The organism is Parapedobacter sp. 2B3 (genome assembly GCF_041925275.1).
GTDB lineage: Bacteria > Bacteroidota > Bacteroidia > Sphingobacteriales > Sphingobacteriaceae > Parapedobacter > Parapedobacter pyrenivorans_A.
In genome coordinates this window covers 1-41,736 of the sequence record NZ_JBHEUZ010000023.1, presented here as the reverse complement: position 1 = coordinate 41,736, position 41,736 = coordinate 1, and the positions used below count along the sequence as shown (strand labels likewise).

Here is a 41,736-nt window from a genome sequence, read left to right as displayed (position 1 = left end):
TTCATATCAATAATATTTGGGCGTAAAGCTACAGCGGATCAATTACTCAGAAAATATGCAGTTGGTCGGGCGGATACGGTTATCTGAAATCAAGGAAACGAGACAATAACGTACAGGTATCGCTATTGGTGCTGCTTCCTTTGGTAATATCGCCTATTGAGCATGCAATTGGAGTTGCACCCAAGGAATATAGGGCATACACCTATATCGACATACATGCCCCAGCAAATAAAATATGGCCGCAGGTAACACAGGTGGGCGAAATATTACCTTTGGAGGACCGGGGAAAGCTTACCCGGTTTCTGGGGTTTCCTAGACCGATCAAAGCAGAACTCAACTACGAGGGTGTGGGAGCCTACCGGGAAGCGATTTTTGAAAACGGTTTAGTTTTCCACGAAACGGTAACGGCATACGAAAAGGAAAAACGGATGTCTTTTTCGATCAGCGCATTACCGCATGAAATACCGATTACCACGTTGGATGAACACCTCGTGATTGGCGGTAAATACTTCGATGTATTGAATGGTACTTATGAGCTAGAGAAACTCAATGACACGACCTATAGGTTGCATCTGTATTCGCATTTCAAACTTACAACCACCTTTAACTTCTACGCCAGCTGGTGGGCGCTGTTGATTATGAAGGATATCCAAAACAACATCCTGCAGATCGAAAAAAGACGTGCGGAACTGCATTGACAAACCGCTGTAACTTATCATCCGCCATGATTCTTCATGCTTATCTATTCAATTGCCCAAAGACCGTGACGTGCAAATTGTTCTAAATACGCTGAAATATTCGTTAACTTTAGCACTGTCGTAACAATACTATTCGCATTGCAAGTAGAGGAAGCCATCGAATTCATTGAACCGGGAATTAACACGGGAGTTATCCCACAACATTGGGCCGACCTAGGATGCGGGGACGGCACATTTACCCATGCCCTCGCCCACCTACTTGCCCCCATAGGAAGTGTAACAGCCGTGGATAGTTTACCACAAAGACTGAATAGAACCGCGGGGAACAACGTTTCTATTCAATTTCAGCAATCGGATATCAACCTCGATAGCTTCAGCTTGCCTAAGTTGGACGGCATACTGATGGCCAATTCGCTTCACTACATCCAGCAAAAAGAATTGCTTGTAAACCGAATGGAGCCATACTTCAACACAGAAAAACAATTCCTTATCGTTGAATATGAATCCAATACTCCAAATCGGTGGGTACCCTATCCGATTACTTTTAACAATTTGAGCCGACTCTTCGAAAGTCTCGGATACATCGACATCACAAAGGTCAATGAGCGGCCTTCCGCCTTCGGCGGAACGTTGTATGCTGCCTTGATTCGATCGAAGGTCTATGAGTACAGTTAAATCATGTCGTCCAGAACGGTCGACGATTGCCTGTAGTCGACTTGTGTGACTTATCCGACCCTGTCTAACCTATAATGCGCCCAGTTGCCGCAACACGGCCTTTGTAATTTCCAGACGGCATTTCATGAAGTCAGCACGGGGTGTGCCTTTGACCTTGGTGATACGCGTGGCGAAGAAATACACATTATCCTTCTGCTGGAGGTAGCCCACCCACCAGCCGATGTCTTTACTGTCTTGCACGCCCCAGCCTGTCTTGGACCGGATTGTATATTCGTCCGTCCGTTCGGTAACCATTACGTCCTTGAGGATATCGAGGTTACGGTTGGAAAAAGGTAGCTTTCCTTCGTAAACGTTGACCAGCATTTCGACCTGGTCTCGTGGAGAAACTTTCAGGGGTCCGAAATTCCAGAAGTCTGCGCCGTCAGACACCGAGGCATTGCCGTAGCCGATATCGCGCAGCACCTGCTCGTAGCGTTGGCGGCCGACCTTTTTCGCCAGTTCCATGAACACCCAGCCGGCCGATACCTCGAATGCATGCCGCACGGTCATGTGCCTGTAGGTGGATGGCCGGTAGCCGTATAGCGTCGTATCGATGGACCCGATCCAACCCACCGTATCCATTTCGCTGCCGATGACACCCGCTTCGAGTGCGATAAGAAGATTGGGGATTTTGAAGGTGGACGCGGGCACGGTTTCGAGCTGGGAATCGGTGCTATCACTGGTTATCCATTTACGTTGCTTGTAATCGAATACCGTGATGCTACCTTCGAATCCGTAATCGCGGAAAGGTTTCTGTAAATCGGGCTGATGCGGTTGTGCGGAGACCCCACAAATAGCCGCCATGGCCAATAAGCAAACCAGAGGCAGGGCGTGTGTCATTTTCATTGCGATAAATATATGCATTCACCGAGACTTCATCCTATTTTCACCTGTTCTGGTTTGCAGCGACCGGATTAGAAAACCGCCTATGGGTTATCCACAAATTATTGAGGATGCTGTTAAGATTTGTTAAATAGGCAATTCGTTTCCTATCCTCCACATGACGCCCGATGGGTCTAGCAAAATAAAATCCCGTATTCCCCAAGTGCGGTCTTCCCGAGCGGTCAATTGGATGTTATAACCTTTATTGCTATTGGCTTGATTGATCTTTTCCCACCAATGGTCGGCATTAGTGACCAGTAAATGCATGACATAGTTTTCAGCATGGTCTTTGAGATAGAAGTTTTGTAATAGAAACTTAAACCCATTATAGTCCATTAATGCAAGTTGGTTGTCATGCCAGGACGTAGTAAACCCAATATCATTATAGAATCTCATAGATAAATCAAAATCCTTGGCAGGAACAAATGATTTCAATGCTATGATTGCCAAGTCAAGCGGTTTGTTCGCCATGCTAAAATTATGTTTCTATTGCATCGTTGCCCGCTGTCTCGTCCTGAAAAAACTTTACGGCAAAGCTATAGACTTATGAGACCGCAAACCCCAAACCTTGCACAGACGTCTTTGTGGTATCCAGCGAATGGATGTATAATTTAGTCGCCGATGACCTCCCAATGACCACCCTTGGCCGGACCGATACGCAATAATTTATTGTCCTTTTGCAATTGGCTGATATTCCGCTCTACAGAACGCTCAGTAATTTCCAATAATAGCGAAAGCTCGGGTATTGTGATATCGGGATTCTCTCGGATGTACGCTAAGATTTTCCCCGACGTTTTCCCCGACGTTTTCCCCGACGTTTTCCCCGACGTTCTATCGATGTCGGTTGCCGTATCAGCATACACAACAACCCGGAATCCATGCTGGAAATTTTCAAACTTCGGTGCCTTCAACCCGTATTGTTCAAACGCCTCCCGGATTCGACGAATACCAGAACCATACTTCTCTATCAATTGAGCCTCTTTAAAGGTGGCAGCGACTTTCCGGTTACGGGAGTACGACGAATACTCGTCAGCAAGCAATTGCGCTATGGTAATCGTATCGGGCAAATGGCCGGGATTGAAGAACTCAATATAATCGTCAAAGATTTTTACCGATGAATCGCCGCTGCTCATATAATCACGGTGCACAATCATATTAATGACAATTTCTCGCAACGCCGGCATCGGATACTGCCAACGCTCCTCACGCTGCGGATCGCCAGTGATGATGTAGCCTTTATTGATGTGTTTGCGGATGAATCCCAGTACTTCTTCCACTTCACTGAACAGGTCACTGCGGACGGTCAATCCATCCTTGATACTGGTTGGTGTGGAGAAGCGGCCCAGCTCAATAGCTGCCTGAAAAACATCGTTTTTTGCAAACAACAGGAATCCGGCATTGGTAACCTGGCTATCCTTGATGAGCTCAAACTTCGTCAACACGGTAAGCGGGTCGTCGGTAAGCGGCGTTTCCTTACCTTGATTGCTCTTTTCGATAAACTTTACGACCTTATCCAGCGATAGGTCATCGAGTGCCCGATCCGGATTGATATAGCTATCCCAACTAGTGTTGAAAGAGCGGAGATGCAGGTCGGCAATTTCTGTCAACGATAGTTGGTGGTTAGCATTGTTTACCCGTTTGTAATACCGGCCTTTGAATGCTACGGGTTTGACCGGAAATTCCTTTACCGATAGAACGCCGACTTTGGTTCCGGCTAAGTCCATTTCATCGGCATCGGGGATAATACTGGGTTGAGTTTTGTTCTTGATATCATTTACCCACTTCTGCAAAGACTCGCTACCCAACATAAACCCCTTTACCGGCTTGCCGCCATCACCGACACCCACCAGCACCCGGCCGCCACTGCTATTGGCAAAAGCCGTAAGCGACTCAATGACCGCATCGGTAAAGGAGCTTTTGAATTCAGTGTGTTGGTCTTCGCGTAAGCTGGTTTTTGGCATATATGTATTGTCTTTCGTGGCCTTGTTGGATATCCAAAGGTATTGTTTTATTTCGGATATTTTGATGATCATTGAACGGTGATAAACCAAACCGGATTAACGTGGTGCGGAAAATCGGGCCCTCACAAAGAAAACTTACCGCTACGCCCCAAGGTTTAAACACGGCACGGCACGGTAATCCGCATTCGCTGTAAAAACTGCAAAATGCAAAGCCCCGAAACGGGGAGAATCGGGGCTTGCTAACTAACCAATTATAAACCTAAATTATGAAAAGACAAATTTTACTAACTGACTATATAACGCATAGTGGCGCCGGATTGTTACAACGGGATTGTTAATGATATGTTAAAAAGACAATAGGGTGGAAAAAGAGAAACCCGTTGCCTGAAAGATAACGGGTGGTGTAATTTCCCTGGAATATCCACTAAATCAAAAAAGTAAATTTTTTAGCATTTTTTATCTATATTATTGGACGTCAAAAACTAAACACCTATATTTACATCAAGGTAGATTATCCATCTTGAGGTCACAATTTGTGACTTCAAGACTAAATGACCAACTTATGGCAAAAACTGAATCAACACAAACCGAAGTTATATTACTTGAGGTAGATGTTCAGAATCAAATCTATCACATCAGAGGATCAAACGTGATGATAGACAGCGACCTTGCCGTTCTGTATGCCGTAGAAACCAAACAATTAAAAAGACAGGTAAGGCGCAACATTGAGCGATTCCCGAACGATTTCATGTTTGAGCTGACGAACGAAGAGCATCGAATTTTAAGGAGCCAATTTGGCACCTTAAAGCAAGGAGAGCACTCGAAATATTTGCCGATGGTGTTTACCGAACAAGGAATAGCCATGTTATCAAGCGTGCTCAACAGCCAAAGAGCAATACAGGTTAACATTCGAATCATGCGGATATTCAACCAACTCCGGACTGCCATAATGAGCGAAACAGACATCCGCCTTGAAATTGAAAAGATAAAACGGTCACTGGATAACCAAGATAAGAACATCGAACTCGTATTTCAATACCTCGATGAACTGAACGATAAAATCAAACGGCCGCCGCTTTTGCCGGATAGGGAAATGGTGGGGTATAAGATTGGACAAGGGAAGAATGGAAAATGATTGTCAGACTGCCCACAACAAATTGACAGAACATGACTTCAGAATCCTATACGTTGATTCCCTGGAGAAAAACATGCCTGGTGCTACTTTTGATATCGTGGGTCCTTTGGAAAAAAGATAAAAGCCAAATAATCTTGAAGTCGCAAATTGCGACCTCAAACAACAATACGACATGTAAGCCTATGAGTAAAACACAAAACGAAACCATCAAGAAAACCATGATACCTGACGAGGTACTTATCAACAAAATATACCTTGTACGTAATCAAAAAGTGATGCTTGATACCGATTTGGCCGAATTATATGGAGTGAAAACATTTAGGCTTAATGAACAGGTAAAGCGAAACATCGATAGATTCCCAGAGGATTTCATGTTTCAATTAACAGAAGGCGAATGGGAATCTTTGACATCGCAATTTGCGATGTCAAAGAAAGGACGAGGCGGAAGAAGAACGCTCCCATACGACGTATTCCTCCGCGTGGAACAGGTGGAAAAACAAATGATCAAACAGGACCAGAAAATTGAGTTATTGTTCGGCTACCTAAGCAAGTTTATTGAAAAGGAAGGTAAACCGAGAAAGCGTATTGGGTATGAGATAGGTGGGGAAAAATAAAACCTTACGACAACGACTCCATTCCGGATACGGTACCGTTGGATAAGATCCAGCATGCGATACGGGTACCGCTACTTGTTATACTTTACTATGGCGATAGCCACCTCGCTAAACTCAAAACTCATCCAACTATCACGCCTAACGAGAACGCTTCCACGCCTTTCTGTATAGTCCCTAGGGAATGAACATCAACGCCGTTGTCTACGGGTGTTGATTCCTGCTTTTGGTATGATTTATGTGCGTCATTTAGGCACACCAAGGATTGACGCTATACTATGAAAACTTTACGAAATCTTACGGAAAAGGCCTTGTTTAGTACGGGGCTACTGATGGTGGTTGGTTTGCTGGCGGTACGCGCTCAGGAAAAAATCACGGATTTACAAATCGGTGATGCTGCACCTGATTTTGAACTGCTCGGTATTGACGGCAAGACCTATTCCTTGGCAGATTTTTCGGATGGGAAGCTGCTGATGGTTTTCTTTACCTCAAATCATTGCCCGACATCGCATGGGGTGGAAGAACGCTTATTGGCTTTTTTGGATGAGACGGATAAAAAGGATCTTTCTTTCGTGGCCATCAATCCCAATCATCCGGATGGATTAAGTATTGACGAACTTAGCTTTGGCATTTATAACGATGGGTACGAAGATATGATCCGTTATGCGGCAGATCGTGGATTCACCTTCCCGTACTTATATGACGGCGAAACGCAAGATGTTGCCAGGGCTTACGGCTGCTTGGCCACACCGCATGTATTTATATTCGATGAGCAGCGCAAATTGCGCTACAAAGGTCGTTTTGATGATTCGATGTATGCCGATGCCTCGACGGTAAAGTCGCCAGATGCCCAAAATGCGGTTCAGGCATTGTTGACCGGAGGAGAGGTACCTGTCGCGGTGACGCAACCCATGGGCTGCTCCACGAAATGGCGCAGTAAAAAAGACGGCATCCTCGAGCGGATGGCGCAATGGGATAAGACTCCCGTTGATGTAGCGCCGATCGATACCGATCAAGTTGCCGCGGTGCGCGCAAATGGCAGCAATAATTTCCGTTTGATCAATGTCTGGGCTACCTGGTGTGTCCCTTGCGTGGAGGAATTCCCGATATTGGTTTCCGCTGCAAGACGATTCGATTGGCGAAATTTTGATTTCATCACCATCAGTGTGGACCATAAAGACCAAAAAGATGCGGTCAAAGCGTTTTTGGAGGACCACGGCGCAGGCTTGTCAGACCCAGGCCGTAAGCGAGTGCTTGAAGACGGCAGAACAACCAATAGCTACTTGTTTACTGGGGGCAATGCCGATGAGTTGATGAAGACGTTGGATGACCATTGGCAAGGAGGCGTTCCCTACACGGTCTTGGTGAATCCACAAGGTGAAGTGGTCTGGCGGAATCATGGGGTAGTGGAAGAAGAGGAAATGCTCAGGCAAATAGTGAATGTAATCGGCGCACATTATGTGCCCTAAATAGGGTTATTCAGTGCAATATATGGTTCCAATATTTGAGCATCAGACCAGAGCAAATCACCTTGCAAGAATGTAATCATCTAAAAGTATAATTTTCCTTCCCGAGCTACCTGTACACTTGCTTGATCATGTAGCGAAACGGCTAAAGAAATCAGAATAATTTAATATAAGGTTCGAACATAAATATTTGTCCCCTTTTACCACCGGTCATTTCTACTGCTCCTTTTTTGTTACGGCGGATAAGACTTGTTAAATAGAAATTATATGAAGTGAAAAAGGTTCGATGTCTGCAACGGCCGCAGCGGCAGGCTCCGCCCCTTGGGCGGAAACCTGCTTCACGGCATACAAACACATATTCGTTCGCACAGCACGTAGGCTGCAATATCTTAGGTTTGCGCACCTAAAGGTATGGATATTTTTAGGCGAAACCAAATCGCCGTTTGAAACCGACGATTCACGGTGACATTTTTGCGACGATTCGTGCCATCGTCCGTAAAAAATTCATCATTTATGCTTTGGATTGCCACGGCCGATGGCATATACGTGTACAACATCCAAGCCCAATCATACTATCTGATAAAACGGGGCGACAACGAACCGGTAACGATTGCGCACTTATTTATCGGCGTTTGTTTCCATTTTTTTGATAATGTTGCTATTCTTGTTGCTGGCTGCGCGTGTTGCGGCCGGCACATCGGCGGAAAGCGATGTGGCTCAAATAAAAATCCGCTGTTTCGTACCATGAGATCACTCCTAAGTTTAGCCTTGACAATGACCACGATAATGGCCACGGCGTTCCAACTCGTGGCAGAAGATGTGTTTCCGGATGGCACGCCAATCCCGGACTGGTTCCGCGAGGTAAGGCCGACCGACATCAGCCAGTTGGGCACACCCTACCGGATCACAGACCACGGCGTGGCCAATGACAGCACGGTGCTCCAAACGGAGAAGATACAGGCGGTGATCGATGAGGCCCATGCGGCCGGTGGCGGGGTCATCGTCGTTCCGGCAGGGACGTTCCTGAGCGGGTCGTTGTTTTTCAAACCGGGTACCCACCTCCACCTGGAAGAGCACGCAGTAATCAAAGGAAGCGATGACATCAGCCATTTCCAGCTGCTTCCCACACGGATAGAAGGGCAAAACCGGAATTATTTCGCCGCGCTGATCAATGCGGACGGCCTGGACGGGTTTACCATTTCTGGCAAGGGCACACTGGATGGGAATGGCCTCCGTTATTGGAGATCGTTCTGGCTCAGAAGAGCCTTCAACCCCGACTGCACCAACCTGGATGAAATGCGCCCCCGCGTGTTGTTTGTTTCCAACAGTAAAAACGTGCAGGTATCGGGCATCCGGCTCATCAACTCGCCGTTTTGGACCAGCCACTACTATAAATGCGAAAATGTGAAACTGCTCGACTTGCACATCTTTGCACCACGTGCACCGGTAAAGGCTCCGAGCTCTGATGCGATAGACCTGGATGTATGCCGGAATGTGCTCATCAAGAATTGCTATATGTCTGTGAATGACGATGCGGTAGCCCTGAAAGGGGGGAAAGGGCCTTTTGCCGACCGCGATGAAAATAACGGCGGCAATTATAACATCCTTATCGAAGATTGCGACTTCGGCTTCTGCCACAGTGCCCTTACCTGCGGCAGCGAGTCCATACACAACCGGAATATCATCCTGAGAAGAACGAGGGTAGACGATGCGCAGCGGCTACTCCACCTGAAAATGCGGCCCGATACGCCCCAAAAGTATGAATATATCCTGCTGGAAGACATCGTGGGCGCCGCCCGGACCATGCTCGACATACGGCCTTGGACACAGTTTTTCGACCTGCAGGGCGAGAAAGACATCCGCATGGGCTATGGCTCGCATATCACCCTGCGACGCGTTGCCATGAAAACGAATACCGCCTTCGGTATCAAGGCCTCCGACCAATACGGGCTGGCTAATTTCACCCTCGAGCACGTGACCCTTTCGGCCGAGGATGAACAGGAAGTCCCAGCAGGATTTATCGATAATTTACGGCTCTCCGACGTAACCGTGAACGGTAAGGGGATCGGCGAGCAGCGGCATTAAGAAATAAACCCACTAATCCTTTATATACTCCACAGTCGTACCGATGTAATACATGGAAAAAGAGGTGACCGGATATGTTAGGAAATCCTTATGTATAACGGAGCTACGTTCGAGATAATACCAAGGTCCGGGATGCGTGGTATATTCCTTATATCGATATCCGTCATCATCTTTTTGAATATACCATCTAATATCCGTTTGGCTCGAAACACCTGGCAAACGGTATGTGCCACTCCCGTCTGCCGATAATTCCAATGTCCATGTTGCGATCAGCTTGTTGAGTTCGTACTCCTTTACCGTCCATATACCTGTGCAAGCTGCCTTGTATATCGTTAAAGAATCTTGGGCAGCCACCACTTTTCCATTCAATGTTTGTTGCTCAACAAACCCTTCTTTGGAGACACGTATGTCGTAGGTGAAGGTTTCGTCCTCCCCTGAAAGCGATTTGAATGTGACAGCTTGACCTTTATTGCTGACGTATTGGACATTCGGATTAGATATGCCCGATATTGAAATTTCGTTGCTCTCCAGCGTAGTTGGCTCTTCGGTATTTTGATAAGACGGAAAGCTTCCAAACAAGGCTGTCATTTTTCCCCAATACCCTTTCAACGTTTCCATGGCACTGATAAAATATGCAGCGCCCGCATTCACATCTGTATCGTCCTGGGCTATCGCGCGGAATTTAGGCTTCAGATTAAGGTGTAAGGCTATCTCGCTAGGAAACTCTTCTGCCACGGTCTCAAATAATGTGGAGGCAAATATCCAGTTCGCTTTTAAGAATGGGCCAACCAACCGGCCGAATCTTTGGACGGCGGGGCACACCTGCGTAGCAAGCAGGTAACCGGCCGCACCGGCGGCTAAGGTGGTGCCTACCGCCGATATCCCAAAAGTCGCCGGCGCAAGCGATGCCGTGATTTTGGCCAGTGCGAGCATGGTAAGCACTTTTGCCGAGCCTACTACTATTTTCTTTGCCTCCTTTCCCAATTGGCTGGCCAAACACCCGTAATACGACTGAAAGTCTATTTTTGGACAGTCGTAATCATCCATCGACGCAGCCGATAGCATACGGGCTTGATGGAAATTTGATCCACTTAGTCGCGTTACCCCTGCGGGCCTATTCATTGGATGAGCCTGTGCCGCTAGTGCGACCGTTGACATCAATTGAACGACTTCTTTATTTGCTTCATAAAACAGCATGGTCTGACGCTTTTCTTCATCAGCCAAAGAATTGAACAATTTGATAACCTCTTGCCTGTATTCCTTTAAAGCATTGATCTCTGCGGCTTCGTTGGGTGCCGAAGCAGATAGCAGACCAACTTGTGTTTCGAAGTCCTTCGTAAGATCAGCAATAAATTTATCCGGGCTGGCAGCCGTGGTTTGAGTGACGCTGAACTTGATTTGCGCTAAGTCGAATTTCAAGGTTGCCGCACCTGCCGGTACATCGGGTATATAAAAAGAAAGTGTGGTGTCTGAGGTCTTCAAAAGCTCCACCGGTACCGCGCCGAACGTGCCTTGATATTTATCTGCCAGACTCTGGTGAGCAATCAGATTAATGATTTCGTAGGTCTTTACGTTTTGCTTTTCAGCGGTTATACCTGAGTCGGATTTTTGCGGGGGTGTATTCTCCTTTTTACAGGCGGTGATCAGGGTGGCGAAAACCAAGATGGACACAAATGATTTTATTGCTTTCATTTTGACAGTTACGTTGATAATCAGATGGGCCCGTATTTATCGAACCGGAGACGGAAGACCATATTTATCTGTGTTAATTTCAGGGATGAAATTATCCCGTTCAATCGAATATTCAAATACTTACAACTGAGTATTTAATTGGACGTAAATGGAAAACTGCCATGCTCCCTGAAAACAGCATTTATACAAAATCCTCGTACTAATTTGGATGCAGCATCCATATACTAGCGAAGACCCGTAAGGCACCTTTCCCGAGCCTGCTCCTCTTCTGCCAAACTGTCATTCTTTCAAAATATTATTTTAACTTTGTAGGCTTAATGGATGATCATGTTTGAGATACCCACAACGACGAAACAGCACGACGAATCACGCCAAGGGGAGGCATTGCTGATTGAGAACGACCCGAAAAAGGCCGATGGCCGGAAGCTGTATATAGAGAGCTATGGCTGCCAGATGAATTTTTCGGACAGTGAAATCGTGGCTTCCATCCTGCTCGACAAAGGCTTTGAGACGACGCGCGATTACCGGGAGGCGGATGTGGTATTCATCAACACCTGCTCCATCCGGGAAAATGCGGAGCAACGCGTGCGCAACCGGCTGAAGGAGTTCGAATCGGCCAAGGCCAAGAATCCGGGGATGGTGGTAGGCGTGCTGGGTTGCATGGCCGAGCGGCTGAAATCCAAATTCCTCGAAGAGGAAAAGCTGGTGGACGTGGTGGTTGGACCCGACGCTTACCGTGACCTGCCCAACCTCATTGAGCGGGTAGATGAAGGTTCACGGGCCGTCAACGTGCTGCTATCGCGCGAGGAGACCTACGCGGACATCAGTCCGGTACGTCTCAACTCGAACGGCGTGACGGCCTTTATCTCCATTATGCGGGGTTGCGACAACATGTGCTCTTTCTGCGTGGTACCCTTTACCCGTGGGCGCGAGCGGAGCCGCGACCCGCAGTCGATCGTGAAGGAAGCGCAAGACCTCTTCGATGCCGGATACCGGGAGGTGACGCTGCTCGGACAGAACGTGGACTCGTACAAATACGCGGCTACCGTTGCCGACGGCGAGGAGCCGGCGCCTGTGGTTACCTTTGCCGACCTGTTGGAAATGGTGGCCCGCGTGAACCCGCTGCTGCGTGTGCGGTTTTCCACATCGCATCCCAAAGACATCACCAATGACGTGCTCCACACCATGGCTACGTACGAAAACATCTGTAAATATATCCACCTGCCCGTGCAATCGGGCAACTCGCGGGTGCTCCAATTGATGAACCGGACGTACGACAGGGAGTGGTATATGGAACGGGTGGACGCCATCCGCGAAATCATCCCCGATTGTGGCATATCCACCGATGTGATCACCGGCTTCTGCAGCGAAACGGAAGAAGAACACGGCGACACCCTCGCGATGATGGATTACGTGAAATATGACTATGCATATATGTTTGCCTATTCGGAGCGGCCGGGCACCCTCGCTGCCAAACGGTATGCGGACGATATACCGGAGGAGGTGAAAAAACGGCGCCTCACCGAAGTGGTGGACCGCCAACGCCAACACAGCCTGGAACGGTTGCAAACGTATGTGGGTAAAACCCACAAGGTCCTTATCGAAGGGCTGTCCAAACGCTCGGATAAAGACTACTGTGGCCGGAACGACCAAAATACGATGGTGGTGTTCCCGATAGACGAACGCTATAAGGTGGGCGATTATGTATGGGTCCATGCCGATCGGTGTACGTCGGCCACGTTGATTGGGACGGTGGTAGACTAGTCATCAGTCGTAAGTCATTAGTCATTAGTCACCGGTTGTTAAGTTGATTACAATAAAACCAAACGTTTAATCGGGAAAAGGGTTAAGCTACATACAAAAGTCCAGGAACGGAGTACCCTGGGCGAAGCACGAAAAGAATGGATATCCAAGACATAAAAAATAGATTCGGGATCATCGGCAATTCGCCACTGCTCAACCGGGCCATTGACGTGGCGCGGCAGGTGGCACCCACCGATATTTCGGTACTGATTACGGGCGAGAGCGGAAGCGGGAAGGAAGTATTTTCGCACATCATCCACCAGCTCAGTGCGCGCAAGCACGGTCCGTTCATCGCTGTCAACTGCGGGGCGATACCCGAAGGGACCATCGACTCGGAACTTTTCGGGCACGAAAAAGGTTCCTTCACCGGAGCACACGAGGCCCGTAAGGGCTATTTTGAAGTAGTGAACGGTGGCACCATCTTCCTGGATGAGGTGGGTGAGCTGCCCATGGGCACCCAGGCCAGGCTGCTCCGCGTACTGGAAACGGGTGAGTACATCCGCGTGGGCTCATCGAAAGTACAGAAAACCAACGTGCGCGTAATCGCGGCAACCAACGTAGACATCTACGAAGCCGTGCAGAAAGGCAAATTCAGGGAGGATCTCTACTACCGGCTCAATACGGTGCCACTGCGCATTCCGGCCCTGCGCGACCGGAAGGAAGACATCCACCTCCTCTTCCGCAAGTTTGTGGCCGACTTTACCGACAAGTACCGGAGCCCCAATGTACAGCTCACCGAGGATGCGCAACAACTGCTTGCCAACTATCCCTGGCCAGGCAACGTAAGGCAACTGAAAAATATTGCCGAACAGATTGCCGTGTTGGAAAAGGAACGGCTTCTGGATGCGCAAATACTCCAACAGTACCTGCCCTACGACAACCGGAGCAACCTTCCTGTGCATGTGGGCGCCGCAAAGGGGGCGGACGACTTCTCGGAACGCGACCTCCTGTACAAGGTGCTGTTCGACATGAAGAAAGACATGGTCGAACTGAAGAAGCTGGTGGTGGAAATTATCCAGAACGGCGTCAATTCGGGCATCGTGGAAGACAACTCACCTTATATAAACAAGCTGTACCGTGAAATCGACAGCCCGGCGGCCGAGCAACTACCGGCACAGCCCACATTAACCATCCACCGGCCGGCGCCGAACGATTCAAACGACGATTTCCGATTCCACACCCAAGAGGCGGAAGAAGTGGAAGAGGAATCACTCTCGCTTTTGGAAAGGGAATCGGACCTGATTAAAAAAGCGTTGAAGAAACATAAGGGCAAACGGAAATCGGCTGCAGAGGAGCTGGGGATTTCCGAACGGACATTATATCGCAAAATCAAGGATTTAAACCTGAATTGATAGGGATAGCTATGACGGCAAAAGTGGTTAAGTATCTGTTGGTAGTACTGGTTGTTGTTTCGGCAGGGGGCTGTGGCATCAAGTATGGCTTCACTGGGGGGTCGATACCCGAAGGGATGAAGACCTATACGGTGGAATTTTTTGAGAATACGGCACCGATTGTCAATCCTACCCTCAGCCAAACGTTTACGGAGGCGCTGAAGGAACGGATACGCAGCCAATCGAGCCTAAGCCAGGTGACCAACGAGGGCGATGCGATTTTCGAAGGGCGCATCACGGGCTATAGCATTGCGCCAGCCGCCGTAGAGGCAGGTACCGACCGTGCGGCCCTCAACCGGCTTTCGATTACGGTCAACGTGAAATACACGAATACCATCAAACCCGAAGATAACTTCGAACAGCCGTTCACCCGGTTCAAAGATTTCTCATCGGCGAGTGGGTCGATACCTGCACAGGAAGAGACGCTCATCCGCGATATCAACCAGATGCTTACCGAGGACATTTATAACCGCGCGTTTGCGAATTGGTAGGTAAGTTGATGACGGACCGAAGAATGACTTTAAGATTTGAGGATTAGTTGAGTGGAAAACGTGAATTACAAGGAACTATACCATCGTGCATTGGCTGACCCCGCGGCTGTGGACGATGACACCCTATCAACGCTGATAGATCGGTTTCCGTATGCACAGGCACTGCATATGGCGCAAGCCCGTAAGAGCTACCTGCAAGACGGCCCAAGCGACATGGGCAATCCGCTACTCGTTACCGGGATGCCTTCGTGGCTCTACGGCTACCTGCTTGCTGACGGCCAACCCAACGATGGGGCACTTCCAACCGAACATACGACAGACCCTGCGGCACCAGCGGCCACCAACGCTGCAGAGGAACCCGCGGCGACCGTAATCGACATCGAAACGGTCATCCCGGATATGGACGACCCAGGCGTGATGGAACACCCCGTGAGCATGGATTATTTTGCCTACGAAAAAAAGGGGGATGGTGAAACAGCTGCCAACGAGGGGGGCATATCGCAGGAAATAGTGCCGATTGCCGAAGCGACACCCCATGAAAAGCTAAGTTTATATAACGATGAACATTTACCGTATAGCTTTTTATGGTGGCTCAACAAAACGCGGATGGAGCATGCGGGTACCTACCGTCCCTATGCCCCCGGGGATGATACAACGGTGTACCCTGCGGGGGCGGTAGGCACTGCCGACGATGAGCGGGTGCTGGACCATCAAATCCGGGAAAACATCTTCCACCTCCAGTCTCCCGAGGAAAAGCTGAGCACGGCCCAGCCTGCGGAGACCGTTCCGTTCCAGGTTCCTAAAAAGACCGACCCCATGATTGAGCGGTTTATACGGGAGGAGCCACAGATCAAGCCGCCGCAAGCCGACAAAATCAACTTGGAAAACAAGGCACGGAAGAGTGCTGAAGACCAATTGACGTTGGTAACCGAAACCTTGGCGAACATATACGTTGAACAAGGACTGTATCCGAAGGCAATCGCCATCTATAAAAAATTAAGTTTGAAATATCCCGAAAAAAGTGCGTACTTTGCCGCTCGAATTACTGAATTGACAAATAAATTACCCTAGCGGAATAAAACGATGCAAACATTATTGATTATATTGATTATGCTGGCCAGCGTATTGCTGTCTTTCTTGGTATTGATCCAGGAACCGAAAGGCGGTGGGTTAGCCTCCGGCTTTTCGGGTGGCACCAACCTTATGGGCGTGAAACGTACAGGTGACATATTGGAGAAAGGTACGTGGGGATTGGTGATTGCCATCATGGTTTTTGCACTGATCGTGAATGTAATGAGCCCTTCGGCGAGTACAGGGGGTAGTGGGTTGACGGAACAGATCACCCCCACCAACCCAACCACGGCGCCGATTCCACCGGCTACAGCCCCGGAAACTACCACGGGGTCGGATACCGCACAGTAAAAACATCCAAAGGCCACCCGCGAACCGGGTGGCCTTTTCTCTTTCATGTCACTGCCAGCAGCACTGACATCCTGACACAACTCTCTGCCGCTCTCCCTGCGTATCGACATTAAAAATGAAAAAATGGCAAGGTGACCCTATAAAACGGGACTTGGCATAGTTGATGACCTAAGTGGCGAGGAAGAATCAAAAACATATTAACAATTACATATTAACTAAAATCATTATGGCGTTAAGTATTAAACCTATCGGAGACAGAGTGGTGGTTGAGGCTGCCCCTGCAGAGGAGAAAACCGCATCAGGTATCTACATCCCGGATACCGCCAAGGAAAAACCCCAACGTGGAACGGTAGTGGCTGTTGGCACCGGGAAAACGGACGAACCGTTGACCGTGAAGGTAGGAGATCAAGTATTGTACGGCAAATATGCCGGCACCGAAATCACGTACGAAGGAAAAGAATACTTGATTATGAAGGAGTCTGATATCTACGCGGTCGTTTAAGGTCGGTAGCTATCGGAAATTCTTATTTTTCCGCGTGAGCGTTTAATTTAGTAATGGTTTATTGAAAATTGCAATAGGGGACGTGGCAGTTTGTCCGCGATTCGAAATTGCATAGCAAATCTGAAATCAATTAAAAAATGGCGAAACAAGTTAAGTATAACGTTGAGGCACGTGACACCCTTAAGAGAGGTGTAGACACGTTGGCAAATGCAGTGAAAGTGACATTGGGTCCACGTGGCCGGAATGTCATCATCGAAAAGAAATTCGGTTCACCGGCTATCACAAAAGACGGGGTTACCGTTGCAAAGGAAATCGAATTGAAGGATGCCCTGGAAAACATGGGCGCCCAAATGGTGAAAGAAGTAGCTTCCAAAACCGCCGACCAGGCTGGTGACGGAACCACGACAGCTACGGTGTTGGCACAGGCCATCATTGCGCCGGGCTTGAAGAGCGTTGCCGCCGGTGCCAATCCGATGGACCTGAAACGCGGTATTGACAAAGCGGTGAGCGCTGTTGTGGCGAACCTGCAAAGCCAATCGCAAACCGTTGGCGAAGACAACAACAAGATCAAGCAAGTAGCTAGTATCTCGGCCAATAACGACGAGGTAATCGGTGCACTGATTGCCGAAGCTATGGAAAAAGTGGGTAAAGACGGTGTGATCACCGTTGAAGAAGCCAAAGGTACCGAAACCGAAGTGAAAACCGTTGAAGGTATGCAGTTCGACCGCGGTTACCTGTCGCCCTACTTCGTTACCAACACAGACAAAATGGAAGCCGAATTGGAAAACCCATATATCCTGATTTACGACAAGAAAATCAGCAATATGAAGGAACTGCTTCCCATCCTGGAAAAACAGGTTCAAACAGGCAAGCCGCTGTTGATCATCGCTGAAGACCTCGACGGCGAAGCACTGGCTACCTTGGTTGTTAATAAAATCCGTGGGTCTCTCAAAGTGGCCGCTGTGAAAGCCCCTGGCTTTGGCGATCGCCGTAAAGCGATGTTGGAAGACATCGCCATCCTTACCGGTGGTACCGTTATTTCTGAAGAAAGAGGATTCAAACTGGAAAATGCGGACCTCGATTACCTAGGCCAGGCAGAAAAAGTGGTTGTAGACAAAGACAACACCACGATTATCAATGGATCGGGCAATTCGGACGACATCAAAGGCCGCGTAAGCCAAATCAAGGCGCAGATCGAAACCACCACATCAGATTACGACCGCGAGAAATTGCAGGAACGTTTGGCTAAATTGGCCGGTGGTGTAGCTGTGTTGTACGTGGGTGCCGCCACTGAGGTGGAAATGAAAGAAAAGAAAGACCGCGTAGACGACGCACTGCACGCTACCCGCGCTGCCGTTGAAGAAGGCATCGTAGCGGGTGGTGGTGTGGCATTTATCCGCGCGAGCGAAGCGCTGAAAGACCTCAAAGGTGCCAATGAGGATGAGAACATTGGTATCGAGACCATCAAGCGTGCCATTGAAGAACCGCTGCGCCAAATCTGCAACAACGCTGCTGTAGAAGGTGCCGTAGTGGTACAGAAAGTACGTGAAGGCAAGGACGACTTTGGCTACAACGCCCGTACAGGTGTTTACGAAAACCTGATCGGAGCTGGCGTAATTGACCCAACCAAGGTTGCCCGTATCGCTTTGGAAAATGCAGCTTCTATCGCATCTATGCTATTGACCACGGAGGTGGTATTGGCAGACGAGCCGGAAGATGAAAAAGCAGCCGGTGCCGGTGCGCCCCCAATGGGCGGCGGCATGGGCGGAATGATGTAGTCATCGCGCCCGCTTACCGCGGGGGAACATCATACGCAAAAGGCGGCACATCCCTAAAAAGGTGTGCCGCCCTTGTTTTCACTACCTATCCCCTATTTGAGTTTTTCGTTGTTGCGGTGCCGATCGGCATCACGGATTTGCTTCTTCTCGAGATTTTTGGTCAGGGCACTGGTCAAATCTATACCCGTTTGATTGGCAAGGCAAATCAACACGAAGAGCACATCGGCCATCTCATCAGCAAGGTTGACCGCCTCGTCCGATTTCTTGAAGGATTGCTCACCGTATTTGCGGGCCATAATACGGGCCACTTCGCCCACTTCTTCCATCAAAATGGCCGTATTGGTAAGTTCGTTGAAATAACGTATACCGGTGGTGTTTATCCAGCGGTCTATTGTCTCTTGGGCATCTTTGATTGTCATGAGTCGTAAGTCATTAGTCGTAAGTCGTCCCTTAATGGCTATCTTTGTCTTTGGTGTCCATTACGATCGTGACCGGCCCATCGTTGACGAGGGATACCTTCATATCGGCCCCGAACACCCCGGTAGCGACCTCCCTGCCCAATTGAGCAGCGAGTGCAGCAATCATCGCTTCGTACAATGGAACGGCCTTATCGGGCTTCGCGGCCCGGATAAAAGACGGCCGGTTGCCTTTCTTGGTCTGTGCAAATAAGGTGAATTGTGAAATCAACAATACGCTCCCCCCGATGTCATGCAATGACTTGTTCATGAGCCCATCGTCATCACCAAATACACGGAGATTGGCTATTTTCTGTGCCAGCCAGCGGACGTCATCCTGTTCATCTGCATCTTCAATACCCAACAACACCACGAAACCGTCCCCAATCGCACCGACAACCTTTCGGTCTACCGTGCACGAGGCCTCCGAAACACGCTGGATAACTGCCCTCACTATTTCTTCCCAACCCGATATAGCCTGCCACCGTCCGTAACGGCATATAATGCGCCGTCTTTACCTTGGTGTACATCACGGAAACGTTGTGCCTGGTCTTCCAATAAGCGTTCTTCACCAACTACTTTGTTATCCTTGATAACTAGCCGCGCAATGTGTACGCTACTTAAGCCGGCAACAAACAGGTTATTCTCCCATTCGGGGATGGAGGTACCTGCAAAGAACGTCATCCCACTCGGCGAGAGCACGGGGTCCCAATAGTAAACGGGCTGCTCCATGCCTTCTTGCTGTTGGATAGGATCGCCAATTTTGTTACCGTTGTATTCGATACCATAAGTAATCGTAGGCCAGCCGTAGTTCTTGCCCGGCTGGATCCGGTTCACCTCGTCGCCACCACGGGGGCCAAACTCGCCTTCCCAGAGATCGCCGGTAACGGGATGGAATGCCAGCCCTTGCACGTTACGGTGGCCGTACGAATATATTTCAGCACGTGCGTCGTTCCGGCCCTCAAACGGGTTGCCCGGCGCAGGCTTTCCCTCCGGGGTAATGCGCAGCACTTTACCAAGTGCGGCGTTCAGGTCCTGGGCCAGTGGCCTGGTGACAATATCCGACCGCTCGCCGGTGCTCACAAAGATGTTGCCCGTTTTGTCAAAGAGGATACGGGAGCCATAATGCAGGTTGCTTTTGTGGGCGGGTGTAGCCTGATAAATAACCTGGGCATTTTCGACCGTTTTTTCATCATCCGCGAGCCTACCTTTGGCCACCGCGGTCAATGTGCCTTCGGGCGTATCTTGCGAAAACGTCCAATACACCATCCGGTTGTTCGCGAAGTCGGGATCGGTAGTGATGCCTAGCAGGCCACCCTGTCCATTCGAATTAACTGCCGGAAGGCCGGTGATAGCCCCACTCAGCTCGCCCGTTTGCGTGGCAATCCGAAGGGTACCTTCCTTCTCGGTAATCAGCAACCGACCATCGGGAAGGTTGGCAATGCCCCATGGCCTATTAAGCCCCTCGGCCAATACCTTTACATCAAAAGGAGTGGTGGTCTTCACCCCGGCCACGCGGGTCTGCCCCTCGAAAGCAGGCGCATAGTCCGAGTTGGGGTCTTTGGTCTCTACCGGCGCGTATGTGGAATCGGACGGTGTTTCGGCAATCTCTTTGGACGCGGACGAATCACATGATGAAATAACGAACGATAGCGCCGCAACGGCCGCAATTGATTTGGATGTATGTCGCATAACGATAATTTTGTTTAAAGGTAATGACATTTTTCGGACAATATCAATGCTTATGGTACATTAAAAAGGCAAGTGCACGATTATTTTTACATCGGCACTTGCCTCAGAACGTATAAGCCGCCTAGAATTTGAGATTTAACCCCAAGAGGAAATTGGCCGTTGCTTGCGGGTAATAGAAGTTGTAGTCCACCCGATCGGTTTCCGACAGGTAATAACCCCACGTATATCCGCTCGATGCATATTTCTCATTGAAGACGTTATTGACCAACAACGTGATGCCGAGATTCTTCAACTTCCAAAACGATGTGTGGTAAGCCGCACGGACATGGTTTACGAGAAAACCATCGATGCTCCGGTTCGCGTTGCCGGTGTTGTCCAAGTACTGGCGTGAAACGTACTTGCTCAACAGGGCCACTTCAAACGGTTGCCAGGGCTTGAAACTCAACTCGCTGGATGCTACCCAATCTGGTGAAAACGAGATATCGGTGGTAGCATAGAAATTCTCCACGTTGCCCACCACCTCGATGAAGTTCTTGATTTTATTCTGGCTGTAGGCCAGCGTAGCCGCCCACGCAAACCAGGCGTTCGGCGCCCAACGCCCATCGAACTCCAAGCCGATGCGGTAACTGTCGTCTACATTTCTCCTTAAGGTACTACCCACATCGTTGAGTTGGCCCGTTAGCACCAACTGGTCTTTATACAGCATGGCGTAGGCATTCACACCGATATTGAACTGTCGGGACCGGACGCGGTAACCGGCCTCGATATCGTGCAGTTGCTCTGCCTTTGGGGTTTGCTCAATGGGCCAATCGGTAAAATCGCTACGCACCGGTTCCTTATTGGCCAACGCATAGGAGGCGTACAGGTTGCTGGCCGCCGACAACTGGTACGTCAGCCCGATTTTCGGATTGAAAAAGTTGAACGATGCATTCTGTGTAAGGTCGCGCAGATCGTGGTCTATACCGGCAATGGCATAGCTGATGTGCCGATATTGCGCATCGGCAAACAACGAGAACTTATCAATTTGGTACGATGCTTTCAAGTAGGTATTGAAGTCGGATTTGGTAGCATCGCCATCGTAGTAACGGTAGGCGGTGCTGAACCCGCTATCCGTACTAGGCGAGTATGCCCTGTCGGTAAACAAAGGGTATTGGGACCATACGATATCGCCGTAATGACCGCCTTCATACCGATTGTAGGCCCCTCCCCAAGTAAGTTCAAAACCAACCCCGTCTTTGTAAGCGAGGGAATAGGTACCTCCATAAAAATGGTTGTCGAGCCAACGTTGCCGCACCAGGTCCGTTTCGGTTACAGCCCCGCCGTTCACAGTGATGGGCGACAATCCGTAGTCTACATATTCATCCTGATTGCGGAACTGCTCGTAGTAACCTTTCCCTCGCGTGTAATGCAGTGCTGTATTCAGCGTGAGCTGGTTTGTAAGGGCCGATGAAAACAGTAGTTGGTAATGTGTTTGCTGGTAATTATCGGTTTCGTTATCGTAGAGATATTTATTGTACCGCCTATCGGAGTTCAGCAGGTTCTCTATCTCTTCGGGCGTGAGCCCATCGTCTGCGGCATACGCCTCCATCGCTGCTGCATCGCCGGTAAGCCGCGATTCGGGTGTGCCATACCAAGCTTGGTAGGTTTTCTCCTTACCACCGAACACATTGGCCCGCAGCAGACTATTTTGGCCATGCCAAGCCCCCGACAGAAAGAACGACTGGAGGTTGGACGTGCCACGATCGACGTAACCATCACTGCTGATGCGCGACAGCCGCCCATCGAAGCTAAAGTTGCCGTTGAGGAGTCCGGTTCCAAGCCGAATGGTGTTTTTCAGCGACCGGAATGAACCGATGGATTGATCGAGCTCGGCATAAGCCTCGTCGTTGAGCGTGTTGGTCTGGATATTGAGGCTGGCGCCAAATGCACCGGCACCGTTGGTGGACGTTCCCACCCCACGCTGGATCTGGATGTTATCGACGGAAGAAGCGAAGTCGGGCAGATTGATAAAAAATGAACCCAGGCTTTCCGCATCGTTAAGGGGGATACCATTGACCGTGACGTTGGTCCGCTGCGCATCGCTGCCGCGGATACGCATGCTGGTGTATCCGATACCGGCTCCGGCATCCGACGAAATGACCACGCCGGGCGTCTGGTCGAGCAGAAAAGGGATATCCTGACCCACGTTATTTTTGGCAATATCCGCTTTGCTGATGTTTTTGTAGGTCGTAGCTGTATTTTCAGTGGCCCGTGTCGCCTGCACAACCACCTCATCGGTCAGCAGTGTCGCCCGCTGCAATGAAACATGGACATGTTGATCTCCGCGAAGGGCAACTTGCTGCTTTTCCACTTGGTAGCCGAGGTGCGTAACGATGACGGTATAGGTGCCTGCCTTGATGTGGCGGATGATTGCCGTGCCGGCAGCATCTGCCTTTCCTTGGTAAATCGTCCCTTCAAGCTGGATAGACGCACCGGGCATCGGCCTCTCATTGCTTGCGTCGGTTACGGATACGGTGATGTGGTGTTGTGCCACGGCAACGGCCATGGCTACATGCATGAAAAACGCAATCCCTGCGATTGACTTCTTACTCATTTTGTAACTTGTAATTTTAGTTAAACACCACTGCTATAAGGGGTTCATAGCAGCGTAATTATTTAACTTACCTCCCTACGCCGGCATTATCCGGATCAGGTGCTTGACGCCGTGGCGTCAATGGGTATGATCTCAGCCTTTATTTGTGTCTGTTGGTACAAACAAGGCACCCCTATATGATGGTGCGAAGGTAGGCATTTTTTTGCAATTACTATTTTTTTACCCTTAACCAAACAATTTGACCGATATTCGTATTTATGCAAGTATAAATCAAAAGTAAAGCGTTATGCGGTTTATCATCGATGTGCTATTGACCGGATTGGCTGTATTCCTGGCAGCACTGATCCTCCCTTCCTCGGCAGTAAGCGTGGCTGGATTCGGCTGGGCAATTGTTGCCGGGCTCATTATCGCCTTTGTAAATGCAACCTTAGGCACCGTACTCCGGGTATTCACCTTCCCGCTCAACCTGCTCACGTTGGGACTTATTTCATTTATCATCACGGTGCTGATGGTTCAGCTAACCAGCTATTTCATGGGCAGCAAATTTGAAGTGAGCAATTTTTGGTGGGCGGCGGTATTTGCGATTATCGTGGCATTGATCCAGATACTGCTGGACAGTCTTTTTGGCTCCTCCAGGGAAAAGGACTGATACGCCTACCCGGCAGCGGTGTCATCGAGTGCGATTGCCCGGCGGAACGCTTCGGGTGAAGTACCTGTATATTTCCTGAAAAATTTGCTGAAGTAGGAATTGTCCTTGAAGTTAAGCATATCGGCTATGGCAGCCACCGGAAATTCGGGGTTTACCAAAAGTCGTTTCGCCTCCAATACCACCCGGTCGCGGATTACCGTTCCGGCCGATTGGCCAAGCAGGTCCGAACAAATCGCATTGAGGTGATTGGGGGTGATATAAAGCATCACCGCATAGTCTTTCGGCAAGCGAAGCACGGTATAGTGTTTCTCTACGAGTTTCCTGAAATTACGAAGCAGTACGGCATTGTGGGAAAGCGGGGAAGGCTTGGCTGGCTCCTGCAGGCTCACCAAATCCATGAACAACTTAAGCGCGAGCACCCGTAATTTATCGAGGTTACGTATCGAAACCGCCGATGCCAATGCGATCATTTCTTCAAATAAGTCCGCAATACGGGAACGCATCGGGCCGGGAACGGACAGCACGGACTGTTGGGCCCAACCCTGGAAAAAGGCGAACTCTTCAATGTAATCGGGGCGTAGTAGGAACGGGTGGAAGAAAGATGGCGAGAAATTGAGGACATATCCCGCTACCGCACCTTTAAAATCCCAATGGTGCACCTGTCCGGGTGCCATGGCATACAGTTGAAAGGGTGCTACTTCAAACCGATCAAAATCGATGGTATGGTAGCCTGCCCCTTGTGTGAAATAAACCAAGTGATAAAAACGGTGGCCATGTGGTACGTGCAGTTTATGGTGCTGATTGATATAGGGTGCAAAAGCGCCCACGAGAATATCGGACGGCGAATCAGCCAACGCCGTGATGTCGTATACCGGATAGCCCTGGCGCGTCATAGGCGGCAAGTATAGTTATTTTTTACAATTTCTCGGTCATTCCTTTGCCGGGAGGCTGGAAACGCAGGCCCGGTGTGAGCCAATACAGTAAAATAACCCGTGAATAGCGATAATTAAGCGGAGAGAGCAAGAGTACCGTCCCGATGGTAGCAACGAGATACGGCCAGGGTCCGTCCATGTAGCCCGTAATGAGGTAAAAGCCCACGCAGGCAGCAATCATTTCGGCCATGGCCAAGCCGTAGCTCACAAACATAGCCACATAGAAATAACCCGGCTCCCGCTCATAACGCACCCCACAGTGCGGGCATGTCTCGTTCATTTTTTGGGCCTTCAACGCATACGTCCTGCCGGTAAACATATTCCCTTGGCGGCACCTTGGACATTTGGCACGCAAAGCTGCTTTGATTAGGGATGGTGTGTGGTCTTTCTCCATCGTATTTTGCTTAAAACTTCCCTGTTGTTCTTTTTATGCAAAGATACGTCAACGCGTTCAATCAGGCTGGTAACATCTCCGTAGGTTATGGTACTTTTTACCGAATCGATGTAATTCGCACAACCTTTGAAATCAGCGGCTGCACGCGCGTACAAGAAAATATCGGCAGGATCACTAACTTCGTTGCAAGTACGGCCAAAAGTACCTACCTTAGGCTATTGATATAACCAATTGCGATCATTCCCAGGTGTAGATGGAAAAAACGAATAAGCGATTTATCTTTTGGAACAACCATGGGAGGAAATGGCAAATCCTTATCGGGGTGGCCCTCGTGGTAGTGGTCATTGCTTGGTTGCAGCGGCACGAGGATCCGGTCGACTTCAGTACCGACGTAAAACCCATCATCAATAAACACTGCATCAGTTGCCACGGCGGAGTAAAGAAAAACAGCGGCTTCAGTTTACTTTTCGAAGAGGAGGCCTTCGCCGTAGCCGAGTCTGGAAATCCGGCCATTATTCCGGGCGACGCCAAACACAGTGAATTTATCCGCAGGCTCACGGCCGATGATCCCGAAGAGCGGATGCCTTACGACGCGCCGCCGCTGAGCAAAAAAGAGATCAACGTATTGACCCGATGGGTGGAGCAGGGGGCTAAATGGGGCGAGCATTGGGCGTATTCGCTCCCTAAGGAGGTGATCGTGCCCCGCCCCCGTTTTGGATTGGCCTCGTTATTTGGCTTCGGGCGAACCGTTCGCGTGGCAAGCGACCTCGATTATTTCATCCAGGCGAAACACCGGGAACGGGGCTTTTCGTTTTCGCCCCCGGCAGACCGCGCCACGTTGCTCCGCAGGGTAACATTGGACCTCACCGGGCTGCCCCCAACGCCGGAGCAGGTAGCGGCCTTTGCGGGCGATAATAGCCAAGATGCCTACGAACGCCGCGTGGACAGCCTGTTGGCCTCCCCCCGTTTTGGGGAACATTGGGCTTCGTGGTGGCTGGATATTGCCCGATACGCCGACACCAAGGGTTATGAGAAAGATGCGTCGCGACAAATATGGGCCTATCGCGATTGGGTAATCAAAGCGTTTAACAGCGATAAACCTTTCAACACGTTTACCGTGGAGCAGCTCGCCGGCGACCTGCTGCCCGATGCGACGGCCGACCAGCTCATCGCGACCGCTTTTCACCGCAATACCATGGTAAATGACGAGGGGGGAACCGACGACGAGGAGTTTCGGGTAGCGGCCGTCATTGACCGCGTAAACACTACCTACCAGGCCTGGCTTTCTACTACATTTGAATGTGTGCAATGCCATAGCCATACATATGACCCGATCAAATTCGAAGAATACTATAAGTCGCTCGCATTCTTCAACAACACGCGCGACGAGGATACCCAAGGGGACTACCCCACGCTCCGTTTCTATGGGAGTGAAGACAGTATACGGATAGCCGAGGTAAAAGGATGGGTAGCCCGGCATGCACCGGAATCGGCAGTGGCGTCAACAGACCTTTTTTTACAGGCGCTCGAACCCAAGATACACGCCCATGCGTGTGACCAATTGGTGAATGGCGCCTTGGTAGACACCAAATGGCTGGGTATCCGCAATGGCGGCAGCGCCCGGCTTCCCGCAGTTACCCTTACCGGCAAGGATCGATTCTACCTAAACTACTCCGCGGGTGCGGCGGGCGGTGAACTGGAGATACGTGCGGATTCGCCCGAGGGACCGGAAATTGCCAACATAACCCTGCCCGCCACCAACGGGATGGAAACCATGGCGGTGCCTATCGTACCCATGAGTGGCCAGCACGACCTTTTCTTCCAGTTCAAAAATCCATCGATATCCGCAGGCAGCTCGGTATGCTTGGTGGAATGGATGGCCTTCCGCAAATCGCTGCCCGGCCACAACGAGCCGGGCTACGCGCACGTACAGCAAACGTTCTTGGAATTGGTAAACCGACGCACTCCATCTGTTCCCATCCTGATTGAAAACCCGCAGGATATGCACCGGGAAACCCACGTGTTTGAGCGCGGTAACTGGCTCGTAAAAGGCGAATCGGTCGAACCAAGTGTGCCCCAATTCCTCCATGATTTCCCGGAGGATGCCCAACGGAACCGACTGGGCTTTGCACAGTGGTTGGTCAGTGAAAAGAACCCGTTGATAGGCCGGACACTCGTAAACCGGGTATGGGCGCAGCTATTCGGCCACGGTATCGTGGAACCACTGGGCGATATGGGCTCACAAAGTGATCCCCCCAGCCACGCGGAGCTATTGGATTGGCTGGCGCTGCGATTCACGCATGATATGGATTGGAGTGTGAAGCAACTGGTGCGAGAAATCGTTGTTTCGACTACTTACCGACAAGCGTCGGTATCGCATGGGAAATCGGCGGAAAAAGATCCGAACAACAAATACTACGCTCGGGGGCCGAGGTTCAGGCTCTCTGCAGAACAGATCCGGGACCAGGCACTGGCTGTGAGCGGACTACTAAGCACAAAGATGTACGGTCCAAGTGTGATGCCCTACCAGCCCGACGGTGTTTGGATGAGCGTTTACAGCGGTGAGCGCTGGGCCACCAGTGAGGGGGAGGACCGATACCGCCGGGGTGTATACACCTTCATCAAACGGACCAGCCCCTACCCTTCTTATGTTACCTTCGATGCGTCCAGCCGCGAAGTCTGCCTGGTCGACCGTATCCGTACCAATACACCTTTACAGGCGCTCACGACGCTGAATGATCCGGTATACCAGGAGGCTGCGCGCCACTTGGCTAAACGGATGGAAGCAGCGGGGAAGGGAAATGCACAAGAGGCCATCCAGTCGGGTTACTTGTTCGTCATGCAACGGGACCTGCCTGCCGATAAACTCCAGGCCCTCCAGAAGCTCTTCGATGAAACCGTAGTGCATTACCGGCAACAACCCGCCGAGGCGGCAATGCTACTCGCCTTGCCGGCAAACGAGGCATCGGAAAGAATCGCTACCACCGCGGCTTACACCGTGGTGGCCAGCGCGTTATTGAACCTCGACGAATTTCTCACCAAATCTTAATTTGCTGCAACGATGGAAAAGCTATTGAAAGAAGCACAGGAAGCCACACTCAGGGCAGTCACCCGTCGGCATTTCCTCATCGAATGCGTGGCTGGGGTGGGAAGCATTGCTTTGGGGTCCATGCTTGGTGGGTGCATGGGGTCCGGTAGTGGAAATCCAAAAAGTGCCGCCCCTCTCCTAGATACGCTGAACCCATTGGCCCCGAAGTCGCCGCACTTTGCCGCCCGTGCCAAAAGCGTAATCTACCTGCATATGGCGGGTGCACCCTCCCAGCTCGAGCTTTTTGACTATAAACCCGCACTGCATAAGCTCCATAACCAGCCCTGTCCGCAATCGCTGCTCGAAGGCAAGAAATTCGCCTTCATCCGCGGTACGCCCAATATGCTGGGGCCACAGGCCACATTCCGCCAGTATGGCGAAAGTGGCGCTTGGGTTTCCGACCTACTGCCGCACTTTTCGACCGTGGTGGATGAAGTAAGTTTCCTGAAGGCTGTGCATACCGACCAGTTCAACCACGGGCCCGCCCAACTGTTCATGCATACGGGCAACGCGCGCTTGGGTAGGCCCAGTATCGGCTCATGGGTGACCTATGGACTGGGCACGGAAAACAGCAACCTGCCCGGATTTGTCGTGCTCACTTCGGGCGGAAAAACACCCGATGCTGGAAAAAGCGTTTGGGGCAGTGGGTTCCTTCCCTCCGTATACCAAGGCGTGCAATGCCGCGCACACGGTGACCCCGTGTTATACATCAGTGACCCCGAAGGGATAAATCGCGATGTGAAGCGAAAGGTCATCGATGCCATCAATACCGTGAACATGGAAGAGTACAGCACATACAAAGACCCGGAAATCCTTGCCCGTGTGGCGCAATATGAAATGGCCTACAAGATGCAGGTTGCTGTACCGGAAGTGATGGACATCAATAATGAACCAGCGTACATCCATGAGCTTTACGGCACCCAGCCCGGCAAGGAATCTTTTGCAAACAACTGCCTGTTGGCACGCAAGCTGGTGGAACAAGGCGTTCGTTTCGTACAATTGTTTGATTGGGGATGGGATAGCCATGGCACCAGCCCCGGCGATGCACTCGACGTGGGGTTCCGAAATAAATGTCGCGAGATTGACCGCCCGATGACCGCACTTTTACTCGACCTCAAACAACGGGGGCTGCTTGATGATACCCTGGTAGTATGGGGCGGCGAGTTTGGCCGGACACCCATGCAAGAAAACCGCGACAATAAAGATATGCCTTTCGCCGGGCGGGACCACCACCCCGATGCCTATACCATCTGGTTGGCCGGCGGTGGGATAAAAAGAGGCGTGACATGGGGGGAAACCGATGAAATCGGCTTCTCTGCCATCAGTGGCAGCACTGCTGTGCATGATGTGCATGCTACCATGCTCCACTTATTGGGCTTTGACCATGAGAAACTCACCTATGATTTTCAGGGACGCCCGTTCCGGCTTACCGATGTGGAGGGCCACCTTATCCAGGCACTTATTTAACTGATGGACAGCAACGGCGATATCCTCCTATTCCTTGGCCGATGGCACCCGCTGTTGGTACACCTTCCTATCGGGATGTTAGTCTTGGCCTTCTGTTTTGCGCTGCTTAGCCGGAAAAAAGGGAACGCTCCGCTGGTTACTGCCATCCCGACAACGCTGTTGCTGGGTGCGTGTTCAGCTACGCTCGCCAGTGTTTCGGGTTACCTGCTGTCGCTGGGGGGCGGATATGATGCGGAGACCCTGTCGCTTCATCAATGGCTGGGTATCGGTACCACGCTGGTGAGTGCTTTATGCTGGTGGCTGTACCGGACTCCCGTTGCCAAAGAAAAGACCCGCTACCCGCTACGGAAATTCCGCTTCGCGTTCCTTACGGGCATGGTGGCGCTGCTTTGCACAGCCGGACATTTCGGTGGCACGCTGACCCACGGCGAGGGCTATTTGGCCGAGGCGCTGCCGGCCCACACACGCGAATGGTTCGGCTGGCAGCCCGACCGGATACTGATTGACGACGTGCAGGAAGCCGCCGTATATGAAGACATCATCCAACCCATCTTCAAGCAACGCTGCCAAAGCTGCCATGGCCCCAAGAAACAGGAAGGTGATTTGGCCTTGCATACTTGGGAGATGGTGATGAAAGGTGGTGAAAATGGCCCTGTCATTGCCGCTGGAAGCGCCACGGAAAGTGAGCTGTATAGACGCTTGGCCTTGCCGGAAGGAGATGATGACCGCATGCCTCCCAAGGGGCGCACGCCCATCAGTGAAGACCAGATCAAACTGATTGCCTGGTGGATTGGCATAGGAGCGCCAACTGATCAACAGGTAAAAGCAGTGGAACAGCCGGAAGAAATATATCCGGTACTGCTCGCACTGGAAAGTGGCGGTGCCGAATCGCCTACAGACGACCCGAGGGTGTCATTAGCGGATATTCCGGCTGCCAATGCGGAAGCCGTCGAGCAGTTACGTGCTAAGGGCGTGAAGATTGTCCCACTTGCGGCCAGCAAAAACCAATTGGCGGTCAATGCCGTCAACTATCCTGAATTTAATGACGAAGACGCACGGGTATTGAGTGCATTGGGTGAAAATGTGGTGCAATTGAAACTCGGTGGTACGAAAATCACAGATGGCGCGCTGCAGCATATCGGGCGATTGACGGGATTGCAACAATTGCACCTGGAACATACGGCCGTAGGAGACGGGGGCTTGGCTCACCTCGAAACCTGTGAACAACTCAGCTACCTTAATCTGTTCCATACGAAAGTGACCGATGACGGCCTTCGATCATTGGCTCGGCAGCCTGCATTGCGGAAGGTATATCTTTACCAAACCCCGGCGACCCGCGAAGGGGTGGCTGCATTGGCCCAATCACAGCCGCTCTTGGAAATTGACACGGGCGGCCACCGGTTACTGGAGTTGCCAACGGATACGATGGTTTACCGGTAGCTTTTGCTATACCCCGCTTCTCTTTCGAAATGGTGCAAGAAGGTATTCCAATCCGTTGAGCTTGATTTCGTACATGGTGGCTAACAGCATGCCAATGTTCCCTTTGGGAAATCCTTTTTGGTGGAACCATACCAAGTATGCTTCGGGAAGGTTGCAGATGAGCGTATCTTTGTACTTACCGAAAGGCATCTTGGTGGTTACCAATCGTTGCATGGTTTCTTCGGGCGTCATAGGCGACTAATCATTGGTTTTGCCATACCTAATATAATAGCCCGCTAACCTGAAAGCGATGATAACGTGGTTGAAGATGTTTGGCAGCCACCCATAATGCTTACTGAAAATCTGGAAACGCTCCTTGAGGCTTTGCCAATGCCGCTTTTTAGACATCCCCCCCACCAGATATTTGGCCACGATACGCCTGGTATTAACTGTTTTATTGGCTGCCTTGGCGGCACGAATCACCCAGTCGATATCGGCGCTCAGCTGATAACGTGCATCATACCGGCCAGCTATGCTGCGCCGGATATAGATGGCCTGATGGCTGACATTCATGCCGTAGCGGAAACTTTTCCAATTGAACTGCTCGGGGATGGCGTGCCGCCGCAGACCGAGGGAATGCCAATCTGCGTCAAACATCTCTGTCTCGCCATAATAAATATCGGCATGGGGAGCGGTGGCAAACACCTGAGCCACAGTATCGGCGGAATAAATTTCGTCTCCTGAATTCATGAACAGCACATAATCTCCTGTGGCGAAGGCTAGCCCTTTGTTCATGGCGTCATAAATTCCCTTATCGGGCTCACTGACGAATCGTGTGATCCGATCGATGTGCCGGTTGATGACGGCTACCGTGCCGTCCGTCGATCCGCCATCGATGACCACGTACTCGATAGATCGGTAGGTTTGGTTAATGACGGACATGAGCGTCCGCTCAATGTCGCCCACGTTGTTGTAAACAACGGTGATAACGGTGAGCGTGGGTGAAAACTTGTTTTCCATTGCCTTTCAACTATCGGAACGGTGGGCAGGTTTTCGTACCACCATCACGTTGTTGTGGAAAAAATTCATGTTTTTCGGCAATATTGCCGAAAGGAATAGCCCGCAAAGAGTAATGGGTGTAATGAACAGCGGTGTGAGCGCTATCCGGATCCCTTTTTGCTTCGGGAAGATATGCTGGTATACATAGGCTGCCCACATCTGGCATAGGGTACCTACGTAATTGGTTGTCTTTTTTTCCTGTAAAACCACGAATCCTTTCTCTTGGAGGACATGTTTCAATCCGAAGGAGGTATAACGGGCAAAATCATAGGGAATTTCATGTTCATCCCAAACGAAAGGCACGGTTACCAGCATGCTCCCCCCGGGTTTGAGTACCCGATGCAGCTCGTCGAGGATTTGCGAGAGGTTGAATACATGTTCGAAAACCTCGCTTGAGAAAACACTATCGAACGACTCGTCGGCAAAAGGCAATGTATTGCCGTCGTAATAGACATCGATCGCCTCGTTTCGATGGTCATGGCCGCTGACTTCGATATCCGTACCCACGTATTCGGATACCCCAAACAATGCTTTGTAGGGCTTGCTACCACAACCGAAGTCTAACAATTTGCCGTGCATGTGGCTGCTGAATTGCGACACCCCCTTGTAAAGCCCCCTGCGGATAATAAAGAAAGGGTTGAAGAAAAGCCCTAAAAAAGTAGGTTGGAACAGGGACTTGTTATACAGTTGTTTAAGCTTAGCTACCACGGCCATTGTTATTGTGACTTAAATTGTGTTTTCCAGCGGAAGATGGCGTCTTTGTCGAGGTATAATTTAACACTCATTTCCTCGTGGACTTTCTCTTCAAGCAAATCGATGCGTTGCCGCTCGAGCACATTCAAACCGATATCGTTGCGCATTTCAAGTGCGCGGTTGTCGATGCCGATGATGATGGCCTTACGTTTTTTCTGCAGTGCCCTTATGCCGGCGTGCAGCCGCGTACCTACGTATTCGCAAGGTTCCTTTTCCAAAAACGAGTCAAATGCGGACAGCTTGGGTGCGACATAGCCGATACCTGACGTTAGGCTTTCAATATACGCGCGGTCCTTCGAGCCTTGTACCCACACGTATACCTTGTGATAATGCTTTTTCAGGATATCGAACATCCGCCGATCGCGATCGGTATCGCGCATATAGTCGGTGATGGTAGTGATAACGGTATCGCGTTTTTTGGGGTTGATCTGCGAGCAGTGCGGCTCATCCAGGCCCCATACGGTGGGGCAGCCGGTATTGACCACGTTCTTGACGCCTATTTCGCCCAGTTTTTGCAGTGTATAGTTATCTCTCACCGCGTGGAGATACCGCTTAGAAAACAAGGACCGATACATCATCTTGGAATATCCGGATACCGGCTTATCCTGGTACTGCCACCATCCCACCCCTAGCAATACCACCTTGTGCCGCAAAACAAACAGATCTTTGACCCCGACCTTCCACTGGCTCTTCCGGAGGGTATTGTTTTTCAATAGGTTGGTCCCTCCTACGATGCCCGTATCATATTTGCGGAGCTTCGGTAGGTCTTTCGGATGGATGGAGAAATGGGTAGGCACGTTGATGACAAAGTCGTCCATGAACAACTCGTCCGAAATACGGTCAACCGCATCCATGATGATATGGTCTCCGAGATTGGTTGTACCTATCGACGTATCGAAAATAATTTTTGGCATGTGTTTGCTGCAATTTATCGTTTGACCAACCGCCGGATGGTCGGTATAAAAAATAACGCTTCGAGCATCAGCCATCCCTGTGCCCTTGTTTTGGGCACGAAGATAACAAATAGTGCTGTGCTCGCATACGTAACTAACGTGGCGTAAGCAGCACCAATCATGCCATATTCGGGAATCCACCAGCTGTTCAGTCCGATATTGATGATGGCACCTGCCACGGCCCGGGCTAGGGAGATACGGGTGTAGCCCTCCGCGAGCAGGTACTGCCCGGTAGCCACATAGAGGAACATAAATACCCCGGCCCAGATATGTACCGTCAGTACAGGTGCCCCAGCGGCATAGGCTGCCGAGTAGAACGTACGGTAAATGAACGGCGCAGCCAAGGTAGTAATCACGGCAATAGCTATGCTTACCATGGTCATGAGTTCGTAGAGATGCTGTAACCGCCGCCGATAGCGGGCCGGATCGTCCCTCCGGGCATTCATGATGGCCGGAAAGAGTGCGGTGACGATCGCCATGGGGACGAAATACCAGCCCTCGCTCAGCTTCACGACGGTATCATACACGCCGAACACCGCTTTACCCAAGTAGGCGTCGAGCATCAACTGGTCTATTTTCATATACAGAATGATGGCAACGGATGAGAAAGCAAGGGGCCACGAGTAGTGAAGCAGGTGCTTGGCCATACCCTGGTCAAACCGCCAGTTGATTAGTCGATTGCCGTGCCGCTCGTAATAATACAAGTACCCGATAGCAAGGAAAACGGCGTCGAGCAAGAGTGCCCATACGAACCAAGCGACCGGGGCCTGCCAAGCAACCAGCACAAGCTTCACAACCGCCGATAGGAGGTTGGCGCCTACTTGCACGTGCATGATGTATTTGCCTTGCACGTTGGCCTGAAAAAAACAGTCAATGATATTGACCGACTGGAAAATACAAACAAAGGACACGATAAGGATGTAACGGAACGGGGCTGCCTGTGGGGCCGATGTATAATGGCCGATCAGCAGGTAAGTTGCATAGATTAGCGGGAGTGCGATGACAGATGCCACCAAGCGCAGCCGGAATGCCGTGCCCAAAATGGTATTCTCCTTTTCGGGTTGTTGCAACAGCTGACGGGTCACGAAGCTATCCATGCCCAGCGCACACGCTGCTGCGAAGAACGACACCAATACAAGCGGGTAGTTCAACTCGCCGTTGAGGCTACTGCCCAAATAGTTGGGGATAACGATAGCGGTTACCACCATCTTGATGAAAATCGTACCCACTCGGGCCACCATCAACCACCCTGTATTTTTGAAATATTTATTGAAAGCTTCTGGATCGAAACCGGGTAACGATGGTATCTTCATCAAACTAATACGCTATACGACTTCAACCACCTTACCGAAACCCGTCAGACTTGCGTGCGTAGGGTCTAGATCGGTTACCAAGTAGGAAATGGCGTTGAGGCTACAGACTTTCATTTTCTGTACGGAGTTTAGCTTCTCCGCGATACTGAGGATGGCGGTTTTGCTCGAACACCGGATCATTGCCTTTTTTATCTGTACCACTTCCCAATCGGAGTCTGTGACGCCGTCCTCGACGGAAAGGCTATTGGTGCCCAGCAAACACAGGTCGACACGGATTTCTGACAATTGATTAATCACTTGCGAACCGATACTGATGTTGGTATTGCGCGAAAGTTTGCCGCCGATGAGGATTACGTCTGCATTGGTACGCTCGGCCAGTTCAAGGGCTACCAACGGACTGATGGTAAAAAACGTGCATTGGAGGCTCTCTGGGATAATCCGCGCCAGCTCGAGCATGGTCGTACCCCCACCTGCGAGTACGGTCATGCCATTCTGGACAAGTTTAAGTGCTTTGCTTGCAATCTGCTTCTTGGAATCACGTGCATACACGTTGTTTTCCTTGAAAGGATACTGGAACGACTTGGATAGTGCCCCGCCGTAAACCTTCAACACCTTGCCATTTTCGGCTAATTCATTTAAATCGCGCCTGATGGTGTCTTCCGAGACACTGAGCTGCACGCTTAGGTCTGACGATAACACTTTATTGTGCAAGTTGATTTGATGAATGATAAATGCTTGCCGTTCTTCCTTCAACATGTTGTAAGTGGTTTATTTAATGGGGTAAAGATAGAATATTTTAAAGAAATTTGTATTATTACCCCGTAAAGCATTTAGTTAGTCACCGCAGAGCGAGCAGAATTAATGGCCGGATCATACATTGCAATCACCAACGGGGTCGTATTTACAGGCGATGTGCTAATCAACGATCAAACTGTATTGATAAAAGGGAATCAGGTGGCGGGGCTCGTTCCTCCAGCCGAAATCCCATCGGACACCGAAATCGTGGACGCCATGGGTCGGTATGTAACACCGGGCTTCGTGGATTTGCAGATTTATGGGGGCGGAAGTCGATTATTTTCTGCCGACCCAACCAAGGCGGCATTGGATGAAATTGCTCAGGCATTGGTGGATTCGGGAACCACTAGCTTCATGATCACACTGGCAACCAATACGGCGGAGTTGGTGGATGAGGCATTGCGTGCCTTGCATGACTACCGGCATCCCGCCCTGCTCGGATTGCACTTGGAAGGTCCTTACCTCAATCCGGAAAAACGGGGTGCGCATCCCGAAGCATATATACGTAAACCCGAGAAATCAGAAATCCGGGCCTTATTGGAATGGGCCGGCACGAGCCTGCGGATGATGACTATTGCCCCCGAGCGGTTTGACGATGACGTAATCGAACTGCTATTGCAGCATGGCATTATCTTATCTGCTGGGCACAGCAACGCCTCTTTTGATGAAGCGATGCATGGCTTCCGGAACGGCATACAAGCAGTGACCCATTTTTTCAATGCGATGTCTCCCTTCCATCACCGCAATCCGGGATTACCCGGCGCTACTTTCCAATCGGGGACCGCGAAGGCAAGCATTATCGCCGACGGTATCCATGTGGACTACCAAACGCTGGCAATAAGCAAGCGGTTGTTGGGCGACCGGCTCTTTTTGATCACCGATGCCGTGGTAGCCGCTCATACGGGCACCTATACACATATATTTACAGGCGACCGCTACACACTGCCAGACGGCACGCTATCGGGGTCGGCATTGACGATGATGCAAGCTGTAGCCAACTGCGTACGCCATGCGGGGATTCCGCTAGAAGAGGCGTTGCGGATGGCCACTCTATATCCGGCCTCGCTTGTCGGGGCCGATAACTTGGGTAGGATCGTAGCGGGAGCGACCGCTGACCTGGTTATCTTTGACGAGGATTATACCGTAAGAAACGTCTTCCTCGGGGGGATCTGCCAATGAAAAAGCTGGTCAACCTACTTTATTTCCAGGTAGTCATCGCCATCATCATCGGTATTCTTGTAGGGCATTTCTACCCATCGATAGGTGTGCAGCTAAAACCGCTTGGAGACGGGTTCATCAAGCTGATCAAGATGGTGATTGCCCCGTTGATTTTCTGTAGCATCGTGCTGGGCATTGCCGGGATGGAGGATGTGAAGAAAATCGGCAAGGTTGGGGTGAAAGCACTGTTGTATTTCCAGCTGTCGACCATGGCCGCCATGTTGCTGGGTGTATTGGTAATCAATGTCGTGAAGCCCGGTGAGGGCATGCATGTGGATCCGAAAGGGCTAGACACGTCGGAAGTATCCTCCTATATCGCGCAAAGCGAGCACCAGACCAGCGTTAAAGATTTCTTATTGGATATCATCCCGGAAAATGTTTTCGGGGCGTTATCATCGGGCAACCTGCTCCAGGTACTTTTCTTCGCCGTGCTATTCGGGTACGGGCTTTCCAGGATCGGGGGTAAAGCTGAGCCCGCCCTACGTGTCATGCAATCGTTCCTCGACGGCTTGTTCGCCGTGATAAAGATGATCATGAGGGTCGCCCCTATTGGGGCCATGGGTGCCATCGGGTTTACCATCGGTAAATACGGCATCAGCTCGCTTTCTTCTTTGGGCATGCTGATGCTCTGCTTTTACGGCACCTGCCTCCTGTACGTCTTTTTGGTGGCGGGGGCGTTTTTGAAGTATTACGGTATCAGCATACTTAAAGTGCTGCGCTATATAAAGGAGGAACTGCTGGTTGTACTCGGCACATCGTCTTCGGAGTCGGTGCTCCCCGCCATCATGCAGAAACTCGAAAAGATGGGCTGTTCGAAGCCTGTGGTAGGTCTTACCATACCGACGGGCTATTCATTCAACCTGGATGGCACCGCCATTTACCTGACGATGGCTGCCATTTTCCTATCGCAGGCGCTGGATATGCCGATGAACCTGGCAGACCAGTTGTTTTTGCTGTTCGTGCTCACCATTACCTCTAACGGTGCGGCGGGCGTAACGGGAAGTGGCTTCATCATCCTGGCCGCTACGCTACCCGTGGTAGGGCATATGCCTGTTGAATCGGTTGCCCTTATCTTCGGTATCGACCGGTTTATGAGTGAGGCCCGGGCATTGACCAACATCATTGGCAATACCGCGGCAACGCTGGTGGTAGCGCGATGGGAAAACGAATTGGACATGGATCAACTGGAGGCCGAACTGGACTAGCCTACCCTTCCGTATCGGTGGGATCCGTGTGATCGCTAGATAGCCCTGCCAAGATATTTTTCACTTCAGTTTCCGTTGCCGTGAGCTTCGCCTTGCAAGCGGTGATCAGCAGGGTGGCCCGCTTTACCTTCTCCGAAAGCTCATCAACCGATATTTCACCATGCTCGATTTCAGACACGATGGCCTGCAGCTCTTCATATGCATCGGTATAGGTGTATGGTTTATCCATTATCCAATGGTTTTAGTTTATCTATTTTACTGATCATGCTCCCTTGGGCCAAAACGGTCTCCACAACATCGCCTTCATGCACGGATTCGACACTTTTCAATGCCTTTCCGTTTAAGCGGGTGATACTATACCCACGTTGGAGCACTTGCCGGGGGTCCAATAGGTGCACCGTCCTTTCGACGGTCAGCAAGTTGGATTGCGTGTCTTTAAGGAGCGATAGGGTTGCCGTTTCCAGGGTTTGACCGGCATGCTGTATGTATTGCTGCCCATGTTGCAACCTAGCGGTGCTGACCATCCCGAGACGTACAGCTCCATATTCTAGCCTCTGCTGTTGCCCGTTTATCAAGTGCATGCTGTGCAGACGGAAGTACCGGACGAGGTTATTGAGTCTATCCCGTTCTTGGGTTAACTGCTGTTTTGCCTTCCGTTCGATAAGCTCCATCGCCTGGTTAACGGGTTCGGCAAACCGGTGAAACCGCTGGATCAGGAAATCCGCTAGTTCGCTCGGTGTAATGGCATTCTGGTAGGCTACCATTTCACTGACCGTTTCATTAGTAGAATGGCCGATACCGGTAAGAACCGGGATAGGGAACCGGGCGATAGTAGCAGCCAGCATATAGTGGTTATAGCTCGATAACCCAACGTCGCCGCCGCCGCCGCGGATAATAGCGACGACATCATACCTTTCCTGCTGCTGTGCGATACGTTCGAGTTGGCTGGTGATGGCTTGAACAGATTTGTCGCCTTGCAGTAGCGCCGGGAAAAGTGTTTGCTCGAAGTAATAACCCCACGGATTATGTTGCAAAATCTTCAGGAAATCGGCGTACCCCTTACTGGTCTCGACCGATATGATGGCTAATCGCTTGGGAACAACCGGAAAAGGAAGTGCTTTATTCGCGGAAAAGACGCCCTCCTTTCTAAGACGGTCGATACTTGCTGACTTTTCCCGTTGGAGTTCTCCCAACGCATGCACGGGGTCGATGTCTAGCATGCGCAACGTAAGGCCATATAACGGATCGTACGATAGGGTCGCCTGGAATAAGATAGTGATCCCATTTTTCAGGGGTTCTTTAGTTGTTTCAATGAACTGTTGGTTGATCCGCTGGTAGTCAGTTTTCCATAGCACCGAACGCATTTCGGCAATAACCTGTCCATCCCGCTTCTCAACCAGCTCCGGATAACAGTGGCCCGAATGGGAGTAGTGGTTGAGCTTATTCATCTCCGCTTTTATCCAGTACACGCTTTTGTAGCGTTCGGCAATCGTTTTCTGGATACTGCGCGCTACCTCTATAAGGGAAAATACCGTTTTGTCCGACAATTTCTCAGGCATAACCAAAGGTAAGCTTTTTCTATAAAATCACTACCTTTGTGCCGTGAAACCTGCCATGCAGGCGTCCTGCCTTTTCGGACGAGTGAAAATATTAGGTCCTGCGGGGCCGTTAAAGAAAGATTTTTTGAATGAAACTACCTATCATCTCATACGGCGACCCCATCTTGAAACGAAAATGTGAAGCAATTGAAAAAGACCACCCGGACCTAAAGCAATTGATAGCCGATATGTTTGAAACCATGTATGCGGCCCATGGCGTGGGATTGGCGGCGCCGCAGATTGGGCGCTCCATACGGCTGTTCGTCATTGATGCCAGCCCCTATGAGGAAGATGAGGCTGGCCTTGAAGATTTTAAGAAAGTCTTTATCAACGCGGAGTTATTGGATGAAACGGGCGAGAAGTGGTTATTCAACGAAGGTTGCTTGAGTATCCCCGACGTCCGGGAAGACGTTAGCAGGCACCCGACCATCCGTATACGCTACATTGATGAAAATTGGGTGGAACACGAAGACGAGTTTGATGGGTTGGCCGCACGGATTATCCAACACGAATACGACCATATCGAGGGCAAGCTCTTTACTGATAAGATGAGTCCGCTCCGCAAAGCGATGATTAAGAGCAAATTGGATGCTATCTCAAGAGGCCAGGTAGATGTGGATTACAAAATGAAATTCCCTGCCTCGAAACGGAAACGGTAGAGATTTCGATCAACCTCCCACGAGTGGCAATGCTAGCCGGTATTTCACTGCCACCACGCGGATAACGACCACGGTGATTACGCTTAAGGAAGCATTGACCGTATAGCTTACTCCTGCAGCATCAAGGGTAAAGAATAAAATGGCTCCCAAAAGGCATGCCGTGGCATAGATTTCCCTTCGGAAAATTAATGGTGTTTCGTTCAACAACGTATCGCGGGTAACGCCCCCCATCACCGCCGAAAACATGCCCAGCACCACGGCTGCAATACCGCTACTATCGTAAGCCAACGATTTCTGCACACCTACCACCGTGAAGAAACCGATACCCAATGCATCGAATAAGAACAGCGTTCGGGCCAAGCGGCCCAGTATGCTACGCGACAAGACAGCGATGATTACACCGGCCAATATGGCCAAGAGGTAGTTCCCGTCATCGACCCAAACCGGCCGGAGGTTGAGGAATATATCGCGGAGGCTCCCACCGCCGATGGCAGTGACGAAACCTGTAAACGCGGCACCGAATAGATCGATGTTGTGCCGCCTCGCTGCCATCGCCCCCGATATGGCAAAGACCATGGTACCCAAGAGATCGATATAATAAAGAAGCTCCAATGCCGTTAATTTACGTTCCGGCCATAAAAGTACGATAATTCCCAGTCATTTACCAGCGGTCCCTTACGCATTGCATATCGGCTCCCAACTATTTTTTTACCTTGATTTATAGACCATAACGAAAAAACACAAACAATATTCCGCACTCCCTGTTGCAGATTACAGATAATGGTGTACCTTTGCAACCCGCTTCGGAGGATGCGGTTGTTCATTGAGGGTTTTGGCTTTGTTTTTCGGGTTTTGCCGTTGGT

At 50.5% G+C, this 41,736-nt stretch carries 39 protein-coding genes and 1 riboswitch; of the genes, 20 read left to right on the top strand and 19 right to left on the bottom strand.

Annotation, left to right across the window (positions count from 1 at the left end; translation table 11 throughout):
* The first annotated feature begins 254 nt into the window (after positions 1 to 254).
* Complete coding sequence (locus ACEVG1_RS19005) at positions 255 to 698, top strand: hypothetical protein (protein WP_374745313.1); 444 nt, start codon at positions 255 to 257, stop codon at positions 696 to 698.
* A gap of 138 nt (positions 699 to 836) precedes the next feature.
* Positions 837 to 1,373: a trans-aconitate 2-methyltransferase gene (locus ACEVG1_RS19000; RefSeq protein WP_374745312.1), complete on the top strand. Its 537-nt coding sequence runs from the start codon at positions 837 to 839 to the stop codon at positions 1,371 to 1,373.
* A gap of 69 nt (positions 1,374 to 1,442) precedes the next feature.
* Here the strand turns inward: ACEVG1_RS19000 and ACEVG1_RS18995 are convergent, their stop codons facing one another.
* From ACEVG1_RS18995 to ACEVG1_RS18985, 3 genes are all read right to left on the bottom strand, one after another.
* Positions 1,443 to 2,258 (bottom strand): penicillin-binding transpeptidase domain-containing protein, encoded by an 816-nt coding sequence (locus tag ACEVG1_RS18995; RefSeq protein ID WP_374745311.1) that lies wholly within the window; start codon positions 2,256 to 2,258, stop codon positions 1,443 to 1,445.
* Positions 2,259 to 2,381: 123 nt separating this feature from the next.
* A complete protein-coding gene (locus tag ACEVG1_RS18990) occupies positions 2,382 to 2,765 on the bottom strand; it encodes a VOC family protein (RefSeq protein WP_374745310.1) in 384 nt (127 codons plus the stop codon).
* Between the two features lie 140 nt (positions 2,766 to 2,905).
* Positions 2,906 to 4,327 carry an ATP-binding protein gene (locus tag ACEVG1_RS18985; RefSeq protein ID WP_374745309.1) on the bottom strand — a complete coding sequence of 474 codons (1,422 nt, stop codon included), beginning with the start codon at positions 4,325 to 4,327 and terminating at the stop codon, positions 2,906 to 2,908.
* 490 nt (positions 4,328 to 4,817) lie between these two features.
* On the opposite strand from ACEVG1_RS18985, the gene ACEVG1_RS18980 reads away from it, so the two are divergent.
* The 4 genes from ACEVG1_RS18980 to ACEVG1_RS18965 all read left to right on the top strand — a co-directional run bounded on the left by ACEVG1_RS18980 (position 4,818) and on the right by ACEVG1_RS18965 (position 9,552).
* On the top strand, positions 4,818 to 5,390 hold the full coding sequence (locus ACEVG1_RS18980; protein ID WP_374745308.1) for an ORF6N domain-containing protein: 573 nt from the start codon (positions 4,818 to 4,820) through the stop codon (positions 5,388 to 5,390).
* A gap of 182 nt (positions 5,391 to 5,572) precedes the next feature.
* Complete coding sequence (locus ACEVG1_RS18975) at positions 5,573 to 6,004, top strand: ORF6N domain-containing protein (protein WP_374745307.1); 432 nt, start codon at positions 5,573 to 5,575, stop codon at positions 6,002 to 6,004.
* Between the two features lie 275 nt (positions 6,005 to 6,279).
* On the top strand, positions 6,280 to 7,470 hold the full coding sequence (locus ACEVG1_RS18970; RefSeq protein WP_374745306.1) for a redoxin family protein: 1,191 nt from the start codon (positions 6,280 to 6,282) through the stop codon (positions 7,468 to 7,470).
* Between the two features lie 741 nt (positions 7,471 to 8,211).
* A complete protein-coding gene (locus ACEVG1_RS18965) occupies positions 8,212 to 9,552 on the top strand; it encodes a glycoside hydrolase family 28 protein (protein WP_374745305.1) in 1,341 nt (446 codons plus the stop codon).
* A gap of 12 nt (positions 9,553 to 9,564) precedes the next feature.
* On the opposite strand, the gene ACEVG1_RS18960 is transcribed toward ACEVG1_RS18965, so the two are convergent.
* Entirely contained in the window at positions 9,565 to 11,244 is a 1,680-nt protein-coding gene (locus ACEVG1_RS18960) for a hypothetical protein (RefSeq protein WP_374745304.1), read from the bottom strand.
* Between the two features lie 327 nt (positions 11,245 to 11,571).
* Between ACEVG1_RS18960 and miaB the strand changes: the two genes are divergently transcribed.
* The 7 genes from miaB (at position 11,572) to groL (ending at position 18,631) form a co-directional block, all read left to right on the top strand.
* Positions 11,572 to 13,008 (top strand): tRNA (N6-isopentenyl adenosine(37)-C2)-methylthiotransferase MiaB, encoded by a 1,437-nt coding sequence (gene miaB, locus ACEVG1_RS18955; protein WP_374745303.1) that lies wholly within the window; start codon positions 11,572 to 11,574, stop codon positions 13,006 to 13,008.
* A gap of 137 nt (positions 13,009 to 13,145) precedes the next feature.
* A complete protein-coding gene (locus ACEVG1_RS18950; RefSeq protein WP_374745302.1) occupies positions 13,146 to 14,399 on the top strand; it encodes a sigma 54-interacting transcriptional regulator in 1,254 nt (417 codons plus the stop codon).
* Positions 14,400 to 14,410: 11 nt separating this feature from the next.
* Complete coding sequence (locus ACEVG1_RS18945; RefSeq protein ID WP_374745301.1) at positions 14,411 to 14,929, top strand: LptE family protein; 519 nt, start codon at positions 14,411 to 14,413, stop codon at positions 14,927 to 14,929.
* 51 nt (positions 14,930 to 14,980) lie between these two features.
* Complete coding sequence (locus ACEVG1_RS18940; RefSeq protein WP_374745300.1) at positions 14,981 to 16,000, top strand: hypothetical protein; 1,020 nt, start codon at positions 14,981 to 14,983, stop codon at positions 15,998 to 16,000.
* A gap of 12 nt (positions 16,001 to 16,012) precedes the next feature.
* Entirely contained in the window at positions 16,013 to 16,351 is a 339-nt protein-coding gene (gene secG / locus ACEVG1_RS18935) for a preprotein translocase subunit SecG (RefSeq protein ID WP_374745299.1), read from the top strand.
* 226 nt (positions 16,352 to 16,577) lie between these two features.
* The gene (gene groES / locus ACEVG1_RS18930) at positions 16,578 to 16,853 is read left to right on the top strand and encodes a co-chaperone GroES (protein ID WP_374745298.1); all 276 of its coding nucleotides are present in this window, start codon (positions 16,578 to 16,580) and stop codon (positions 16,851 to 16,853) included.
* Positions 16,854 to 16,990: 137 nt separating this feature from the next.
* Entirely contained in the window at positions 16,991 to 18,631 is a 1,641-nt protein-coding gene (gene groL / locus ACEVG1_RS18925; protein WP_374745297.1) for a chaperonin GroEL, read from the top strand.
* 92 nt (positions 18,632 to 18,723) lie between these two features.
* Here the strand turns inward: groL and ACEVG1_RS18920 are convergent, their stop codons facing one another.
* From ACEVG1_RS18920 to ACEVG1_RS18905, 4 genes are all read right to left on the bottom strand, one after another.
* Positions 18,724 to 19,050: a nucleotide pyrophosphohydrolase gene (locus ACEVG1_RS18920; protein WP_374745296.1), complete on the bottom strand. Its 327-nt coding sequence runs from the start codon at positions 19,048 to 19,050 to the stop codon at positions 18,724 to 18,726.
* 31 nt (positions 19,051 to 19,081) lie between these two features.
* On the bottom strand, positions 19,082 to 19,540 hold the full coding sequence (gene dtd, locus ACEVG1_RS18915) for a D-aminoacyl-tRNA deacylase (RefSeq protein WP_374745295.1): 459 nt from the start codon (positions 19,538 to 19,540) through the stop codon (positions 19,082 to 19,084).
* Positions 19,540 to 20,778 carry a PQQ-dependent sugar dehydrogenase gene (locus ACEVG1_RS18910; RefSeq protein WP_374745294.1) on the bottom strand — a complete coding sequence of 413 codons (1,239 nt, stop codon included), beginning with the start codon at positions 20,776 to 20,778 and terminating at the stop codon, positions 19,540 to 19,542. Before ACEVG1_RS18910 ends, dtd begins: the two co-directional genes overlap by 1 nt.
* Positions 20,779 to 20,899: 121 nt before the next feature.
* Positions 20,900 to 23,371, bottom strand: a complete 2,472-nt coding sequence (locus ACEVG1_RS18905; protein ID WP_374745293.1) for a TonB-dependent receptor — start codon at positions 23,369 to 23,371, stop codon at positions 20,900 to 20,902.
* A gap of 54 nt (positions 23,372 to 23,425) precedes the next feature.
* A riboswitch (TPP riboswitch) is annotated at positions 23,426 to 23,555 on the bottom strand.
* Positions 23,556 to 23,657: 102 nt separating this feature from the next.
* Between ACEVG1_RS18905 and ACEVG1_RS18900 the strand changes: the two genes are divergently transcribed.
* Entirely contained in the window at positions 23,658 to 24,020 is a 363-nt protein-coding gene (locus ACEVG1_RS18900) for a phage holin family protein (RefSeq protein WP_374745292.1), read from the top strand.
* Positions 24,021 to 24,025: 5 nt separating this feature from the next.
* On the opposite strand, the gene ACEVG1_RS18895 is transcribed toward ACEVG1_RS18900, so the two are convergent.
* On the bottom strand, positions 24,026 to 24,913 hold the full coding sequence (locus ACEVG1_RS18895) for a helix-turn-helix transcriptional regulator (RefSeq protein WP_374745291.1): 888 nt from the start codon (positions 24,911 to 24,913) through the stop codon (positions 24,026 to 24,028).
* Between the two features lie 22 nt (positions 24,914 to 24,935).
* Positions 24,936 to 25,346 carry a DUF983 domain-containing protein gene (locus ACEVG1_RS18890; protein ID WP_374745290.1) on the bottom strand — a complete coding sequence of 137 codons (411 nt, stop codon included), beginning with the start codon at positions 25,344 to 25,346 and terminating at the stop codon, positions 24,936 to 24,938.
* A gap of 253 nt (positions 25,347 to 25,599) precedes the next feature.
* Here ACEVG1_RS18890 and ACEVG1_RS18885 point away from each other — a divergent pair, with 253 nt between their 5' ends.
* The 3 genes from ACEVG1_RS18885 to ACEVG1_RS18875 are packed head-to-tail and all read left to right on the top strand — an operon-like array spanning position 25,600 to position 31,341.
* On the top strand, positions 25,600 to 28,395 hold the full coding sequence (locus ACEVG1_RS18885; protein ID WP_374745289.1) for a DUF1553 domain-containing protein: 2,796 nt from the start codon (positions 25,600 to 25,602) through the stop codon (positions 28,393 to 28,395).
* 12 nt (positions 28,396 to 28,407) lie between these two features.
* Positions 28,408 to 29,901 carry a DUF1501 domain-containing protein gene (locus ACEVG1_RS18880; protein ID WP_374745288.1) on the top strand — a complete coding sequence of 498 codons (1,494 nt, stop codon included), beginning with the start codon at positions 28,408 to 28,410 and terminating at the stop codon, positions 29,899 to 29,901.
* A 3-nt stretch (positions 29,902 to 29,904) separates the two neighbouring features.
* Complete coding sequence (locus ACEVG1_RS18875; protein ID WP_374745287.1) at positions 29,905 to 31,341, top strand: c-type cytochrome domain-containing protein; 1,437 nt, start codon at positions 29,905 to 29,907, stop codon at positions 31,339 to 31,341.
* Positions 31,342 to 31,347: 6 nt separating this feature from the next.
* On the opposite strand, the gene ACEVG1_RS18870 is transcribed toward ACEVG1_RS18875, so the two are convergent.
* The 6 genes from ACEVG1_RS18870 to ACEVG1_RS18845 are packed head-to-tail and all read right to left on the bottom strand — an operon-like array spanning position 31,348 to position 36,154.
* Positions 31,348 to 31,572: a DUF3820 family protein gene (locus tag ACEVG1_RS18870; protein ID WP_374745286.1), complete on the bottom strand. Its 225-nt coding sequence runs from the start codon at positions 31,570 to 31,572 to the stop codon at positions 31,348 to 31,350.
* A 6-nt stretch (positions 31,573 to 31,578) separates the two neighbouring features.
* Positions 31,579 to 32,340, bottom strand: coding sequence for a glycosyltransferase family 2 protein (locus ACEVG1_RS18865; RefSeq protein WP_374745285.1), 762 nt, complete (start codon positions 32,338 to 32,340; stop codon positions 31,579 to 31,581).
* A gap of 6 nt (positions 32,341 to 32,346) precedes the next feature.
* Positions 32,347 to 33,087, bottom strand: a complete 741-nt coding sequence (locus ACEVG1_RS18860) for a class I SAM-dependent methyltransferase (RefSeq protein WP_374745284.1) — start codon at positions 33,085 to 33,087, stop codon at positions 32,347 to 32,349.
* An 8-nt stretch (positions 33,088 to 33,095) separates the two neighbouring features.
* Positions 33,096 to 34,046 carry a polysaccharide pyruvyl transferase family protein gene (locus ACEVG1_RS18855; RefSeq protein ID WP_374745283.1) on the bottom strand — a complete coding sequence of 317 codons (951 nt, stop codon included), beginning with the start codon at positions 34,044 to 34,046 and terminating at the stop codon, positions 33,096 to 33,098.
* 14 nt (positions 34,047 to 34,060) lie between these two features.
* Positions 34,061 to 35,398: a flippase gene (locus ACEVG1_RS18850; protein WP_374745282.1), complete on the bottom strand. Its 1,338-nt coding sequence runs from the start codon at positions 35,396 to 35,398 to the stop codon at positions 34,061 to 34,063.
* 12 nt (positions 35,399 to 35,410) lie between these two features.
* Positions 35,411 to 36,154, bottom strand: coding sequence for a DeoR/GlpR family DNA-binding transcription regulator (locus tag ACEVG1_RS18845; protein WP_374745281.1), 744 nt, complete (start codon positions 36,152 to 36,154; stop codon positions 35,411 to 35,413).
* Between the two features lie 105 nt (positions 36,155 to 36,259).
* On the opposite strand from ACEVG1_RS18845, the gene nagA reads away from it, so the two are divergent.
* Both nagA and ACEVG1_RS18835 read left to right on the top strand, forming a co-directional pair.
* On the top strand, positions 36,260 to 37,372 hold the full coding sequence (nagA, locus tag ACEVG1_RS18840) for an N-acetylglucosamine-6-phosphate deacetylase (protein WP_374745280.1): 1,113 nt from the start codon (positions 36,260 to 36,262) through the stop codon (positions 37,370 to 37,372).
* The gene (locus ACEVG1_RS18835; RefSeq protein ID WP_374745279.1) at positions 37,369 to 38,616 is read left to right on the top strand and encodes a dicarboxylate/amino acid:cation symporter; all 1,248 of its coding nucleotides are present in this window, start codon (positions 37,369 to 37,371) and stop codon (positions 38,614 to 38,616) included. Before nagA ends, ACEVG1_RS18835 begins: the two co-directional genes overlap by 4 nt.
* A gap of 1 nt (position 38,617) precedes the next feature.
* Here ACEVG1_RS18835 and xseB read toward each other — a convergent pair whose 3' ends face one another.
* Entirely contained in the window at positions 38,618 to 38,845 is a 228-nt protein-coding gene (gene xseB, locus ACEVG1_RS18830) for an exodeoxyribonuclease VII small subunit (RefSeq protein WP_374745278.1), read from the bottom strand.
* Entirely contained in the window at positions 38,838 to 40,175 is a 1,338-nt protein-coding gene (gene xseA, locus ACEVG1_RS18825; protein WP_374745277.1) for an exodeoxyribonuclease VII large subunit, read from the bottom strand. Before xseA ends, xseB begins: the two co-directional genes overlap by 8 nt.
* Positions 40,176 to 40,303: 128 nt before the next feature.
* Here xseA and def point away from each other — a divergent pair, with 128 nt between their 5' ends.
* Positions 40,304 to 40,873, top strand: coding sequence for a peptide deformylase (gene def, locus ACEVG1_RS18820; RefSeq protein ID WP_374745276.1), 570 nt, complete (start codon positions 40,304 to 40,306; stop codon positions 40,871 to 40,873).
* A 9-nt stretch (positions 40,874 to 40,882) separates the two neighbouring features.
* On the opposite strand, the gene ACEVG1_RS18815 is transcribed toward def, so the two are convergent.
* Positions 40,883 to 41,485, bottom strand: coding sequence for a trimeric intracellular cation channel family protein (locus tag ACEVG1_RS18815; RefSeq protein ID WP_374745275.1), 603 nt, complete (start codon positions 41,483 to 41,485; stop codon positions 40,883 to 40,885).
* Positions 41,486 to 41,736: the final 251 nt, after the last annotated feature.

Excerpts from the sequence above, each read along its gene's own strand:
- ACEVG1_RS18980 (WP_374745308.1), top strand. The coding sequence starts at position 4,818 with ATGGCAAAAACTGAATCAACACAAACCGAAGTTATATTACTTGAGGTA.
- groL (WP_374745297.1), top strand. The coding sequence starts at position 16,991 with ATGGCGAAACAAGTTAAGTATAACGTTGAGGCACGTGACACCCTTAAG.
- ACEVG1_RS18990 (WP_374745310.1), bottom strand. The coding sequence starts at position 2,765 with ATGGCGAACAAACCGCTTGACTTGGCAATCATAGCATTGAAATCATTT.
- ACEVG1_RS18945 (WP_374745301.1), top strand. The coding sequence starts at position 14,411 with ATGACGGCAAAAGTGGTTAAGTATCTGTTGGTAGTACTGGTTGTTGTT.
- nagA (WP_374745280.1), top strand. The coding sequence starts at position 36,260 with ATGGCCGGATCATACATTGCAATCACCAACGGGGTCGTATTTACAGGC.
- ACEVG1_RS18985 (WP_374745309.1), bottom strand. The coding sequence starts at position 4,327 with ATGATCATCAAAATATCCGAAATAAAACAATACCTTTGGATATCCAAC.
- xseA (WP_374745277.1), bottom strand. The coding sequence starts at position 40,175 with ATGCCTGAGAAATTGTCGGACAAAACGGTATTTTCCCTTATAGAGGTA.
- ACEVG1_RS18880 (WP_374745288.1), top strand. The coding sequence starts at position 28,408 with ATGGAAAAGCTATTGAAAGAAGCACAGGAAGCCACACTCAGGGCAGTC.
- ACEVG1_RS18890 (WP_374745290.1), bottom strand. The coding sequence starts at position 25,346 with ATGGAGAAAGACCACACACCATCCCTAATCAAAGCAGCTTTGCGTGCC.
- secG (WP_374745299.1), top strand. The coding sequence starts at position 16,013 with ATGCAAACATTATTGATTATATTGATTATGCTGGCCAGCGTATTGCTG.
- ACEVG1_RS18845 (WP_374745281.1), bottom strand. The coding sequence starts at position 36,154 with ATGTTGAAGGAAGAACGGCAAGCATTTATCATTCATCAAATCAACTTG.
- ACEVG1_RS18965 (WP_374745305.1), top strand. The coding sequence starts at position 8,212 with ATGAGATCACTCCTAAGTTTAGCCTTGACAATGACCACGATAATGGCC.
- ACEVG1_RS18850 (WP_374745282.1), bottom strand. The coding sequence starts at position 35,398 with ATGAAGATACCATCGTTACCCGGTTTCGATCCAGAAGCTTTCAATAAA.
- ACEVG1_RS18970 (WP_374745306.1), top strand. The coding sequence starts at position 6,280 with ATGAAAACTTTACGAAATCTTACGGAAAAGGCCTTGTTTAGTACGGGG.
- def (WP_374745276.1), top strand. The coding sequence starts at position 40,304 with ATGAAACTACCTATCATCTCATACGGCGACCCCATCTTGAAACGAAAA.
- ACEVG1_RS18975 (WP_374745307.1), top strand. The coding sequence starts at position 5,573 with ATGAGTAAAACACAAAACGAAACCATCAAGAAAACCATGATACCTGAC.
- miaB (WP_374745303.1), top strand. The coding sequence starts at position 11,572 with ATGTTTGAGATACCCACAACGACGAAACAGCACGACGAATCACGCCAA.
- ACEVG1_RS18950 (WP_374745302.1), top strand. The coding sequence starts at position 13,146 with ATGGATATCCAAGACATAAAAAATAGATTCGGGATCATCGGCAATTCG.
- groES (WP_374745298.1), top strand. The coding sequence starts at position 16,578 with ATGGCGTTAAGTATTAAACCTATCGGAGACAGAGTGGTGGTTGAGGCT.
- ACEVG1_RS18995 (WP_374745311.1), bottom strand. The coding sequence starts at position 2,258 with ATGAAAATGACACACGCCCTGCCTCTGGTTTGCTTATTGGCCATGGCG.
- ACEVG1_RS18875 (WP_374745287.1), top strand. The coding sequence starts at position 29,905 with ATGGACAGCAACGGCGATATCCTCCTATTCCTTGGCCGATGGCACCCG.
- ACEVG1_RS18960 (WP_374745304.1), bottom strand. The coding sequence starts at position 11,244 with ATGAAAGCAATAAAATCATTTGTGTCCATCTTGGTTTTCGCCACCCTG.
- ACEVG1_RS18905 (WP_374745293.1), bottom strand. The coding sequence starts at position 23,371 with ATGAGTAAGAAGTCAATCGCAGGGATTGCGTTTTTCATGCATGTAGCC.
- ACEVG1_RS18865 (WP_374745285.1), bottom strand. The coding sequence starts at position 32,340 with ATGGAAAACAAGTTTTCACCCACGCTCACCGTTATCACCGTTGTTTAC.
- ACEVG1_RS18910 (WP_374745294.1), bottom strand. The coding sequence starts at position 20,778 with ATGCGACATACATCCAAATCAATTGCGGCCGTTGCGGCGCTATCGTTC.
- ACEVG1_RS18920 (WP_374745296.1), bottom strand. The coding sequence starts at position 19,050 with ATGACAATCAAAGATGCCCAAGAGACAATAGACCGCTGGATAAACACC.
- ACEVG1_RS18895 (WP_374745291.1), bottom strand. The coding sequence starts at position 24,913 with ATGACGCGCCAGGGCTATCCGGTATACGACATCACGGCGTTGGCTGAT.
- ACEVG1_RS18900 (WP_374745292.1), top strand. The coding sequence starts at position 23,658 with ATGCGGTTTATCATCGATGTGCTATTGACCGGATTGGCTGTATTCCTG.
- ACEVG1_RS18885 (WP_374745289.1), top strand. The coding sequence starts at position 25,600 with ATGGAAAAAACGAATAAGCGATTTATCTTTTGGAACAACCATGGGAGG.
- ACEVG1_RS18855 (WP_374745283.1), bottom strand. The coding sequence starts at position 34,046 with ATGCCAAAAATTATTTTCGATACGTCGATAGGTACAACCAATCTCGGA.
- ACEVG1_RS18835 (WP_374745279.1), top strand. The coding sequence starts at position 37,369 with ATGAAAAAGCTGGTCAACCTACTTTATTTCCAGGTAGTCATCGCCATC.
- ACEVG1_RS18870 (WP_374745286.1), bottom strand. The coding sequence starts at position 31,572 with ATGACGCCCGAAGAAACCATGCAACGATTGGTAACCACCAAGATGCCT.
- xseB (WP_374745278.1), bottom strand. The coding sequence starts at position 38,845 with ATGGATAAACCATACACCTATACCGATGCATATGAAGAGCTGCAGGCC.